The following is a 55,314-nucleotide window of genomic DNA, read 5'->3' as shown; positions in this document are numbered from 1 at the left end:
TGAGCGACTCGCACATCCGCAATACCCGGGCGACAATCATCGAATTTGCCCGGTCGGTGACTGGACCGTTGTGGACGGCGACGTGTCAGGATGCTGACCGGTTCCTTGCCGAGCAGAAGCGGCTGGGACGCAGTGTGAGCACCAGAGCCGGCAAGGCAGGGACGCTGGCGCTGTTTTACGAGTTCGTGATCAGCCGTTACCAGGGCCGGATACATCGGGCGACCGGGGTGCTGGTCGAACAGCCCATTGATGAGTTCAACCGCCCGTCCGGGGCATCCCTTGGCAAAGTCCGGGTGCCACCGTCGGATGCCGAGATCGAAACGTTCTTTACTTCCTGGCGGCACTCGATCCCGCAGGCCCGCAAGTATCTGCCTGCCGCGCGGGATTACTTCGCTGCCTCGCTGTGGCGTCGGCTGGGGCTGCGGATTAACGAAACGGTGATGCTCGATATCCGTGACTGGCGCCCGGACCTGGGCGGGTTCGGCAAGCTCCATGTCCGGTTCGGCAAAGGAGCTCACGGCCGTGGCCCGAAGCCGCGTCTTGTGCCCGCGATCAACGGCGCTGCAGAGCTGATCGACTGGTGGCTGGGCGATGTCCGACACCTGTACGGCGGGGACTGGGAGGATCCGGACGCACCTCTGCTGCCCTCGGAGCGCTTTGACCGTGAGCTGGGCCGATGCGGCCGGGTCGGTGACAACGCACTGCGGCGCAGCCTGGGGTTGCAGATCGATCAGTGGTTGCCGGCATGGTCGGGGCGGATGACTCCCCACGTCCTGCGGCATTACTGCGCCTCCTCGCTCTACGGGGCCGGGATGGACATCAAGGCCCTCCAGGAACTGCTGGGTCATCAGTGGCTTGCGACTACCTCGGGCTACATCCACGTGCGCAGCGAGTACGTCGAGCAAGCCTGGAAAAACGCCAATGAGCGGATCGAGTCCCGATTCGCGACAACACAAAAGGAAGGATGAGACCGTGCAGTGGAACCTGCGGATCCGCGCCGCTGAACGTGGGATCTGGAAGTCAGCGCAGATACGCCGGATGCTCGCCGATGCCGGCCTAGAGATCAGTGCCGGGAAGATGTCCTCGTGGTGGGCCGGAACGCCGGCCACGATGAGACTCGAAGAGCTTGACGTGCTCTGCTCGGTGTTGAAATGCACACCGGCAGACCTGATGACCCCCGAACCTGACAAGGTCGCCGCACGTCGCCCACGCGTCACCGAGACCATAAACGGCAACGACACCGGCGCCGGCACCGGCGATGGTAGGCCGTCTTCCGTTGTGTCTCCGAGTTTTGGCAAGGTATCACCGGTCGTAACGCCGAGATTCGGCAAGCCACGGTCCGAGCCTCCCCTGTAGGCAGGGCTGTTGTGAGTCCGGCTCCGGGCCCGATGGCGCCGCTTCGGCCGCCATCGATGTGCCCCCGCTGTCAGATCAACAGGGTCGCATGGGCCTATCCACGGGTGGACTATTGCTACGACTGCCTTCCCGGTGGCCCGTTCAGCCCACCTCCATGCTCCAAATGCGGCACCAGCAGGGACTACTTCAGCCAGGGCATGTGCGCCATCTGCCATCCCGGCAGTCCGCAACACCCAGGCTCGTGCAAGGAATGTTTTGCTTGGGGTGTCTACCGCCGCTACAACTGGACGTGCTGGCCTTGCCGGTGGTGGCGCTCCCACTACCCTGATGGAATCTGCGACTTTTGCGGACGCACCACCCGAGTCGGAGAGCGGCGGGCCTGCCGGCTCTGCCTGGAACAGGCACGAATGCTCCAAGAGCCTGGACGCGGTCTGGACCTGGCGGGCGCGACCAAGGCCGGCCACCAGCTCTTCTTCGCCAACATGAGCTTCCACCGTCATGGGGCGCCAAAGCTGAGCCCGGAACAACGCGCGCCATGGAAACTGCGAGACAAGAACAACCAGCGGGTCACCGCACCCGCCGCCGACATGGGCATGCAGACGACGCTGTTCGACATGCCGCCCGACCAAAAGGCTGTCGCGGCCCGTGCCCGACTCGAAGATAACGATCTGACCCGCTATTGCGCCGCCATCGTCCGTCAACATGCCCAGAGGGCCGGCTGGAGCAAACGGCAACGCAACGACGTGACCCGGTCCCTGAGGCTCCTTGAGGGCCTGCGGCCCAGCCCAACCGCTAAAGTCCGCGCCACCGACGTCCTTCAACTGCGGCAATACTCCGGCAATGTCCTCTCTACGATCGACGTACTGGCCGCGGCCGGCCTCCTCATCGAGGACCGGCCGACCCACATCGAACGCTACTTCGCTGCCAAGACCAGCACACTGCCACCGGCCATGAAGGACCAGCTCGAAATATGGCTGCAAGTCCTGATCAACGGCGCCCACCAGGCGCCCCGGCAGATCCCGCGGGACCCCAAGACCATCAAGGCGCACATCCTGGGCATCGAACCCATCATCCACGCCTGGGCCGAGGCGGGGCTCCAGTCGTTCGCCGAGGTCACCCGCGCCGACATCACAGCCGCCTTGGACGAAACCACGGCCCGGCGCCACATCGCCGGAAACGGACTCAAATCGCTCTTCACGACACTCAAAGGCCGCCGACTCATCTTCGCCAACCCGACCCGAGGGATGAAGGCGTCCCCGAAAGGCAGCACAATCCCCCTCGCCCTGGACGCCGCCGTGATCCGCGAGGAGCTGAACTCCCCGAACCAAGCCGTTGCCCTCGCGGTTTCCCTGGTAGCCTTCCACGCCCTGACCGCGCAACAGATCAGCGAGCTGAAACTCACCGACATCAGCGACGGACACCTGAAACTCGGCGACCGCGACATCCCACTGGCCGCCCCCGTACGCACACGCCTGACGGCCTGGCTCGACCACCGCAACCGAACCTGGCCAGGCACGGCCAACCCGCACCTGCTCATCAACCGGCGCACCGCGCCCAGGCTCCTGCCTGCCAGTCGACAGTTCCCCTGGGCCGGCCGGACGCTGCGGCCCCGAGTCCTGCGCGAAGACCGCATCTTGCATGAGATCCACGCGACAGGCGGGGACATCCGCCGAATCTGCGACCTGTTCGGACTCAGCGTCGAAGGCGCCACCCGTTACCTGAACACTCTCGAGCACCCCGACCTCACCCGTCAGGACACACAGGTTCCCTGAACCTAAGCACCCACACCCGCTGCAATCGCCGGGCGTACTCAAGTTCACGCCAAAAGCGTCAAAATTCACGCGAACTTCTCACTTTTGGCGTGCCACCTCGTTTGGGTGTCGTTCACGCCGTGGTCTCCGGTTTCGATCGACGTCAGCCCAACCTGCACCGGGATCCCCGGGCGGCCGCCGACCTTGATCAGGAACTTCCCGCGCCCGGGAGGTTCGACGTCGACGCCGCGCGAATCCCAGGCAGGCGGGTCCTGCCAGGAGATGAGTTTCTGCTGCTCCTGCCGGGACAACGGGATAGCGGAGGTCAGCAGCGGCATTTCAGAGGCCGGCAGACCGCCGCAGATCACCATGCCGGAACGCTCGACGAATCCGCGGGCTTTCATCCGGTCCTCTTCTGCCGGCAGTGCCAGCAGGTCGGACATGGTGTGGGAAATCATGATCTGCCCGACGCCGACGGAGCGGTTCAAACGGGTCAGGGCGTCCACCCGGTCCACCATGCCCTTACCGGAGCGCAGTGCCCGCCACAGTTCATCCAGGACGACGAAGTAGTTTCGGCGCGGTTCCAGGCCCGCGTCGGCAAGGGCGTTGGCGACGTTGACCGTGCCGAAACCGTAGGACCAGCACGCCAGGAGGACGGCGGCCTGCAGGTCCGTCTCCGTCTCATCGATGCTGGAGACATCGAAGACGACGGCGCGGTCCCGCTTCATGGGATTGGTGGTCTGCTGGGAGAAGATTTCCCCCAGCTTCCCTCCCCCGGTCAGGCCCAGCAGGGTTGCCTCCAGCGCCCGTGTCTCCTGCAGGTAGACGGCCATGTCGCCACGGTCCAGAGCGACCTGGCGAAGCTCGTCCGGTGCGGACACAATGACGTCCAGGAGGTCCTTCAGGACAGGAATACCGTCGAACCGGTCATCGAGGACCCGCAGCGCACGGTCCAGGATCGTCTGTTCCTGATCCGTGGGCGGGTTGTTCCGGCTGATCGTGATCAGCGAGACAACCATGTTCAGGCGGCGGCCGTGCGCGTCGGCCCGGACCCGGGTGGCGGCTTCGTGATGGTCGCTGGCCTCGAGGAGCTGGGCGACCTCGACGGCCTGGCCGGGATCAAGAATGTTCAGGTAGCCAACGCCACGGCCGAGCTTGATGACCTGGCCACCGAGTGCCTGGACCGCTTTGACGTGCTCGCCCTTCAAGTCCCCCAGAACGAGTGGGTGGACGCCCTGGGCGGAGAGCCCTAAGAACATGCGGCGCACCAGCGTGGACTTGCCCAGGCCGGGCTTGCCCAGGATAAAGGCGGAGGGGTTGGAAATGAGCCGTGCCCGCTGGAACCAGCTGATCGGGTCACAGCAGACCGTGGCCTGGGTTTCTTCGTGGCGTCCCAGCGGGACGCCGATCATGGGCGAGGACGCACCGGAGGAGAACGGCCACAGCCCGCAGACCTGGACCGTCGTTCCCCGGTACTCCGTCACGGACGGGACGAGGGCGGCCATGCCTCCGCCACGCCCGATCCAGCCCCGGGAGCCCGGCCCGGCCTCGCGCGGCTGGCGCTCAGCCTTCGCCGGCTCGGCTGGCTTCCTGGGGGAACGGGTGAACATCTTCATGAGGGCCATTACAGGGCATCCTTGATTTCGGAGGGCAGCAGGCTGTGCTTGGGAAGGACCAGCCCCAACGGCAGGGACGCCGCGAACGCTGTGTCCTGCGAACCGTAGGCACGGCGCAACAACACACGGGCAGTACCGGAGGTCTGTTCAATGGCCGCGACCGCATCAGCGAGCCGTTCCCTATCGGTCACGGTGGCCGTGACGACCATCCCGAAGTTCACCAGCCCGGCGCCCTGGGCTTCCTCCTGGGCGGTCTGAACAGCGGAGCGGGCATCGACCAGGGCACGTGCGGACGGCCGGTTCCCTGAGGTGATGCGGACGTTGGCGTTGTTCTGGTCCCGCTCGACCACGGCAGCTGCCCGGGCAGAATCCATCGGGCGGTACAGCAGCGAAATCCGCTTACGGTCAATGTCCCCGTGCGGGGCCAACAGCCGGGACAGGACCGAGGAGTTCACAGACCCGCGGGGTGCGCCGGTCATGGTCCACGAGGCCGAGAACGCGCTGTCGTGCCGGTAGTCATCCCAGCTTGCCTGCGTCGCGGTCGGGCCGACCTCGCCCCAGGTCAGGGAGACCGGGGAGCCGGCGGCGTGGGCTTCATCGATGATCAGCGCAGCGGGGGGATCGTAGGCGATCCGTACCACCTCGCAGAGTTCCTGGGCTGACATCGGCCGGGCAATACCAGCACCGGTGGACTGCAGCCGGGCCGACAGGCCCGGGATGCGGGAGGCGAGGTCCCGGGCCACATCTTCCGGTGTCCGCTTCTTCGATCCTGTCCGGAGGGAGGCGTTGAAGGTCAGGGACACCCAGGCGCGGACCGTGGCCGATCCCTCCGGGTAGGTGTCAACGACCTCGCGCAGAATGGCCTGGGCAAAGGCTGGCGCGTTCGGGTCGATGTTCATTTCCACTTCGTTCCGCAGCCGGTATCCGGAATCCGGTGCGGTCTCGACCGTCACGGCCGCGGCGTCCAGGCCGGCTTCGTCCGCAAGCCCGGCGAGCCAGCCGCCCCAGTTCGCCACCCACGCATCAACCTGCTCCGGGTCCACCAGTGAGGCTCCGTCAGGTTCGGTGGAGAAGATCACGGTGAAGTGGCTGGTGGTCGGCACATGCAGCAGGGCGAACGGGCGCTTGTAGGAGTCAGTGAACTCGTACAGGGTGGACTTCGCGGCCAGTCCCGGCAGCTGGTACATGCCCCACGGAGTCACGCCCAGGGGGCCGGAACGGTAGAGATTCGTTCCGGAGGACTTGGAGAGCCGGAAGCTCATCCGTGTGGCGAAGCGGTCAACAATGGACTGGCCGTGCTTGTCCTTGACGGTCAGCAGGAGGGCGCTAACCCCGGCCACGGCCAGGACAGCGAGGCCCGGGAACAGACCCCAGATAGCGAAGCTGATGATGCCCATCAACAGCCCGGCCATGACAATCCCGGTGCCGATAGCGCCGAGGTTTCCCAGGCCCGCTGAGCGCGGTACGCGCCAGTTGCCGTAGGACGGTTCTTTGTATTCGGTATTAATTGCTGCCACTGGGGCCCTCCCCGGTTGAATCCTGCGCGGTCTTTGCGATTGCCTGCGACGTCTTGGACGCCACTTGGGCGCCTGCAGCTACGGCCATGCCTGCCGGACCAGCTGCTGCTGCCCCGCTGGCTCCCGTTGCTGCCCCTGCTGTTGCTCCTGCTCTAGCAGTGCTGGCGGTCGCGGTGCTGGTAGCTCCACCCGGACCTCCAGGACCGGTTGACCCTGGCGTCGGCTGGCCGCCGCTTCCCCTGGGACCCGACGTGCCGTCACTGCCCTTCGGAGACGTGCCTGCCTGGCTGCTCTGCGTGCTCGCTGGCGTTGGTGCGGCATTGCCCTTACCGCTGCCACTGCGGCCCAAGGAGACAGCACCTGTCGCCATGGCGCCAACGACAGCCCCTGCTCCTGCTCCCCCGCCAGAGGCGACGGCGCCGACCATCGGCGTTACGAACCGCATCAGGGCTGGCAGGGCGAACAAGGCAACGACCATCAACGTGAAGCCCGTGATGGACCTAATCAGCGCGTTCTGGCCCCCGCCGGTGCCCATGAGCAGGAACGCGACCGAATAAACGATGGCAGCCGCTGGCTTGTAGAGGATGAAGGCAATAGTCCAGCCAACTGCCTTCTGGAACCACTGCCTGCCCATCTCTGTGTTCGTGAACGCGGCCGTGGTCGGCAGGATGCCCGCCAGGATCACCAACATGCCGCTGCGCACCACCATCAGCACGACCTGGACGAGAGAGGCAATCAGGCCAATCAACCCCAGGACGATCAGAATAAAAACCCCGACACCGGTCTGGTTGGTCATGACCAGGACGTTCATCGACTCTGCAAATCCCTTCCCGTCCGTGGAACGCTCGATGACGGCGACAGAAAAGGCGTCGGCCGCGACCACCAGAATCGAGATGACACCCAAGCCAAGGCCCGACACCAAAGTGAGCGTAAGCAGCGAGCGGAGCAGATCCTTAAGCGGTGCCCCACGCTGTTCCCAGATCATCCGGATGCCTCCGAGGATGACGGCGAGGACCGCCAGCGCCAGCGTCCAGGGCATCAGTTCGCTATTGACCGCAGAAACAACGGGACTTGGCGTGGTGCCGTCCTCGCTGGCCAGGTTCACCGTGGGCATGGTCACCCAGAAGGTAGACAGTGTTGTCACCATCTGGCTCATGCCCTCCATGATGGCTTTTGCAAGATTGTTGATTGCGTCGTCTGCGATCCCGGCCGCGACATTGCTGGCACCCTGCGTACTCCAGCAGTACGCGTCCCAGACCTCACATTCCTTTTCTGCCACGTCAGACGCCGGCCCAAGGGATAAATGAACTCAGGTCACTGATCTGGCGAACTGCGCCTCCGCCAGCGGGAGGGATATCCAATTTCCAATCACCGTCTTCCCACAGCAGTGACGTCGCGATAGCGCCGTATCCGCCATCGTTGCTCTTGATGGCCAGCTCGACGACGGCTGATTCGGGAGTGTACGAATGGATCATGAAACCAGCGATCTGAACCTTTGGTGAGGTCCCGCCGCCGACGTCCTTGCCTTCCTTTATGGCCTGTACAGCTTTGTCCCGCGAAGGGCTGTCAGCTGAAAGCTCCAGGTATAGCTGTTTTGCGTAGCCATTGAAGGACGATGCCCAGATGTTTGCCGTCGCATAGAGGGCTCCCGTCGGGGACTGGGCGAAGCACGACCTCAGACCGTCCTTGCCCACAGTGCCGGGGCCTGCTGTTGATGGATCTGTTGGAACGGCCATGGTTCCGAGCAAGTCCCACTTGGATTTGGGCGCGGTTCCCAGTGCAGTTTCCTTGCTCGCAGGGAGGCCGCAGACGCTCTTGCCAGCCCCAGCGGAGGCGCTGGGGCTGGCTGCGGCTGTGCTGCTGGTCTCTGTCGGGGCAGGGGCGGGCTGGGCGTTTCCCTGTCCGTTGGGGAGCAGGAAGATGACGACGGTTGCTGCGATCAGCGCGACCACCAGCGCGGCAGCGATGAGGAACCCGGGTTTGGTGAACGGATTGCTTTCGGTGGTGCTCTCTGTTGACTGGCTCATGGTGAACCTCCCGTTGTTGGTGCTGGCTTAGACGAAGGCGCGGACGATGCCGGAAGCGCCGCTGATGATGATGCAGCCCATGAGGACCCAGCCGAGCTTGGCGAGGGACTGGCCACCCTCGCCGCGTTGGAGCTGGATGACCATGCCGACGCCGACGATGATCACGCCCAGAACACCCAGGACGAGGCCAATACCGGAAGCCCAGTTCAGGACTGTGAGCAAGCCGCCGGCTTCGGCGGGAACGACCGGAGTGGGGTTGGGGATGACGCTTGCCGCAAGTGCGGAGAAGGAGTTCATGGTGAGACCTTTCAGTGGGTGGTGCTGGGTGTGATGTCGGTGGCCAGAGCGGCCAAGTCATTGATGAATCGTTCGTATTCGCGGCCCGTTGGCGGCGTTGTGGTGCCGCCGTGCCGCCAGGCTTCTACCCAGGGCAGGGTCCAGAGCCGGGGCGATCCCCCGCCGACGATTGCGGCGAAGTCACGGAGCGCTTTGGGAGTCTTCCCTGGTGCGTCCGCCAGGACGGCGAGGCCGAGCAGATCCAGCTTCGGTGCCGCACCTGATGCCCATTGGGTCAGTGCGCTCTGTGCCGTTGTCAGGCCGCGCATGTCTGCCCGGCAGACCAGCAGCACCCGGGGTGTGCTCCCGTCCTGCAGGACGGGCCAGCAGTGACCGGTGGGGCGGGCTCCGTCGAACAGGTCAGCGATGCGGCTCTCGCCGGCTCCCCCGTGGGCGCCGGTAATCCACAACGTTGGCGAGCCTGACATGGTGCGTCGGCCGAGGCGGTCTGCTGCGTCCGGTTCTACCATTCCCCTCAGCGGCGCACTGATCGCGGCCTCTGGTGGCACGTGCGTGTCCAGAGCGGCCTCCGCAGGGTCTCCGGCTGGGCGGGTGATCCAGGGGTTCAGGGACTGTTGCATGGTTCCTCCTTTCAGAATCCGTCGGTGGGTTGTTCTAGAAGCCGGCGGCGACGGCGGCCGCTGCGGCCAACCATGCCCGCTGCGTGGCGGGCTGGAGGGCTTCGTAACGGATGGGGCCGTTGACCATGGCCGGATCGTAAGGAATCCGGACGACGGCCCGCACGAACGGTTCGAAGCCGTCAGCGATCCGCCGGGCCTCGTCCCTGGCCCGCTTCAAAGCGTCCCCGCTCATGCTGCGCTTGGCGTCAGTGGATTCGGAGACGATCACAACGGCGTTGCGTGCCAGCTCCGCGTCGTGGCCACCGCGGGATTCGAGGGTCTGCAGCGTCAGCCGGGCGGCTTCGGCGCGGTCCTCGATGGCTGTCACAGGTACGACGAGCTGGTTGGTGTGGTCAATCATCCGACGCCAGTTCGCTGCCCGGGCGGTATTGCCCGAGTCCATGATCACAAGCCGGTAATAGCGGGTGAGCACCTGGTGGGCGATGTCGACTTCCTCAGCGGTGACTTCGTGGTCGCCTTCTTCGTTTTCATCCGAGCGCAGAACGTCGAATTTGTCACCGGTCTGGTGATGAACGAACTTGGCGATTTCTGCCGCGTTCGTTGAAGGTGACAGCAGCTCGGTGGAAGCATCGATGAGGTCCAGGACGCTCCGGTCGTGGGAGCCTTTTTCCGTCCGCCACCCGAGGGTGCCTTGGGACTCGTTGTTGTCCCAGGCCACTGTGGCGGCACCGCTGTAGCGGGCGAGGATGGCCGAGAGCATGACGACCGTGGGGGTCTTGTTCGCCCCGCCCTTGCGGTTCACCACCGCGATGGTGCGCGGGCCGGGCCAGTGCTGGCTGACCGTGCGAATGTCCTCACGTTCGGAGAGTTCTTCGGCTGAGGGGTCCATCCGGTATCCGAGTCGCGTGAGCGTTCCGCGCCAGCCCTGTGTTGCCGGTTCCAAAACCGGAGCGCTGACCAGGAACGAGGTTTCCTTCAGGCTGCGCCGGGTCAGCGGTGCTTCCGGGGCGGTTGCGGTGGTCTGCGGTTCTGCGGCGGCCGGCTGGGCAGGCTCAGGAGTCTCGGTTGATGGCTCGTTCTCTACGGGGTTGGGCGGCCATGGCTGGCGGTCCAGCGTTGCCGCAGCGGTGGGCTGTGCGGGGACGGCTGCTGGTTCAGGAGCAGTAACAGGGACCGTGTCGATGACGGTTGGAGCGACGGGCTCGGGGGTGGTTTCCGGGGCCTCTGCCCGGCGGCGTGCCGGGCGCGGTTCGTAGGAGACGGATTCGATCTTGTTGTCGGGGTGCACGATCAGTTCACCGTGTCCTTCGGGATCTTCGATCTGGACCCGGACGGGGCGCTGCAGTGTTTGCGCTTCGCCCACGACCAGGGCCAGGGCGTTGTTGCGGAGATCCTGTACGGAGTCCCCGGCAGGCACGATGCGGGAGTTACCCGCGACGACGACCTCAGCGGTCCCGTTGTCGCGGACGATGGCCCTGATGTTTGGAAAGGCCAGGACTTCGGTTGGTGTAGTACCCATGAACTTCTTCCTTACGTGTGTGAGATGGAGAGGTGCGGCGCTTAGGACGTGGGTGGTGTGAGCCGGTTGACCTTCCACGGGGCTTCCGTGCCCGTGCGGAGCAGCTGCAGCGTGTAGGTCCCGGCATTGGTGGGGACAGCTGCCGTGACGCCGTAGCCGTTGGCTTCGTCGACGGTCAGCGTGGCCGGGCCGGTGACGAGGTTGGCCGGAATGTTGGCCGGGTCCACTGCCGAGTAGTCGGCGGTGGCCTGTGGTGTCAGCCAGCGGGCAAGATCGTTGGCCCATTGCTTTTCCTCCACGTTGGGGCGCGCGAAGTCGTCCATTGCCTTCTCAGCGATTTCCGCGGCTTTGTCTTTGCTGGCCTGATCCCAGGTGATGCCGGTGGAGGCTGGGACTGTTCCTCCGGGGGCCTGTGGTCCGCTGTTGGCGCTCAGTGAGACGGGGGCGGACGCTGTGGGCGTGGTGCTGGCTGGTTCTGCCGGTGTCGTGTTCGCTGCCGGTGCGCATGAAACGCAGAGCAGGGCCACGGTGAGCAGGGCCAAGGGCTTTTTCACTTTTTCTCCTCTTGAGTGGGCAGGTACAGGAAGGCTGAAGGGACGTTGCTGCTGACTGTCCGGGTGTAGTAGCTGTGGTCATCCGGGGCCGGGTTGCCGTTGTAGCCCTCTTCGACGTAGGTCCCGTCGTCACTGACTTCCTTGACCACCGCAACGTGGCCGAAGGTCGGGTCCGCTCCCCCGGTTCCGGGTGCGTACCAAACGACCGCGCCGGCCCGTGGGGTGCTGCCGGTGGGCCAGCCCTTGGCGTCCCAGCCGCTCTTCCACGTCAGAGCCGAGCCGAGGCCCTGCCCATCCGGGCGGAACGTGCCGTTGAGAAATTTGAAGGGTGCGCTGGCGGAACCCATCTGCTGGTTCACGCGCCACAGCGCGAAGTCAACGCACTCTCGGTTGTACATACCCAGCGGCGAGGTGCTGGCAGCGTTCGCTCCGACCTGCAACCAGGTGGGAGCGTCTTTCCACGGGTAGTCATCCCCGGCACCGGACTTTCCCGGGATGGCGCAGTCGCTGCCTTCCACGTCGAACTTTCCGTCCGAGAGTGCCTGGACGAGTTTGAGGGCCTCAGGCCAGTACTTCTGGTAGTGGTAAGGGTCGGCGTTGCGCTGAACTTTGTTACCGGCGAGGGTCGGCTCCAACAGCTCCCAACCCGGAACGGCCTTCAAAGCCTTGATGAAGTTCGTGGCGCTGGTGGTGGGGTCCATACGGTCTGCATAGGAGCCCCAAGCGCCGTTGTCGCGCTGCTGGAACAACCCACGGGAATCCGGGCCGGGTCCATCGCCATGGTCCAGGACACGCAACCCCGACTCCCCCAGGGAGACCATGACGCTGATCATCTGACCCTTCACGGACAGGTCCTGTGCCTGGCCGGCACCCATGATCGACGCGGCGTTCTTCAACTGTTCCTCGGTGTAGCCCTCGACCTTGGTGTTGCCATCGATGACAACAGAGATGGCCGGACCGCAGTGAGCCACAGCAGGTTTCGCGGGGGCCAACAGCAACAGCATGGAGAAGATCAGACCAAGGAACAGCCCGGGGATGGCAATGAGTGCCACCAGGCCAAGCGACTTACGCTGCATCAGGAAAGCCCTCGCCCCGGTTACGGAACCAGGAATCCTTGAGCCACAGAGGACCGGCGGCTTCGACGGTCAGGACGACGCCCGGGCGTCGAATCCGCAGCACCACGCCCGGGCGTCCATCCTTGAAGACTTCGGCCGCCCGGTGGGAGGTCAGTATGCCCGCGTCCTTCAGGTCTTTGAGGACACCTTCCAGGGAGTCCCCCAGCCCTGTACGGCGGGCAAGCTCGGCCTCGTAGGTCACGCAGGCAGCGCGCCCCTCAACGAACTCGCGCTCATCCATCAATTCCAGAAGTTCACTCAGTACCCGCACCTGCCCGGCGGGGACGTCCAGTTCAGCCACCCAGGACCGGAAGATCTCACGTTCCCGGATCGCCCGTTCACGCAGAGCGCCGTCCATCTGCCACGGCGTGCCAAACGGCAATAAACTCTTCAAAATCCGTCCCTCCCCCTTGGACATCGTTTCCACAGCCACCAGCTGCCACTGACATATTCCATTTGGTGGACCAACAGGCCATTGTCCACACGTTGAGCCGGAATCGCTTGTCACACAGCCTCTCTGTGTCAGTGGTCACGGCTATCTGCGTTCTTGTCTGTGCGACAGTTAAGACATTACCCTAAAACGACATTAAATGTAGTCTTATGGGAACCGCGGCAGAGTAAAACACAGGAAGTGACAAAATGATTGGATGCCCCGATATATTCGCCCCCCGAGCTCCCTGCCTAGGGACGTAGAAATGGCCATCGAGTCATTCGGGACGATGTTCTCCCGCGCGATACTGCGCCATCTCTCAATCCACGGCCCAACTGGGGCAGCAGACCTGGCTCGCGAACTCGGAACCGATCCAAACACGGCACGACGGACACTCCAGGGACTCGAAGACGCAGGCCTGGTGGAAGCCGATGTCCCCGCAGGTCAACGCCGAGGGCGGACCGTGACATTCACAGTCCTGCCTGAGCGCCTGGAGCAATTACTTGACGGCCTCAAGGATTACTTACGAGGGCGTTAAATGTTCTTCTTAGGAAGACACGCGGGCCGAATCCCGCGTAATGCATATTCTTAAGGCTATTTTCGATCTATGGCTACGAGACGGCGCAGGCATCGCGGAACAGCAATGGACAACGTCCAGCTCAATACGCTGGTGCCGAAGGAGGACAAAAACTTCTTCTTCGCCGTGGCCGACAACATGGGTGTGTCGACCGGCGAAGCCATGGAGCAGCTGATCGCTCATCTTCGGGCGGAGTTGCAGCCCGATGGACTGCCCTCCTGGTTCGACCGATCCCAACTACCGGAGACATTGCCGATGTCTAAAGCCAGTTAAAAGCTGAAGGCCCGCACTCGGCGGGCCTTCATCTAAGTATGCGTTCAGATCTCAGTTCTTGGCGGGACGTGATCTGAACCATTTCACTGCAGCTTCCTCTTGCGAGGACGCTCCCTTTGCTTTGTCAAAAGAAAGGACTTGCTGCGTCTATGGTACCGGACCTTATCCCGGCGTCAACGCATTCCGACGCGTATGTTGGCTCTCACGTCACCGACGCCGAACGTCGCCCGCGCCCCCAGCAACACTGCTCCACAACATCGTCTATGGAGGCCATCGCTGTACAGGGTTTACCCGGTCTGTGGAAACGCCGGGACCCCGCACACGTGGGAGATCACTCCAAGCGCACTGATGCACCGCGGCGCATCAACCGACTCATGGAACGGGACGAAGAAAACGTCCTCCGTGCCGTTCCGGAGGGCAGCTGCCCCCTCACCACCGGTTTTGACTGGCTAGACGCTATCCGGCAGCACCCCAAACTCGTCTGGCACAGGGCCGACTTCCGGCGGAACCTGCTGGCCGTGGCCGCACAGCTTCTCGTGGCCTACGACTACAACAGCCACACCGTGACCCCCGGGAATGATTACCTCATGGCCACCGCCGGTATCGGCGCCGGCACCCTGGGCCGCATCAAGCGCTGGCTGCGGCGTCACGGTTTCCTCGGCGTAGTAGCCGGCGGCCGCTCAGCCATCTACACACCCAAGACCGCGGACGGGAACTCCAACCTCTTCAAAGAGGGAGCAAGGCCGGACCGGATGGCCGACCGTGCCGTCTATGTGCTCTGCCGCCTCGCAACCGAGCAGGAGCTCGCGGAGTTTGGCGAGCAGGAAGTCCAGCGCATGGATTTCAAGTGCAGACTCGATCCACTCCTGCAGAAATTCCGGCAGCTTGTGGACATAAATGGCAACCCTAACCTGCCAAAAGGAAACTCAGCCCCCAAGGGGAAGTAAGGAGTGGGCTTCGCCCACACTGAAAGCCCATTTTGAGGCGGCAGCACGTGAGACAGCCAAGATCGAGGCCGCTCGTACAGACCTTCAATGGCCAATTACCGGAACGACAAGCGCCCCGGACGAGGCAACCCGATCCTTCAACGAGTTACAAGCCGCCCGAACCGTCCAATGGCACTCACCTCCACTACGGAAACTCCGGTCCAGGCACCTTGTACGGATACTGGCACCCTACTTCCGGGAGGACTACTCCCCCAGAGATGTCCTCCATGCCCTGGATTTCAAACCTGACGGATCGGCCCACCCACATGACGGTTTCGACGGTGCCCTGGACATCGCCCGCCTGCTCCAAAGCCGGCTCAACCACTGGCGCCTCAACGGACACCCCATCTACCCGCCCAGCAAACAAGCAGCCCGCCGCTCCCAGGAAGCAACGGCTCGGGCCATCGCCGCAGCGAAGGAAGAGAAGAAACGCCGCGAGCCAGATACAGAGGCGGTCAGCGCCTTCAAACGCGGCATTGCCCTGGTCAGAAGCGTCTTCTAAGCAGGTTGTCAGTGAGTGTGTTCAGGCTATCGAGGTCTCAGCTATCGCTTGGGACGACGGACCTGCACTGGCACAGTTTTGTAACCGATCTGCATGGCAGGCGCTCCGATCTGCACAATCTCCCAGCCTCGCTCGGAGAGCTTGGTGAGTTCCTTCGACTGTTGCTTGGACCGGTGGTCCACTTTGACGGCCTTGTACTCGTATTTAGTGGCCTCTGCGCTGCTCACGGAAATCCTTCGCTACGACTTCCCCGATAGGAAGGAACCAAGCTGTTTGGCGTGCTCGCGGCTGATCCAGAACGTGTGTGGCTTCTCGTTTCCGTCCGTAGCAAGACTCAAGGTCACGCCCGGTCCAACACCTTCGTCGAGGCTGAAATTTACAATCACAGGCGGCATGTCAGAGTCCATCAGTAACTCGTGGCTCGTGCTCTGGTACTTCCAAGGTTCCCCGGACTTGAGCTTCTGGAGGTGATCGCCGCACACGGCCGTCTCCATGAACACCTTCTCGTTGGTTGTAAACCTTCCGGCGGTCTCTTGCTCGCATCGAAGAACTGAACAAACAGCCAAGGTGTGTCTCCTAGTTGGTGGAGGTCTGATGGTGATCGCCTAATGCTAGTCGCTTACCCTGCCCCCAGTGTGGACCGCTTTGAGATTCATCCTCCGGTCTCCACCGGCCCACAACGGGGACAACGCAACGGCTCTGGTCTAAGGGTTGGTGAGGGGACTTAAGGGCCTCAGGCTTCGGGATAGCGGGCGAGGTGTGCCTCGGTCCGCCTGCGCTCGGCAGCTGTCCCGAAATACACGAACACAGACCAGAGCAGCGTAGAAATGCCAACACAGGCAGCGAGGATCCAGACCGGCCACCTGTATTCCTCAAAGAAGACCCCAGCAAGCATCAAGCTGACAATCAGCACAACCCTGTACAGCGACGCATTTAGAGCTTCCACGGTTGCCTCTCCCCCATTGTTGAATGGCCTTCACGGTAGCAGCCAGGCCACAACAAGGACCCTGAATTTGGTCAACGTCCCGTGGGCCCAGGCGCCCAAGGGGCAGCGGCGGGGGCGCCGAGTACTTGGTATCACGGTGATACCTCTATGATATTAGTATCAAATCAGTTTCAGCCTTATACTGTTTAGATATCGCCCCGCTACTATAGTTTCAAGCTGATATCGCCGCAGTATCATTGCTGCAGATGAGAGGACGACCATGCCAGTACTCCTTATAGCCAGTCAGAAGGGCGGGACAGGCAAAACCACGACGACCATCAACGTCGCGGCCGAGCTTGCCCGTAGAGGACGTGACGTCCTGATCGTTGACTGCGACAAGAGCGTTCAGTCCGCGTCCACGTGGGCTGCTGACCGCGCCCAGGACGACTCACTCCCCCGCGTCCATGCCATCCAGAAAACCGGCAACGTCCGGGAAGCTCTCAAAGACCTAGGCGCCCGGTACGACTATGTGATCGTGGACGCCCCTGGGCACGACAGCCAGGAAATGCGGACAGCGATGACCGTCGCGGACCTGATGCTCATCCCGGTGAGGCCCTCACAGTTCGACCTCGACACCATTCCCGGCATGGTCGAACTCATCGAGACCGCCAAAGACATGAACCCGAAGCTCAAAGTCGCCGCGCTGCTCACCCAGGTGCCCACCTATTCCTCTGCAACCGAGGAGGACGAGGCCAAGGACTTCCTGCGGGACTACCCGCAGATCCCGCGTATCGACGCGGCTCTGAAGATCAGGAAGGCCTATCGGGACAGCATCCCGGCTGGCAAGGGCGTCATCGAGATTTCGAACGGATCGGCCAAGGCCGAAGTGCAGGTACTAGTGAAGGAGATTGAGGAATGGCTATAAAGAAACGCGAAGCCCCCGCAGTGGCATCCACGGCGGTAGCTGGGGACGAGGACGCCGTAGCCAGGAGGGCCGAAGAATTCGGCAAAGGCGGCTACGCCCCCCAGGTCGACGAGGCTCCCCTGGACCCCAACGCCCCTGTCGGCCCGCAGGGCATCCTCTTCCGGTTCAACGACTACCAGAAGCAGCTGCTCAAGGAATCGGCAGACGCTGACAGACGCAGCCAACAGAAGCTGCTCGAATCCATCATCTGGCCGGAACTGGAACGCCGCCGGGCTACCCGCAACCAGTAGCAAAGCAGTATCACAGCAGTATCTAAAAAGTATCAGCCCAGTATCTATGCGGTATCTCAATGGTTTCAGTGTGGACACCGGTCGAGATGACGGAAGCTGCCGACGCGGGGGAGTGGTCCCCCTGTGACAGGTGATATCAGTGAATCCCCGCTAGCGTGAACCCCCGGACCACACGAGGCACCAGGGGGAGATGTCCATGGCGGGGCGTAAGAAACAAATCGATGGCCAGTTGAGCTTTGAAGCTCTATGGGCGGCACCCGAGGAGGATCGCAATGAACAAGTACGGCAGGCAGGCTCAGGAAGCCTGGAAGACAGCCAGTCCCACACGCTACAGCCAGATCCAGGACCCGGAGGACTTCTTCACCAAGCTGGGGGAGGAAGCCCAAGAACAAGTGGACGGGCTGCTGATCAAGATCGCGGGACCGGACCCGAAGGGGGAGGGTTACCTGGAGAAGGTAGGCCGGCTGAACGCAGCGCGGAACCAGGCCGAGGAGATCGTCCGCTACGACCTGCTCTCGCCACCGGAGACGGAGGACGAGGAGGAAGAGTACGTGAACCCGAGTATCCAGGAGTACCTGGACTCGATGGCGGAAGCGGACAAGCTGCGCCAGCAGCTCTACTAGAAACCGGGACGGGCAGATACCGCCCGTCGTCCCAGGAAGAACTGGCCCCGTCCGGTGCCCGCGGCCGTATTCGGGCGAACCTTGAAGCCCTCGAGGTGCTGCAGACGCTGCAGAACGAGGACCGATCCGCCACGGAGACCGAAAGGGCGTCACTGGCGCGGTGGGGAAGTTGGGGAGCGCAGGGTGTCTTCCAGATATTCGATGAATCCCGGGAGGAATACACCGGGGACCGCGAGCATCTGCGCAGCCTCCTGACCGAGGCCGAGTACGACGCCGCGCGCCGGACCACGATCAACGCCCACTACACCGATGCCGCCTACGTCCAGGCCATGTGGTCCACCGTGCAGGAACTGGGCTTCACCGGGGGCACTGTTCTGGAACCGGGATCCGGGGTTGGAACGTTCATGGGCTTTGCCCCGGACACCGCCGAGATGACCGGTGTGGAGCTGGATCCGACCACGGCGGCCATCTCCCAGGCCATTTACCCGGAGGCCACCGTCCGGGCCGAGTCTTTTGCTGATACCAAGCTGCCGACCGGTCACTTCGACCTTGCCATCGGCAACGTGCCCTTCGCTAACGTCAAGCTTCACGATCCCCGCCACAACGCCGGCGGCCACTCGATCCACAACCATTTCATCCTCAAATCCCTGGAAATGACCCGCCCCGGCGGGCTGGTGGCCGTGCTGACGTCCAGCTTCACGCTGGACGGCACGAACCCGGCAGCCCGCAGGGAAATGAACCAGCTGGCCGACCTCGTGGGCGCCGTGAGGTTGCCCACCGGTTCCCACCGGAAGGCAGCCGGCACGGACGCCATGACGGACCTGTTGATCTTCCGCCGCAGGGAACCTGGCCAGGAACCGGCCTCCACTCTTTGGGAGACCGTCACCGCCCGCCGGATCGACGGGACTATTACCCGCCTGAACTCCTACTTTGACGAGTACCCCAACCGCCTGTTGGGCGAGCTTCACGTCAGCCATGGCATGTACGGGGCCGAGACCCTGCAGCTGACCACCGATGACCTCTCAGCCGTCCCGGCCCGCCTGAACGGTGCCCTGGCTGATGTCGTTAACGAAGCTCGGTCCGCAGGACTGGTCATGACAGAGCGGACCGTCGAGCAGGAACGCCAGCGCGCCGCCTACGTCCCGGCCGCCACCCACGAATGGGACGGCCACATCAGCGCCAAGGACGACGGTTTCACCGTTGTCCAGAACGGCTCCCACTCCGACCTCGCAGTACCCAAAACCCAGGCCGTTGAACTCCGCGCCCTGCTGGGGCTGCGCGACGCCGGACGGACGCTGCTCACCGCAGAAGCCGAAAGCCGCGACGAAACCGCCGAGATTGATTCCCTGCGCGATCAACTCAAGACTGCCTACAGTCAGTACGCGGACACCTACGGGCCGATCAACCGCTTCACGCTCCGGGACACCGGCCGCGTGGATGAAGAGACGCAGGCGCCCGTCCAGGCCCGCATCACACCACGGGCAGTTTCCATCGTCTCCCGTGACCCGTTCGGGCCTCTGGTCATGGCCTTGGAAAACTTCGATGAAGCCACACTGACAGCCTCCCCGGCTGCCCTGCTCTCCACCCGTCAGGTCCAGCCCCGCCGCCCGGTCCTTGGTGTGGACACCGCCGAAGAAGCCCTCACCGTCACCCTCGATACCGTGGGAGAGGTTGACCTGGACTACGCCGCATCCCTACTGGGCATCAGCCGGGACGAAACACGGGCCGCCATGAGGGAGAGCATCTACGAGGTCCCCGGCACCGAGGAGACTTACCAGACCCGGGCCGAGTATCTGTCCGGAAACGTGCGGGAAAAGCTGGAAGTCGCCCAAGCGTCCGCGCTCTCGGACGACAGGTACTCCGCCAACGTCCAGGCCCTCACCGAAGCCATACCGGAACCGCTGCGCATGGACGAAGTGGAAGCCCGTCTCGGCGCGGTCTGGATCGACGCCGGCACCCACCAGGAGTTCGTCCGGGAAATCCTGAACGACCCCTACGCCACCGTCTCCAACGCAGCCGGGTCCATGTGGGACGTCAAAGCCAACCGCCATACCCTTGCGGCCACCAGCAACTGGGGCACCCAGCGGATGCCCGCGTCTGACGTCCTCAAGCAGGTCCTGGAACAGCGGCCCGTCCGCGTCACTGATGAAGGCGAGGACAAGCGCCGCATCCTGAATCCCACCGAAACCGCAGCAGCCCAGGAGAAAGCCCAGCTGCTGCAGGAGCGTTTCAGCGAGTGGGTCTGGGAAGAACCGGAACGGGCCACCCGGCTCATCGACGAATACAACCGCCGCTTCAACTCCATCGTGCTGCGCGACTACAGCACCGAGGGGGAGCGGCTGACCCTCCCCGGCATGGCCAAGGACTTCTCACCACGCCCGCACCAGCGCGCGGCCGTGGCCCGGATGCTCTCCGAGCCTGCCGTGGGCCTGTTCCACCAGGTCGGTGCAGGCAAGACCGCCGAGATGGTCATGGGCGTCATGGAGCTGCGGCGCCTGGGCATGGTCAACAAGCCAGCCGTCGTGATCCCGAACCACATGCTGGAACAGTTCGCCCGCGAATGGCTCCAGATTTACCCCCAGGCCCGCATTCTTGCCGCATCATCGGGCGACCTCGCCGGGGACAACCGCCGCCAGTTCGTCGCCCGCGCGGCCGCCAACGAGTGGGACGCCGTGGTCATGACCCGCACCGCTTTCCAGCGCGTCAGCCTCAGCCCCGAAGCCGAAGCTGCCTACGTCAATGCTGAAGTCATCCAGATGCGGGCCGAGCTGGAAGCCGCGAAAGAGAACGGCCAGGACAATGGCCGCGCCAACGCCAGTATCGTCAAACGCCTGGAAAAGGCCGTCCTGTCCCAGGAAGAAACCCTCAAAGCCAAACTCGACACCCCCGCAGACCCCGGGATCAGCTTTGAAGAGACCGGCATTGACTACCTCGTCGTGGACGAGCTGCACGACTACAAGAACCTCCGGACCCCGAGCAACATCCCCGGCGCCGGAATCCAAGGCTCCAACCGTGCATCCGACCTCCACATGAAGACAGAGTTCCTGCGCCAACGCGAAGGACGCCGCGTGATCACCGGAGCCACGGCAACACCCATCGCCAACTCGGTCACAGAAATGTACGTCATGCAGCGCTACCTGCGCCCGGACCTGCTCCGGGCCACCGGGATCCAGGACTTCAACACCTGGGCCGCCACGTTTGGCCAAGTGGTCGAAGAAATGGAACTCTCCGTAGCCGGCGGTGACCGGTTCAAGCTCAAGAGCCGGTTCGCTAAATTCCAGAACGTCCCCGAGCTGCTGAAAATGTTCCACACTTTTGCGGACGTCAAAACCGCCGAAGACCTGAAACTGCCTGTCCCGGCCCTTGCCCCGCGCGCCGGCGACGGGTTGCGCCAGCCGAACATGCTGGCCGTGGAGCCCAGCCCCGAGCTGCGCGAATACATCCAGGACATCGGGAACCGCGTGGACCGTATCCAGCAACGGCTGGTGGACTCCGAGGAAGACAACATGCTCAAAGTCTCCTCAGACGGCCGCAAGGCCGCCCTGGACATGAGACTCGTTGACCCCACGCTCTCCCAGCAGGGTCCCACGAAGATCAGTGCGACCGCTGACCTGCTGGCCAGCGTGTACGAAGAACACAAGGACCGCATCTACACCGACCCGAAAACCGGCGAGCCGGACCCGGTTCCCGGTGCCCTGCAGCTGGTCTTCTGTGACTTCGGCACACCATCTGAGCGGTGGAACGTGTACGGCGAACTCAAAGACCAGCTCCGCCGCCGAGGCGTACCTGAACACATGGTCCGGTTCATCCACGAAGCCAAGAACGACACCGAGAAGGGACGGCTCTTTGCCGCCGCCCGTTCCGGCCAGATCGCCGTGCTGGTGGGATCGACCTCGAAAATGGGTGTTGGGACGAACATTCAAAAACGTGCCGTGCACCTGGTGGACATGGACGCCCCGTGGCGGCCCTCCGACGTCGAGCAACGCCACGGCCGCATCATGCGCCAGGGAAATCTGAACCCCGAGGTCCGCATCTCCCAAGTGGTGACGAAGGAATCCTTCGACTCCTTCATGTGGCAGGGACTTGAACGCAAGTCCCGGTTTATCAACCAGATCATGCGCGGCCGCCTGGACGTCCGGGAAATCGAGGACATCGGGGACAACACCCTGAACTTCGCCCAGGCAAAAGCCATCACCAGCGGTAACCCGCTGGTGCTGGAAAAAGCCGTCGCAGACCAGGAACTTGCCCGGCTGAGCCGTCTGGACCGGGCCTACAACCGCAACATGGTTGCCGTTGCCCACACCAAGCGCGGTGAGCAGTCTGCGGCCGAGGCAGCATCCCATGACTTGCCACTGATCCAGGCGGCCGCCGGCCGGACGGTAGACACCACTGCGGATGCCTTCAACGTCCGCATCGACGGCAAAACCCTAGACAACCGCGGTGACGCCGCAGAAGTGCTCCGCGCATGGGCCGGACGGCACGGCCACCGGCTCATGAATCTCTACGGCTACGACGAGCTCGGAACCATCGCAAACCTTGGTGGCCACGAACTCCGCGCCAAACTCGTGCCAGCACGCGACCTTGACCACGCCACGGTCGAAGTGCGCATCGAAGGAGTGCCCAGGGCAACCACCCAGATCGCCCGCAGGAGCCTGCTGTCAGCCGATATCGGCACCATCAGACAGCTTGAGAACAGGGTTTCCTCCCTGCCCCGACTGATAGCCGACGTCGACGGACGCCGACAGGAAGCTCTCTCCCGGGTCGAACAGGCAGAAAAGGCACTGGCGGAACCCTTCAAGTACGTCGACGCACTCAAAGCCGCCCGGGGGGAGTCCGCACGCATCGACCAGCTCATGGCCGACGCGGCAAAGCCAGAAGAACCGGAAAAGCCCGAACTCCCAGCCGAAATAGACCCCCGAATGGAAAAGATGCAACGGCTAATGAATGCATCCTTCCCGCAACGACCAGGCACGTCCCCCTCTGCCACTACGACGGCCCAGCAGCGGCCGCCAGAGCAGCGGCAGCAGCGGCACACCGAATACGGGCGCTAGCCCGATCCCGGCAACACGGAAGCTCTGTACAGCAACGAGCTGTGCAGGGCTTCCTTATGTGTCTCTAGCGAGGAAACCAACATGATCCACCATCCTGATGGTGCTAGATCGAGCCTTCCCACCCACGTGCTGAGATATCGACGCATGTCTATTGGTATGGACCTAAATGAACAGAACCAGCGTCAGCCTGAGAACCGCAGCGCCAACTGGATGGAGGTGCTTCTGTTTGGCGGGGCAATCCACCTGATTGAAATTGGTATGGATCGACTCGGAGTATTGGCCGGCCTCATGCCCCCGGGCTAAGAGTCACTGCGTACGGATAACGATGAGCCGGTGTTCATCAGGAATTAGCTGCAAGAGCGCCGCGTGCGCTGCGGGGTAGTCCTCACCAATTGCCGATATGCGCTCTCGGCTGCCGTCGGGGGCCTCAATAGTGCCTGTTAGTTCCACTGATCCAGCCTAGCGGCGGTAGGCCCCTACAGGGCCGCCAGGCGGGCCTACGTTGGCGGCGGGCGATACCCGGCAAAATATTTCAAGTCGCATGGGTGATCTTCCCCCACGGCGGGAGTTGGCGGCTTAAGCGACGACTGGCCTTTTGGCATTGTTAACAGGTGTTTGCATCGGTAATCCTATTTGGAATTTGTTAACGGTCGTTATATAGCACCCGCCAAGACCGCATCTCACCCATAGAAGCGCAACCGTTCGCCGCGACTTCTAGTGCTTAGATCAAGGAATGACAAAGCAACCCAGACAGCTTCAAGACAAGGCAACGCGAACCCTATTGCAGGACAAATCGATACAAACCCTGCTGGACGACTCCAAACGGAAGAAGAACGTTCCAATCCGGACCGACTTCGTTCAACTCCTGGAAGGGAAAACACCAGGTGCGCTCGGAGCCCTCATCAACTCAAGTAACGGTCGTTCATTGGACTTGTATCTGCTCCACCGGCTAGCCGCATCAGCCACCCCGTGGGACACCAAACGTGATGCCGCTGTTTGGTCACGTGCCATGGGGCTCGGGGACGGCCCCTACGGGAAGGACGCTGTGTCCCGGTGCTGGGCCAAACTAGCCGAACGGAAGCTCATTCTCCGCGAACGAGAGTCCAAACAAGCCAAAATCACGACCCTCCATGAGAACGGTAAGGAAGAACCCTACACGGCGCCGGCGGGAAAATATTTCACACTGCCCTTGGAGTACTGGACGGATAACTGGTACCGAGAACTTACCGTGCCGGGCAAAGCCGTCCTTCTCGTGGCGCGGTCCTTACGTCCTGGCTTCTATTTGCCCGGTCGTCTCGTCAAGAAGTGGTACGGATTTTCTCCAGATGTCCTTACCGACGGCATCAAAGACCTGCAGAACCACGAACTGATCACGTTCGAAAACAGGACCAGGGAAGACTACGGAACAGAGCAGATCACGTTCACAGAGCGTCACTACAGCCTAAAAGGGCCGTTCGATAAGCCCTCGAAGGGACAGATTGACCTGAACGAGTTGTTCTCTGGCATTTTCACGAGAGAGAGGGGGTGATATTAGTGAGTGAAGTTCAGTCCGAAACCTGGAAAGCCGAGACCGTCCACCTGTGGGTAAACACAGCAAGCGTGGTGGTCTCGGCCCTGATCCCGGTTATCTGGGACCTCGTCCGCGGTATCGCAAACTAATCACCTAATCAGGACGTGGGGGATCGTTTCAGTTGACGCTAAGCGCGCCCTCACGTCCGCAATATCGATTCTACGCAGTCATGCCCGCGCTTGTTCAGAAATCCGGCGCCACAACACCAAGGCCACCAGACTATTCAGGAAAGCGATGAAGATATCGCCGGCAGCCGGTCGGCCGATGACGAGATCGAGGGCAACCAGCACCAGAGATCCCGTTGTCGCAACGGTGAACACAACGGCAAGGATCCATAGGGCTCGCCATGACAGCCGCCCACTACCGTGCCGCACTCGGTCATGGCGGCCAGGAAGCGGGGCCGGATCATTCATGCCCCCAACCCTACTCAGGAGAAAGTGCCGGGCCCGGAACGGGTTGGCATGAATGATCCCCGAAACCTCCGCTAGTTTTCCGTGATGGATTCCAACAGCCACTGCTCCGCCAACGGGTCCCGCCGCAGCTCGAAGGTCCGCAGCGCCTCTGACGACGTGCCTAGGCGGACCTGTACCCGCCAATGCTCAATGTCCACGACGTTCCCGACGCCTACCGGGACAGTCCGCTGGGTCAGCCACCAGGAATCCCTCGTAAACCAGTGCAGCGGCTCTGCCGCCACAGCCCATACCCGCCCGTCGTAACGGACCGCCAGGGGAATGCCTGCCGCCGTAAACCGGACGTCCACGGGAGCGTCGAGGATCGTTTCACTTACTGCTGCTGTCACGGTTGGTCCGCTCTCCCAAATTCCTGTTCATCAACTCTTCCCGGCGGGTGACCGCCGAACTCCACACCCACGTCCGGTACGTCACCGGGCCGTCCTTCCAGGTCACTTCGGCGGCCTTGGCTGTCCAGGCGAACACTTCTCCGTCCACCAACTCCGCGCAGTTCGGAAATCTGATCCACGCCTTCACTGGTATTCCCGGATACCCGTTCTTGGACGGGAAATGCTCGAAATCAAGCTCCTCCACCGTCAGCCCAATCGGGCCGGCACGGCGAGCGTACTGCGCCTGCAGCTGGGTCGCTTGCTCCCGGTTCACTAACACACCTTATCGAATATGTGTTCGAATGACACACCGAAAAAATAGGCCGGACGGCCTCCTTTTAGTGTGCAGTGGGGGTCTGACAATCTTCCAGGATCGGCAGAGTTCCCCATGGTCCAAGCCTGTCGCCGCCGACGCACCACCGGGTGGGGTCAGGTTCTTTTCAGCAGGGACGACGCAATGGTCGGGCGGGGAGCAGCGGCCCGCACGCATCGGAACCTTGGGGCGCGGTGGAGATATGAGGGAGGGCGAAGAATCCGCGTAATTACGGGGATTTACCTTGAGTGCGTACTATCAAAACGATATCATTATAGTATCAACAAGATATAAAGCGGGTGGGTCCTGCGGACACAGAACCCACCCTCGCCAAGCGACTCTCATCCCTACGCAATAAGGAGATTGGACCATGACAGCAACAGATGTGCTGACCGGCCAGCTTGACCTTCTCACCCTACTTGAACTGCAAACCCTGCCCACGGCCCCGCTGCACTTCACCGTTGGCCACTACCACCCGGACGAGCTGGACGCCGCCTATGAGTACCGGGCCAAAAGCGAGGGGCGGATGGGGGTATCCAACTGGAGCCGCCAGTGGAATGAAAACCAGACGGGCAGGAACGTCACTGCCGGATCCGCCCACCGCACCTTCACCTACGGAGCGGACCTGCGCTGCAACGAGCACTGGCGCAACCCGGACTGCCAGTGCATGGGAGACCTCCTGTACCGCGTCCACTGCCACGACTGCGACTGGTGGGGAGGAATCCACGAGAACGAGAACCAAGCCGTGGAGGACATGCTCAACCACTGCTGGCCAGGATGGCAGTACCTGCCACTGGTCACGTCAGCCATGAAGCCCAACGGGGGATACAAATTCAACGTTCCTGAGGACTACCCCAAGGAATGGCAGTATCCCGGAGCGCCGGTCAGGACGGCACGGACGGCTATGAGTGGCCGCTACGTCCCCGGACGCAGCCCATGGGGCGGGTACGACGTAGGAGTCATGGAAGCCGGCGAATAGCCAAAGGAAGGGCGGGACCGGAATCCCGCCCTTCCTAGTATTCACGGGAAAAACAGCCGCTGCCACTATTCATAGTGATATCAAAGTGATATCATAATAGTATCAAGAAGGCAGACGAGCGAAACCAGAACCGACGAAAAGATGGAGCTGATCCCTATGACGGTCACCGTGTACACCAAGCCAGGATGCGTGCAGTGCGACGCAACCGAGCGGGGCACTGGGAAAGAAAGCCATTGCCCACCAGACGGTAGATATCTCGACCGACGCCGAAGCGCTGGACCGCATCAAGACACTGGGCTACCTGCAAGCTCCCGTGGTCGTCACCGACCAAGACCACTGGTCCGGATTCCGACCAGACAAGATCGAGGAACTGGCTCAGCTGACCGCTTAGCCGCTCCCCACCAACGTGCAGACGCTGCGGACACAGCACCTGCCGGACCCCCCTTCCTACGCAAGGAGAACACCATGAAGAAGCACACCCTGACAGCCGGCCCCCGCGTCGAAACCAACTCCGCAGACATGCTGCACGTGACCATCACCGTCCGGGAATCCTCCGAACGACGCGCCAACGTCACCATCAGTCGCGAAGGCTTGGAATCCTGGGTACGGGCACACCACGAAACCCCCGTCATCACCACAGCCCGGCTCCACCAGTACATCGACGTGATGCACGGTTCGGGGATGCTCCCCACAATCACCGCCAAGACATCCGGGCGAGAACACGAAGTGACCGATATTGAACCGCTGGTATTTGATCGGCGCGCCATCGACTCAGGAATCTACGGGGACCAGCACGCCGAAACGCTGCTGAAAGCCAATCCTTTCCTTGTCTGCTCGGACCAGCTGCCCGAAGTGCACGACATTGACGGCCATCATGTCGCAGCCCTCTACCGATCCCCGGAGAACGACGAGCCGGCAACCAGGTTGATCCTCGACGACAAGGGCTCCATGAGCAGACTGGAAATCTGGGAACACCGGGGGAGCGCCCCGGACGTCCGCGCCGGTTCGGACTGGACCGACATCGAAGGTTCCGCCCTTTGGGAAGACCTTCTCGCCGCTGGAATCCCCACCACCGACTAAAGACCACCCGGCACCCGGAGGAACACGCCCCGGGTGCCGGGCCACCAAGCTTTGGAGGACACCATGACCATCTGGTTCGCCATCTACGACTCACACCAGGGCAAGACAAAGATCAAGGCAACCACCACGGAAGACGAGCTTCACCGCTGGCTGGAACAGAACACCCACTCATTCCGCGAAGTCCGCCAAATCGCCACGGCAGAGGTATAGGCCATGGCACGAAACAGCAGCTTTCCAAGCAAGATCACCGGCTACCTCGAACCACCACAGGGACGGCGGGACCCCACCGAACCACATCGAAGCAACTTCTCCGGCTGGTCCGCACACGGACGCGGTACCGTCGCAGAGATCATCGACTTCTATTCCCAGCCCGAATACGCCGAAGAGGGCAAACCGATCAGCGGCGACCTCACCCAGCGGTTCCTGGCGTGCGAGAAAGGCACTGGCTGGCCAAAGTATGGCGACATCCCCGATATCAAACCACTGAACGCACTGTTCTAAACCGAGAGAAAAGGGCAACACCAATGTCAGGCGAAACCACTATTACCGTGATTGGCAACCTCACTTCCGACCCAGAGCTGCGCTTCACCCCCTCGGGATCCGCGGTGGCAAACTTCACCATCGCCTCCACGCCCCGGACCTTTGACCGGCAAAGCAACGAATGGAAAGACAGCGAGACCCTGTTTCTCCGGGCGTCCGTCTGGCGCGAAGCGGCAGAGAACGTGGCCGAGTCCCTGACTAAGGGCATGCGGGTCATCGTCTCCGGACGATTGAAGTCCCGCTCCTACGAGACCAAGGAAGGCGAAAAGCGCACCGTGATCGAACTGGAAGTGGACGAAATCGGCCCTTCCCTCCGGTATGCAAATGCGAAAATCAACCGCACCCAGCGCAGCACCGCCCAGGGGGGACAAGGAGCTGGTGGGTTCGGCAACCAGGGCAACACTGGGCCGACAGGCCAAGCGGCGCCGCAGGAAGACCCCTGGGCCACACCACAGACCAGCGGCGCCGGCGGCCCGGACTCCGAGCCGCCATTCTAAAGCATTGAAAAGTAGTAGTAGGAGTAGTATCGTTACTACTCCTACTACTTTTTTGGGAGAAACCGCCATGACGACGAGTGTGAAAGACCGCGTCTTTGCCGCCGCCGAGCAGATCAGCGCTGAGCGCCGCCCGACCGTCTCCACGGTCCGGGCTACCGCCGGCGTCAGCAACGCGGACGCTACCCGCTACCTGAAGGAATGGTCAGAGGAGAAGCTCGCCGCCGGGGGACAGGTGGCAGCGACGCCGCCGGCCCTGCTCGAACAGGCCACGCGGCTCGCCGCGGCCTGCTGGGCTGACGCCTCTACGCTGGCTTCCGAGCGGCACGCCGCCGTCGAGACGGCCTGGGCGCAGGAACGCAAGGACAAAGACCTGGAAATCGCCGAGCTGGTGGCGGACCTGGACAAGGCAGCCGCGGAGAAGGAATCCGCGGCCGCCGAACATCAGGCCCGCATCACCGCTCTGCAGTCCACGGCGGAGGCTTTGGAGCAACGGCTGGCCGCCCTGGGCACTGAGCTGGAAGACACCCGTGCAGCAGAACGCGCTGCTGCCGGCGCGGCAGCGGAGGCGGAGAAGAAGCTCGCCAGTGCCGAGGCACGTAGCAGCACACTGGAGAAGGTGCACAACGCCTTGTTGCAACGGGTCGCCCCGGAGGCGAAGCCCTCTGATGTCTAAGAAGAACAAATGCTACATCCAAGCCAAGGGCCCGACTTAGTTTCAGGGATGGCTCGATCCGGCAGCCTTTGCACGGAATCGGTCGTTTGCGTGCACGGGTCAAGCCGGACGACGCAAGCTTCCCGACTCCGCGCTAATTCGCGGAACCCGGACAGCGCCCTTTGCACGCAACCGTGCACGAAACCGGAAAATGAACAACGCGGCCCTGTATTGAGTTTCGTGCACGCTTGCTAACCTGAGCCCAGCGGCAACAATGTCATTTTCAGAAGACAACTGCACGAAATGTCAGAAGTCGACTGCACTGGCTACGACGGACGTCCACAGGTCCAACTCGGTGGACGCCGTTCCAGGTCCATTGAAGTGGGATGCAAGTACGCCCACTTGCAGTTCACGATGCTTCGTGCGCATGGCGGTCGGTGATTGTTAGCGCAGGAAGCCGCGGCGGATGGCTTGCGCGACGGCGGAGGCACGGTCGGAGACATCGAGTTTGTCGTAGATGTGCTGGAGGTGGGTCTTGACGGTCGCCAGGGAGATGTGGAGTTCGCTGGCGATTTTTTGGCCCGAGTGCCCGTCAGCTGCGAGTCGGAGAATCTCGACTTCCCGGGAGGAAAGAACCGGCTTCTCCGGGGTGTCCTTGCGGGTGCGGAGTTCCCGGGCGAGAAGGTCCTGGGCGAAGGCGGCGATGACGGTTCCGCCCGCGCCGACCTGAAGGACGGCGTCGGTGATCTCGTCAAAGGATGCGGCTTTCTCGAGGAATCCTCGTGCGCCGTGGGCGAAGGCCCGGTAGACGGTCGTGCTGTCCATGTAGGCGGTCAGCACGAGTATGTGGGTCGGCGAGCCTTCGGCGAACAGCAGTTCCAGGACCTGCATGCCGTCGAGTTCGGGCAGTTTCAGGTCCATGACTGCCACGTCGGGATTCAACTTCCGGATGGCCGCCAGTGCGCTTCTGCCGTCTCCTGCGGATCCCACGACATTGATCTGCGGTACTGCCTCCCAGTTTCGGGCCAGCCCTTCCCGGTACACGGGGTGGTCGTCGGCGATGAAGACGGTGAGGATCTTCATGGCAGCGCCAAAGCGCTGCGGATGGTTCGTGCGAAGTGGTGGATTTCAAAGGGCTTGGTGAGGTAGTCCAGGATTCCGATGCCGCGCAGCTCTGCGATGCGGGCAGGCGTTGCATCGGCCGAGAGGACAATGACGGGGATTCGTCGTGTGCGTTCGTCCTGCTGCAGCTGCTTCACGACCTCAATGCCTGACATGTCAGCCAGGTTCACATCCAACAGGATGAGCTGGGGGGAAATCTCGCGGGCGAGGGCGATTCCGGATCTGCCGCTGGTCGCGGAGACGAGGTTGAGGTCGCCCATCCCGGCAATGATGTTCTCGACCAAGCGGATATTGGCGTAGGTGTCCTCGATATGCAGGATGGTCGCCTCTGCCCCGCCGGGGATGACGACCGTTCCGATCCCGGATTCCGGTACTGGGACTTCTTCCTCCGGTTCGGGCCCGAGCGGCATCTCAACGAAGAAGGTCGATCCTTCTCCCGGGGCCGTGTGTTCGATGCCCAGGACACCGCCCATTTCCTCGACCAGCTTCCTGGAAAGCGCCAGCCCCAGACCCGACCCTTCGACCTCAGCGGCCTGGGCCAGCCGGACGAAGGGCGTGAACAGCCGTTGAACGTCGTCTTCGGACATGCCGGGGCCTGTGTCCGTGATGAGGAAGCGAAGGGATCCCTCTGCGAGTTCGCACCAGACGCGGACCGCACCCTGCGCCCTGTTGAACTTAACGGCGTTTCCGAGCAGGTTCAGGAAAACCTGCCGGAGCCGTTGGGTGTCGGCCAGAATGTAGCGGTGCAGGGCACCGTGCAGGTCGCTCGCGATTTCAATATCCTGGGCCGCCGCGAGCGGGCGCATGAGCTCGAGGGCCTGGTGGATGGATTCGATGGCTCGCACGGGGGTCGTGGCAATGCCGGGGGCTCCTGCTTCAATCCAGGTGATGTCAAGCACGTCGTTGACGAGGGAGAGCAGATGGTTGCCGGCATCAAGGATGTGGCCGGCGCTTTCGGCTGCCCTGGGGCTGAGCGGGAGGTCCTGAAGCAGCTGGGCGAAGCCGAGGATGGCATTCAGCGGTGTGCGCAATTCGTGGCTCATCCTGGACAGGAACTCACTCTTCGATCGGTTGGCGCGTTCTGCCTCGTGCATGGCGTCGCGGGCCGCTCTCTCGGCGCGTTTGCGGTCGGTGATGTCGGTGGAGATCGCACCGAGCGCGTAGGGGCGGCCCGCATCGTCGATTAGGGGGAACTTGATGGAGAGCCAGCGGCTGTCCTCGTCAGGGTCGGTCCGGTCGCCTATTATCGCGAGCGGTTCTTCGACTTCAATGGAATCGCAGGTTCTGATCACCATGTTGTCGTTATCGCGGTAGACATCGGCGATCGGTCCGGCGAAGAGATCGTGATCGGTGAGGCCGATGATTGATTCCGCGCTCGTGCCAAAGCGCCTGGCGAAATAGTCGTTGACGATGACGTACCGCCCGCTGAGGTCCTTGGTGTACATCAGGGCCGTCGAGTTGTCCAGAAGGTCCTTGAGCTGCCGGATCGTCGAATGCAGATCATGCTCTGTGGACTCCTGCTCTGTGAGCGCCCTGAGCTGGACAACCACGTATTCAGCCGGGTCATCTGGCACGCTGAAGGGCCTGCCCCTCAACCGGAAGGCTCCCTGATGTTCACCTAGCTGGACGGAAACGGTGTGAGGCTCGGACGTCGTGGAGAGAGAGGCGGCCACCAGTTTGCTAAGGGCTGCCCCTGGCCTGATCGCGGCGCCTTGGTCCGTTTTAGAACTTTCCTGGAGCAGTACATCAAACTCGCTGTTCCCGTCGAGAAACACCAGCCTGTCGGCGCGCTCCTTGCGGAAGATGGCAGTTGCGAGCGGCACCGCATCGAAGGCGGCCCTTTTCAGCCGATCAGAGGCTTCTTTTGAGCTCACGGCCACATTCTTTCACAGCTAACGGGCATGCCACGGGTGCCTGACCCTGTGGTGTTCAGTTCAGACACCCGTGACACCTATGCTTCCTGGTTAGGCCGACGCGTGGCGTGCGCGCAGGCGGGACGTTTCAGCGGCATCGATCTGCAGTTCAGCTGTCGCCTGCTCATTGGTGAAGGCCACGCCGTACACTTCCCGGGCCCGCTCGAAGGAGACGAATCCGGACAAAACGTCCTGCCTGACGCGTTCAGTTTCGCGCTCGAAAGCCGGACCGTAGCCGCCACCGCCGGTGGAGTGCTGTCCGATTTCCTCGCCGGGCTGGAGTGTAATGGTACCCAGAGGCCGGATCTCGGTTTCCTTGCCATCGCGGTCCAGTTTGAACGGGATGTTCCGAGCAGCTGGGAGGCCACCTTGTGTACCGCGCGGAGGGAACGAGACACAGTCAGTTACGTAGGCGACCTCCATGGGGTCCCATTTCGGGCCGAAATGCACCGTGGCACCGGGGGCCCCGCGCCTGCGCCCGGCGCCTTCGGAGTCTTGGCGGATACGCAGTTCACCCACACGGAAGGGATACTTCAGTTCCGACAGCTCCACGCTGTCGCGGAACATGAGTCCGGCAGCGACTGCGAGGCCATAGGTGACCCAACCATCAAAGTCGGGGTTTGCCGGTCCGCCCTGGGATCCCAGAAAGACCTGGTTGACGAAAGCCGCGTCGTTCTGTCGACGGTCGGTGCCGGAGACCACGGAGAAACCCGGGCCAAGGCCGGTTGCTCCCTCTGCTGCCCCAAATCCGTCCCACGCGTCGGCGATTGCTTTCTGCGTGGTGACGGTAAGGCGGTCACCGATGTTGGTGGTCGCCACCGACGTCGAGTGCGGGAACTGGGGGCGACCGACGATGCAGTTGTCGCGCAGCAGCAGCTCAATGCGGCGGAAGGACCCGGAGTTGGCAGGAATCCCGGATTCCAGCGAGTTGAACACGCCTGTCATCACGTTGCTTACGGTGCAGGCCTCAGACTCGTTGATGCCTGCCGGGACACAGTCGATATTGTCCGTCAGGTCCAGCTTGACGCGCCCTCCGGCAGGGTCGACCGTGATCTTTACACGGATCTCGACGCCGTCCGGAAGAATGCCTTCGATCGGATCGTGCTTCCCTATGCCAAGGGTCGTCCCTGCGGGCAGCTTGGCAATGGCCTGCGCCATCTTCTCTTCCGAGTAGTCCATCCAGTCTTTGATGAACTGCTTGACGATGTCCTTCCCGTAACGTTCGCACAGTTCCTTGAGCCTGGCTTCGGCGACTCTCGCCGCCCCGACCATGGCGAGGTAGTCGCCGTACCACTGGTCGGGGATACGGATGCGCGAACGGCACATCCGGATAATGTCGGCAACATCCTGGCGGTCCTTCTGGACCCTGACACACGGGAAGACGATCGCCCCTTCCTGGTAGACGTCCTTGGCGAACGGCATGTAGGTTGAAGGCTCCGAGTTGCCGGCGTCGGCCTGATGGGCCTTGGCGAGGGTCGTGAACATGTGCTCGCCCTCGAAGAACACGGGCACAAGGATCGTGTGGTCGGCCGCGTGAGAGTTTCCGCGATACGGGTCGTTGTGCAGGAACGCGTCACCGTCCGCCAGATCAGCGTGCAGCTCGGTCATGGCGCCCGTCATCAGGTGCGCACCGAAGATGTGGCACGGGAGGCCTTCTGCGGATGAGAGCAGTTCGTTCTCGCCGGTTGTGATGGCGCAAGAGAAGTCCCGCGCCATGTTCAGCACCCCGCTGCGGCCTGTGCGAAGCAGAGTGTTCTCCATTTCCCGCACGATGCTGTCGAACCGGTTGGAGATGACGGCCATCAGAATGGGGTCGGTTTTCATGCGTGTGCCTCCTCGGCGGCGACAAGCTCTGCGGCCTGGTCGTTGGTTCCTGCATCGATGATGAAATCGCCGCTCGTCGCGACGAATACGGTGGCACCCGGGTCTACGACGAGCGTCGTGGTGGCCAGGAAGATGATGGCGGGACCGAACACCGTTGTGCCCGCTTCAAGTGATTCGCCTTGGTACACGGGCGTCTCCGGCACATCGGCGGCGGCGAAAAGCACGGTTCGGTGCCGAACCGGTTCGGCAGGGCGGCCGTCGCCCTTCTTGACCGGTACGGATGGTTTGTCCAGCACTGCGGTGACCCGCATCTTCCAGACAAGGCATTCGATCTGCTCGGCGGGGTCGTTTACGGCGAAGACGCGCAGGTGCTGCCGGTGGAACTCCTGATTCAAAGCCTGGACGTCGTTATGGCTCTCGATCCGGAGTCCGGGAAGGGGTGTTTCAAGTTCCCACACCTGGCCCGGGTAACGGGCATCGACGCTAAGCGATTTACGCACTGTAACCGGTTCGAGGGAAGCGATGTCTTCGATGAATGCATCGGCCTGCGCTTCAACGGCCGCGAGTGCACGGTTCACGGATTCGATGTCAAAGTCCCGCGACGAAGCGAAGGAACTCACGGTGAAGTCCGAGATGATGTCCGCGTTCAGCGCACCTGCTGCCGAGAGCGCGCCGGCGGTCATGGGCAGGACGACCTGCTGGACGCCGAGTTCGCGGGCGATCTGGATGATGTTGACTCCGCTCGCGCCGCCGCCTGCGACGATGGACAGTTCCCGGGGGTCGATGCCCTGCGAGACCGTCATTTCCCGGACCGCGGAGACGATGTTCTGGCTTGCGAGGATCAGCGCGCCCCGTGCAGCCTGCTCGATGGAGACGCCGAGCCGCTCGGCCACGGGTCGCAGTGCCTCGCGGGCCGCCGGAACGTCAAGCCGCAGCTTGCCTCCAATGAAACCGTGCGGGTCAAAGTACCCCAGCACCAAAGCTGCGTCCGTGATGGTCGGGAGCGTACCTCCGCGGCCGTAGCACGCCGGCCCTGGGTCAGCGCCGGCGCTCTCGGGACCGACGCGGACGAGTCCGCCGCCGTCGACGCTGATGATCGAACCGCCGCCGGCGCCGATGGAGCGGACGTCGACGGACTTCGTTCCAGTGATGTGACCGGTCCATTTCTGGCCTAGCCAGGTGTCCGCGCTGTAGTGGATGTTGCCGTTGCTGATCAGACCGGCGTCGAAGGTGGTTCCGCCGGTGTCGCAGACCAACAGGTTCGGTTCCGCGTCCTTGAGCGTATTGATGCCGGCCTGAAGGGCGGTAAGCGGAGCCATCGAGGGTCCGGAACCGACGCTGTAGATCGGCCGCTCGATCATCTTGTCGACAGGCCACGAACCGCCAAAGCTTGTGGATATCAGGAGTTTCCCGGCAAAGCCGTGGGCACGGAGGTCATCGGAGAGTTCCCCGAGGAAGCTCTGCATCAGGGGCTTCAACGAGGCGTCGATCACAGTGGAAGACGAGCGACGGTACTCGCGCAGTACCGGGTTCAGCTGGTGGCTCAGGGTGTAGGGGATACCCGGCAGGTGTTCGTCCAGAAGTTCCCCGACACGCAGCTCGTTCTCACCGTTGACGGTGGACCACAGCAGGCTCACCCCGACCGCGTCGACACTGTGGATCCGACACTGGTCGATGGCACGCAAAACGCTTGCCTCGTCCAGGGGGCTGAACACTTCGCCGCTGCTGTCGATACGCTCATCGATCTCGAAAGTCAGATAGCGGGGAACGTAGGGGGCGCTGAATTCGCGCTGGGAGAACGCTCCACCGAGCTTCCCGCCCTCGCGCAACAACAGGGTGTCCGGGAATCCTGCCGTTGTCAGAAAAGCAGTACGCGCAGTCTTGTGTTCGACGATGGCATTCGTGGACCGGGTCGTCCCATAGGCAAAGTGCGACGCGTCCGCGAGAAGGGCTGAGGTGCTGACACCAAGCTCGGTCGCCACCTGCTCGATGGCCTGGGCAATTCCATCGAAGGCACGCAGGTACGTCGTCAGCGCCTTTCCGATGTGGATGGTTCCGTCATGGTCGGTGATAACAACGTCCGTGAACGTACCACCGGTGTCAACTGAAATTCTGTAGGCCACAATGTCCTCTGTTCTTTGTTCTTGCGGCTCCCGCTCCCGCGGTCGCTTCGTTGATCCCTGGGGAATGTGTAGACGACGCCTGGCGTGGAAGGGCCAGACCGGCTGTTCCCGGCGAACGTCGTCCAAACGGGTGCATGTTCAATTGTTTCCCCGCGTGAGGAGGGACACATCAGCCGTTCGGAAACCCAAAAGAATGATCTCTTCGTGGCCGAAAGGATGATCTTTTCGGCCGACTCCGCTCAATGCGACCGGACCGTGTTTCACTGATTCCGAGGGACGGTCCTCCATCAGCGGCGGGCCAGGTTAGCCCAAACATGGCGCGATCAAATCCCTCGAAACCCCAGGAGTTCCGTCCCTGTTCGTGATCTCCAGTGGTACCTACTCGGCCAATCCAGACTCCCGGCGGCCAAAATCCGCTGCCGTCGCGCTGGAGGCAACAACCGGTGGCGGTATGCCTTGGCGGAACGCCCATTAGCGCAGACATGGATCTGTCGGCGCGAAATGCTCCCGGACAAATGACCCCGTTGCTGCGGTAACCCTGAGCGAAACGCCCAGGGCACGGGCCGAACCCTCGGCCGTCTGCAGCTGGCCTAGGGGTCAACAAGGCAAAAAACCGGCGGTCTCCGCCGCCGGTTCCGTCAGTTTGATCACACCTAAGAGGTGAAACTTTGTCGTACTCAAATTACGTCTTGCCCGCTTCGAAGCGCGTCGGCAAGTGGTCCGTCACAATGGCGTGGTGGGCACTGTTCTCCGCAATGTTCTGGCTCTACATCGCAGTCGCTTCAGCAGGAGCAGTCGGTGTCCTCAACACGGTGATCGGCATGGTGCTGAGCATCGCAACCTACGGCGCCATCAATCTCGTCCTATCCCGCTACGCGGCACGGACCGGACTGACCGTGAGCCTGTTCTCCCGGACCCTTTTTGGTCTGGTCGGCTCCGCCCTCGCCTCCCTCATTCTCGCGGCCACGGCCATCTACTACGCAGTATTCGAAGGATCGATCATCGCCGTCGCGTTCCACGAATTCTTCGGCGGCAGCATGGTCCTCTGGTATGGCATTGTTGTCATCTATGCGATCCCCCTGGCCGTGGGCAGCGTGCAGAACTGGCTCGACCGCCTCAACGGCTTTCTGCTGCCGTTCTATGTCGCCGGCCTCATCGCTGTCGTCGTAGCCGCAACGCTCCTCAAAGGCGTACCGAGCGATTGGATCGGGCACGCTGCTGCCGCGTCCACGCTGCCAGGCTGGCTGACCTCCTACCTGATCTACATGGGTGTCTACGTCCTCATGATGTACACCTTTGACTACGCACGCCTCGGCCGGGAAAAAGACGAAAAGTTCCTCGGAACCGTCGCCTTTGGCTGGGTCTTCTACGCCTTCGCGTTCGCCCTGAACGGACTCATCGGCATCTACATCATGAGCGCATGGGGGCTTGAAGCATCCGAAACCGGAGTCGTCCAGGCATTCATTTCCTCCCTGGGATTTGCCGGGTTGCTGGTCATCCTCGTATCCCAGACGCGCATCAACACTGCCAACTACTTCGTGGCATCGGAGAATCTCTCCGCTTTCGCCAGCCGGGCCTTCCGCCTGAATCTGCCCCGCTACGTGTGGGTGATTGTCACCGGAGCCCTGACCTTCCTGCTCATGCTCACCGACGTCCTGAGCTACCTGCTGAAAGCGCTGGCCTGGCAGGGAGTCTTCGTCACGGCATGGGTTGCCATCGCACTGGTCTACATCGGCCTGAACTGGAAGAAGACGGACCGTGTCCCGGACATCCGCCCGGCCAGTCTGAAACCCGTAAGCCTTGGCGCCCTCGCCTGGCTGCTGGCGTCAACCGTTGGAATCATCCTTACGGAGCAGACGGCTTTTCCTGTTGTCTCGCAACTTACGCCCTTCATCACCATGGTCCTGGCCGGCGCCCTCTACTACGGTGCCCACAAGCTCTCCCCCCCGCCATCGATCGATTCTTCCGAGTCCCTTGACACAGCCGAAGAAGAATTGGACCCGGCCATCGTCGGTTAGCCCCAGAGCACAACAAGCCGCCGGTGTGCCGGGTTCCAATAGACCCGGTTCACCGGCCGAATCATCCTCTCCGTCCGCGCACCGAACGCAGTTAGACCAACAATCCGGTGGAACTGCCCCCTTGCGCCATTCATATCGGCGGACCAGAGGCCGCGGCGCGAGGCTCTCTGCCCTGCCCCGCCGGACCCCAGCGGACATATTGCCAGGCATCTACAACGGAGTCATTCCGCACAGCGCTGGACCTACAGATTTGAGGTATCACATGGAACACATTGAAAAGGACGTCGTCATTATCGGGGCGGGAGCTGCCGGCCTGACCGCCGCTCACGAATTGAGGAACGCGGGACTGAGTGTCGCCGTTCTCGAAGCCCGAGACCGTGTGGGCGGCAGGATCTGGACCGGTGTCATCGACGGGGCGGTGCTGGAAATAGGCGGGCAATGGGTTTCCCCCGACCAGGACGCCCTGATGGAGACAATCGCCGAACTCGGTCTGGAGACATTTTCACGGTACCAGGCCGGCGAAAGCATCTACCGGAGCGAACAAGGAGATCTCACGCGGTTTGCAGGACCGATGTTTCCCGTGGATCCGGACACGGCTTCGGTCATGGAAGTGCTCATCGAGCGGCTCGACGCCCTCACGGCCGAGATCGACGCAGATGAGCCATGGAACCACCTCCGGGCGCGGGAACTCGACCGGATTTCCTTTGACGGATGGCTGCGCAGCCAAACAGACAACAAAGAAGCGCGGGACAACATTGGTATGTTCATCGCGGGCGCCATGCTGACCAAGCCAGCCCACGCCTTCTCTGCCCTTCAGGCGCTTCTGATGGCAGCCAGCGCTGGGAGCTTCAGCCACCTGGTTGACGCGGATTTTATTCTGGACAAGCGCGTCATCGGCGGATTGCAGCAGGTTCCCCTCCTGCTCGCTGAGCGGCTGGGCTCCGACATCCATCTCGGAAAGCCGGTCCACACGCTGAAATGGAACGACAACGGCGTCACGGCCGTCGCCGAAGGCCTCACCGTTCAAGCCAAACACGCCATCATGGCCGTCCCGCCAAACCTCATAAGCCGGGTGTCGTTCGAACCGCCGCTGCCCCGTCGCCAGCACCAGCTCCACCAGCACCTCTCCCTGGGCCTGGTCATCAAGGTCCACGCCGTGTACGACCGCCCGTTCTGGCGGGAGAACGGACTATCCGGTACCGCCTTCAGCCCCTACCAGCTGGTACACGAGGCATACGACAACACCAACTACGAAGACAGCCGCGGCACCCTCGTGGGGTTCGTCTCCGACGAAAACGCCGACGGCGTCCTCATGCTCTCGGCCGACGAGCGCAAACAGCGCATCCTCGAGTCGCTTGCAGGCTACTACGGCCCGGAGGCCCTGGCCCCAGAGGTCTACTACGAGAGCGACTGGGCAAGCGAAGAATGGACCAGAGGCGCCTACGCGGCAAGCTTCGACCTCGGGGGACTGACCCGTTTCGGTCCCGACCAACGCCAACCAGTTGGTCCCATCCAGTTCGCATCCAGCGATCTCGCAGGACTTGGCTACCAGCACGTCGACGGGGCCATCCGGATGGGACGGCGCGCGGCAACGGCCATCACGCATTCCCGTTTGGAAGAGTCCGTCCCGCAATGATGGAGGGCACCCAAAAATGTCCGTAGTTGCCACGGCAGCCGAGTCAGGCGGCCGAGAGGACCATCAACCAATGTTATCGGCATAGCCGTGGGCCACCACGGCAGTCCGCTTCCGGGCCAGGCTTGCGGCAGATCCACCACCCGCAAACCGGCTCGGGAGCGGCCGTCCCCTAGACATGGTTGGCGCCGCCCCGAAACGGCGTCGGCAGTCGTGTCAAGTCTGCTTGCAGACACGAGAAACGCATCTGTAGAAGGAGGGCACCCAGTGGGACGCCCAGTCACGCCGCTGCTTTCCGTCGAAGGCATCATTGATGCTGCCTCAGAAATCATGGCCCTGCAGGGAGACTTCACCATGCAAAAGGTGGCCCACAATCTACAGGTCCGGCAATCTGCGCTCTACAACCATGTGACTGGACGACGCCACATCATCGAGCTGATGAGAGAACGGATCTTCAAAGACTTTCTTCTGCCTGCACCACTTCCGGCTTGGCGTGCGATTGAACACGGGGCCCGGCAGTACCACGGGGCCTGCGCACGTCATTCAAGGCTCGTGGCTGTGTTGGCGGCGTCTCCGCTCGTTGACCCAGCAGCTGGCCGGATCCGCCAATATTGGGCTGAAAACCTCGCCGCGGCAGGTTTTGATGGGACAAAGATCCAACTCATCATCACTACCTTGGACAGGTTTATCCTCGGATCGGTACTGGCTGAGGAAGGGGCACGACGCATGGACAGGTCGGGCACAGAAAATCTCACCCCCACAATGGCAACAGGACTAACTCAAAATCAGGAGCCGGATTCCTTCGACTTCGGAATTTCGGTGCTCCTCAGCGGCCTGGAACCGGTTCGAAACCATACGTGAGGGTCGTGACGTCCGTGCCCTATGTGGCACCTAAAGCGCTCCGTCCTGGATTCCCACCGGCCGTGATGCAAACCCGGCCACAAGCTGCCATTCAAGACTAGGAAGCCAGATGATCACCCAGCACCCCGGTCCGATTCTGGAAGTCACCGTAGACGACCCGGATAGCTTGCAGAGCGAGCTAACCTCCGCAGTGGACACCGTCCGCGCGTACGCAATCCGCGAGGGCCGCCACGGCATCATGATGACACAACACGGGTATGCGTCCTACAAAGTTTTTGTCAGCCCGGAGGTCCCTTACGGGCTGACAAAGGAGCAACCTCTCTGGCGGTAGCGTGCCATCGCACCACCCGTATACACAGGGAGCTCCGCAGCAGGAGACGCCCGCACGCTGCAGCCGTAGCCAACATCTCTGCCTGGCAGTCACACCGGAGAGCTGCAGCTCCGACCAGGATATTCAAGTTCCTTGGTTTGTGGGACGCCCATCCTTCAAGGGACGATCCGTGGTCCCTGATGACGGGTGCAATATCCCAACGTTGCACAACTATCTCAAACGGCAGCGGCTGTGATCAGGTTGCTTCCGCCGTCAACGACGCTGCACGATGACCCCATGTAAGGGCTCGCGGTTACGCTGCCCTCAACGGATACTCAGGCTCCGGGGAGCGCAGGGGCCGGCAATGTTCTGGCTCGGATCCCCAGCAGAAGGGGCAGTCCAGGATGTCGAGGGAGGAGCCGCAGGATCGACAGACCTCTTCTTTCAATTCCGAGTCTGGTAGTGCAGGCAGCGGACGCTCTGTGGACGGACCATGCCATCTGCTGTTAACTAACGCTATCCGCTTCATCGCAAGCTTCCCGGTGTTTCAGAAGTGTTGAGAGGTTGGCCCGCACCTCCGAGCCTTCCCTTGACATACCTAATTCTTTCCCCAACCCAGGAGGGGCACATCGGCCGTTTGGGACTCCAAAGGAATGGTCTTTTCCTGGCCGAAAGGATGATGCTCCCTCCACTTAATGCATCAGAATCGTGGCATATCGGGGGAACCTTCGATGGCGATAAGTGGCGTTAAGGCGCCAGCTGCGGCCTGTGGACGACTGCGGAACGGGGTGAATCCGAGCTCGCCACCTGCCCCACTACGCCTTGGCGCGGCGCATGCTGAGTACCAACAGCTCGATATGGTGCAGCTGCCCAATGACCGCGGCCGGCCGGGATTGGGAAGTCATGGATTCTTGCCTTTCGTGAGCAGCTTCAACCCATCGGGCCGTAATTCTCCGGATGGTGAGACGTGCCGGTACAGGGTCTGGCGGGTGACGCCGAGTTCGGTGCAGAGGTCGCTGACTTTAGTTCCGGGCTGCCCCATGGATGCCATGGCGAGCCGGAGTTTCGCGGGGGACATTTTGTAGGGACGTCCGCCATTGCGGCCACGTGCCCGTGCCGAGGCTAGTCCGGCGAGAGTGCGTTCGGAGATGAGTTCGCGTTCGAATTCGGCCAGTGCGGCGAAGATCCCGAAGACGAGCTTTCCGGAGGCGGTGGTGGTGTCGATGGCTGCGCCTTGGCCTGTGAGGACTTTGAGCCCGATGCCGCGCTCGGTCAGGTCGTGGACGATGTTGACCAGGTGGCGGAGGTCCCGGCCCAGCCGGTCGAGCTTCCATACGACCAGAGTGTCGCCGTCGCGCAGTGCCTTGAGACACGCTGCCAACTCGGGTCTATCATCCTTCTTTCCTGAGGCCCTGTCTTCGTAGAGGGAATCCGCGTCGATGCCGACGGCCAGGAGTGCATCCCGCTGCAGGTCCGTGGTCTGTGAGCCATCGGCTTTTGAGACCCGCATGTATCCAACCAGCACGGGACTGCTCCTCTGTTATTTATACGTTCGTTTAAGTGACACCCAGATCCGAAATCTGGACGATCCTGAAAACTGTCACTTAACCCGTTACTTATACTAAGTCATGCAAAGGGTTCGCCATTATCTTTATGTGAAAGAAAATCGAGGGGGATCTTGAGCTCGGTGAATGCTTCGCGGATTCCGTTGCCCGACCCTCGATTGCCGAGTCCATATAGCGCGAAGTCGTAGAGTTTTTTGGCGGTCTCCTGGTCTTCTCTTGCAGCTTCTACGGCGGCGTCAAATGCTGCGACTACCCGGTCCCACAGCTCATCCAGAGTCGGTTCCTTTTGATCACCGGCCGTTGCTGTCGGTGCGGCGGGCCGGGTTCCGTCGCCGACATTGGAGGCGGGTTCGGGCAGGAGTAGGTGGGCGGAGGTACCCAAAGCAGTCAGTGAGCCGGCTTCGATCAGTTCCATCGCGACTGCTGCTGCTTCGAGCAGCTGCTGCTGGGCGGTCCAATGGAGGGTTTCGAACGGTTGCCACGAATACAGCCCTGCCCGGAACGGGTGACCGCAGTGTTCCCAGACACGACGCATGTCGTCCAGTTGCCGGCCATATCGTCCCTGGGCTGTGGTGAGTTCGTCCAGGAGGGTACGCAGCAGCCGGAACCAGATGCCGGCAGTGCAGATGACTTCTGACAAACGGATGTCAACAGTCCTGTGCACCGAGGCCATACTTCCGCATGAAGTGGTGCAGGCGACTTCTGAAAACGACAACGCCCGTAACTTCAGATGCTTTGGCTGCTTCGGCAAGCTCGTCCCAAGCGTCCTGCAACTCTGCCATCTGCTGAGGCGTCAGCGGCTCCTGGGGCTCCGGCTCACCTGCTACAACGACAGTGGAGACAGCATCCCTGGCCGCCGGCTTACGTCTCCGGAAAAAGACTTGCAGACCCACAAACGTTCACCTCACAATAGTTGTCGTTTCTGGCGTGCCCTGCGCTTGGCGACGGTGGTAATAGCGGGCAGTACTTCGACGGTTGCCCCCATGAGTCTTCGAAGGTTTTCAGCGTCCCCGGTTCCGAGCCTGTGGGTCCCGCGCGCCGCTTGTCCGATGTGTGGTCCCTGCTGAAAAGAACCCGACCCCGTTCGGGTGCTGCGTCGGCGGCGACAGGCTTGGACCATGGGGAACCATCCCGTTCCCGACCCCGCACCGTACTGAGCCTGTGCCCAGCCACCGCCCACCCCGTGGCGACGTGGGCGCGTTGGTGACGTGGTGGTTGGGCGCAGGCGGTCAGGTGGGTCCAGTCGTCCACAGGTGCACGGGAAAAGCCCGAAGGAAGTAGCTTTTGCCGTGCACGTGTGGGCGAGGGGTTACTGCTCCGAACCGCCTGCCACCGGAACAGCTTCCTGGACGGCTTTCCGGCCGCGCGGCCGCCCGCCGGACTTCTTCGTAGGAGCGTCGAGGCCAAAGCCACGCAGGTCGGATTCGGTCCAGTCGGCGCGGAGGGCTGTCTGGTAGTCCTTGGCATATTTCTGTTCGGCGGCTGAAAGTAGCTGGGCTGCTTCTGCGAGTTCAACACTGCTGGCAGCGGCGGTCTTCACAGCGTTGACTTTGGTGTCCCGGGCGGCGTCAATTTTTGCGGCCGCCTTGGCGGCGATGTCGTTGATGTCCATGCCCCGACTCTACGGGTTTTCCACCGCGTTGACTTTTCGGGTTTTCAGGACTGTGCACAGCGGCTCCAAAAACCCGAAAAGTCAACCTTACGGAGCAAGCTATACACTTACACGGGTGTAAGTGGCTTGTCGCGCTCGACACTGGCGGTCGAGTGCGGCACACTGGTCAGTGTGGTCCCCGGTTCCGGGGTCGCTGCGCTGGGCCTTTCGAAGGATTGGGGGAACGAGTGACTGAAGAGAATGGCGTCCGTTCCCGACTCTCCCGGCGGCGCCGTGAGAACAAACCCGCAGGGACCAAGAAGCGCCGTGACGTGTGGGTCACCGTGGAGGAAGAAGCCGCACTCGTCGCCAGGGCTGAGCGCGAGAAGGTCACTGTTCCGAACCTGCTGATTTCGTCAGCTCTGTCGGAGCACTCCGATTCACCTACGGAACGCCGCGCCATTGCTGCGGAGCTGATGTCCCTGCACAACCTTCTGGCCCGTTCCTCGAACAACATCAACCAGCTCGCACGGCAGGCGAACGCCACGAGCGAGTTACCCGCTGAGGCGCGCGAAGCGTTGAAGCACATACGTTCCGTGGCCATGCGAATCGACGACGCCATTGACGGGCTGATGCAGGGATGATTCCGAACATCACTCGCGGTTCGCGTATGGGCGGGCTCATGGTTTACCTGGCATCGACCGATGCCAACAAGACGAAGAACGCCCACCAGGATCCTCACCTGGTAGCAGGGGATGCTGCAATCATGGCGTGGTACGACGACGGTGTTCTGGACCGGGACGATGCCCTGGCGATCGCCAAGCATTTGGACCGGCCGCGCAAGATGTTCGGTGTCTCGGTTCAGATCAAAGACATGCAGTGGGACGCGGCGAAGAAGGAGCGCGTGCACGTCGGGTACAAGGACGCCAGCGTGTGGCACTGCTCGCTGAGTCTGCGCGCCGAAGAGGGTGCACTGACGGATCAGCAGTGGGGCGATATCGCGAACGACTTCGTGGACTCCATGGGCTTCACCGAGGCCAGCGGCAAGGCCCGGTGCCGGTGGGCCGCGGTGAACCACGGCACGTCCGAGAACGGTAACCATCACATTCACCTGGCTGTCTCGCTGGTTCGCGAGGACGGCACCAAAGCATCGACCCATGGTGACTACAAGCGTGCACAGCAGACCTGCCGCGAGCTTGAGGTCAAGTACGGTCTGGAACAGCTCTCCACGGTGCACGCCACCCGCGGATACGACCGGGCCGAGAAGGCCACCGCCGTCAGGGACGACCGCGAAATGCACCGGTCATCACTGGCACGGAAAGTACGGGCCAGCGCCAGTGCCTCAGCGACCGAAGCTGAGTTCGTACGCCGGGCCCGCGACACCGGCCTGCTGGTTCGGCCGCGCTACGCCAAGAACACCACCGACGTCGTTGTTGGGTACTCCGTAGCTGAACGACCCCCCCAGGGTGAGCGGCCTATCTGGTTCGGCGGCGGGACCCTCGCCTCTGACCTGAAGCTCGGAGCCCTCCGGGAGGAATGGATCGACACCCCGCACCTCGCCACGGAAGCTGCAGCGGAGTGGAACGCAGCGGCACGCAACAAGCGCACGGTCTCAAAGACCGGACCGGAGAATGCAACGCCGCCGGCAGAGGCATGGGTGGAGTACACGCGCAACGCGACCGCCCTGGCGGACCAGTTGCGCACCGTTCCACGTGATGATCACGCAACCTGGGCGAAGGCCGCCCGGGAAGTATCAGGAGCGTTCGCGGCATGGTCGTACCGGCTCGAACCGACCCCCGGGCCGCTGGCGGCCACCGCTGCTGAACTGTCCCGCACCGCCCAGTTGCGCGCACCAAGGCAGCACAGCAAACCTGTCGCTCTCCCGTCGATTGCCGGTACTGCCATGTTGTTCATGGCCGCGTCGAGCAAGAACAAGACGGCCGCGCAGACGGCACTGATGGTGCAGCTGATCAACACGGCCTTTGCAGTTTATGAAATGCACGCCCAGTCCGGTCGGACCCGTGAGGCTCAGCGCATTCGTTCGGTGGTTGAGGAGCAGTTGGCCCCGTTCACCGAGACCATGCCCAAGACGGTTTTGGTGGGTGCCGAGCAGCAGCCGGCCCCCGACGCTGCAGCGCCGCAGAGGGCGATCGATATCGCCCGGCGCGGCATGGTGCCCATCCGTCCGGGATCAGCCGTGCCATCGACGCCGACACCGGCAAAGACCTCCCAGCCCAGCCGACGCGACTCCGGGTCGGGCCTCGACCGATAAAGTCCACCACCAAACTGCAAGGGGAACAGCATGAGTGAATCAGATGGAATGGATGACGTCCTGGACGGCGGTCTGCGGCAGTCGCTGATGATCGCCTCACGCATTGCCGAGACACTGGCACGCCGACGCCAGGAGAGCCAGCGGCAACAGGAACACCAGGACGCCCAGACAGCGCACCAAGCCCAGGCACGCCTCGCTGCTGAACGCAGTGCCGCGCACGCAGCGCTGACACCCGTGGGCAAGGACCAGTGGTGGGACAAGGCGCAGCCGAGCGACATCGCCACGGCACACGCCGTCGCCGAAGGCTGGAAGGACCAGGACCCGGCCGCGCTGGCAGCGTCGGAGAAGATCCGTCAGGAAGTTCTCACCCGCTACGGCATCGACACCCACGACGTCGGCCCGGACGCCGCCTACCTGGAATCAGGGATCCAGGCCATCACCACGGAAAAGGCCCGGCAGGATGAGCTGGCGCGCGGCCAAGAAGAGACACGCAGAGCCGCCGCGGAACACGAGAAAGCCATGCAGCTTCTCGCAGCAGCCCGCGCAGAAGAACTCCGCGCCCAGGCCGCGAAACTGGCCCCCGAGATGAAACGCCACGAGGTGCCCCTGGAGTACCTGGCCAACCCCGAGCTGGCCCAGGCACTGCAACGGGCTCACAACGCCAAGACCCCCAAAGCCGTTGCAGTCGCCGACGCCGACATCAAGGAACGCATGTTCCTCATCGGCAAAGACGGCATCCACGGACCCGACCTTGACCAGCTGCGGAAGGAAACCACCGCGAACATCAACGGGGCCGGCGCCTCGCACTTCGAGGATCCCGAATTTGTGAAAGCCGCCAAGGACATGCACGAAGCCAAACTCCTGGCAGAGGGCGGCTTCCAAGGCTCCGAACGGGCGTCAGTGGAACAGCGGTACGAACGCGCTGAGAAGGAACTCTTTGCCCGCATGGAAGGACTCGGCCGCGAGATCGAGAACCGCGTCACCGGCAACGACAGCAGCCGGCTCAAAGACCAGGGCCTCAAAACGGAGAGCACATCGGCGGCCGACTACGGCTCGGCCGAACACCACGAGAAATTCGCTGAGTCCCTGGCCAACACCGGCGCGAATGAGACCCAGATACGCGGACGCCTCGCAGCCGCACGCAGCGAGGGCACACACCCCAGCGCAGCGGTGACCATGGGAAAGGGAGCCGTCAAGGCCAGAAAATCGCGCACGGGGGCAGCAGTGGGCTCGGAGAGAGGCAAGAACGGCCTTACCCGCTAGTTCTGGCAGATGTTAGAGGAGGGGCTGCTGTCTGGCGGCCCCTCCTCTCTTGTGTCTACTTCGGTTGCCTTGGCTTCTTCGTGGGTTTCTTCGCGGAGGACTTCGCCCGCTTCGGAGTGGTAGACCGTTGAAAAAGACGACTTAGTCGTTCTCCCACTGCAGCCCGAGGAGGCGAAACGAGTTGCTGATTTCCGGCCTGTCGTGCTGCAGTGGTTCTTCGCCGACTACATTATGGATGTTCGGCGTGATCGGTGGATCACCGGGGCGCTCGAAGATGGCCCAGAGCTGGAGATCGTCACCGTGACGCGAGGTAAAAGTGACGCCGTCGAAGTCTGTCATCTCGTAGAGCCAGGCCGCGACGGCCTGGGTGAGGTGCCGGGGCCGGGCGTCCTTCAGGGCCGCGGCGTCAAAGTCAGCCAGACCCAGGCTCAGGGCCAGTCCGATGAAGTGCGGGTACAGGGCTGCGACGCTGCCCGAGGCGGTCACCGCACAGTACCGCCCGGACAGCTCTGCGGACGCGGCAGCGCGCACCTCAAGCCACTCCCTGGGGACCTGCCCCGGGGCGATGGTGGGGTGCAGGACCTTATCCTCGTCGTCCTCAACGATCTCGTCCAGCTCCATGCTCAGCCGCGCATCCTTGCGGAAATGCGCCAGAACCTCCAAAAGGCACGGCGGCTCCACATGTCCAAGGCAGGCCACAAGTACCTGGCCGCCCAGGTCCTGGACCACCTCAACGTGCCGCACAAGATCTCGCTCAAGGAGTGGGATCCACCTACCCGCTTGTCTGTGCGCGAGTGGGAACGCCGGCAGCGCCGTTGGGTCAATGACTGGGTGGTGCCTTTGTTCGGACGCAAACTGCGGGGCATCACGCTGGGGGATACCTTGAACCCGCGTTGGCCGCAGCCGGTCCAGGTTCCGCGCAAGGGCGGGCTGAAAAAGCTCATGCAGGACCGGGAGGCAAGGCAGTGAAGGAACAGACCAAGTTCGTGGCCCTCGGAGATTCCTTCACGGAGGGTGTTGGCGACATCGACCTGCGGCTGCCGAACAATTGCCGCGGCTGGGCCGACAGGGTGGCCGAGGAACTCGCCAGGGCCGATGACCGGACAAGATACGCCAACCTGGCCATCCGGGGGCGCCGCCTTCAGCGGATCATCGATGAACAGATCGAGCCCGCGTTGGCCATGCGTCCTACGTTGGTCAGCTTCTACGCGGGCGGGAACGATCTATTGATGGCAAGGCTGAACATGGCCCAGCTCATGCGGGACTATGAGCATGCAGTGCGCCGCCTGAAGGCCAGCGGAGCCACGTTGCTGTTGTTCACGGGCTACAACGTCCCTTTGTCCCCGTTGCTTGAACCCCTCAAGGTCCGCACGGCCATCTATAACCGCAACATTCGGCGGATTGCCGCGAAGTATCAGACGCTCCTGGTCGACTACTGGTGCTTCGAAAAGTTTCAGGACCCCCGCATGTGGGCCCCGGATCGCCTGCATATGGCTTCTCCCGGACACAGCTACATGGCCAAAAAGGTCCTGGAGGTCCTGGGGGCGCCGCACTCGCTCCAGTCACCGGCGCTCGCCGCTCCCCTTCAGCGGTCCCTGGCCAAGAACATCGTCGACGACGTCACCTGGCTGAAGCGCGATGTGGGACCGTGGTTTTCGCGCCGGCTCCGGGGCGTTTCAAGCGGGGACCACCTGGGTGCCCGTTGGCCGGAACCGATGCCCGTGGTGCTCCCCGAACGGCTTGGTACCGCCAGAGCGCGGGAGGATCAGTTGTCGAGCAGGTTTTCGTAACCCTCCGCGACGCTGGTTGCGGTGAATTCGATGATCTCGAAGTCAGCTACGCCATTGCTGTAGAAGGGGTCCTTGGCCAAGGATGCGTCCAGCGTGGCCCGGTCGACTTTGGACAGCAGCACGCCTCCCGTGGCTGGGACGCGACGGCCCGACGCGAGGAAGATCCCGCCGTCGAACGCGTCCTTAAGCCAGGCCATGTGGCCTGGGCGGTGAAAGTCGACAATTTCGTCGGGAACCTTGTAGGTCAATGAGACAACGAACATGCGCACAGCCTATCTGTTGGGCCGTCAGGAAGACCTAAGGAAGCTGCGGATTCTCATAAGATGGGTTCATGACTCAACCCCGCTGGCTCAACGCCGACGAACGCCGTGCCTGGCTGGCGCTGCTCAGCATCAACACCTTGCTCCCTTCGGCGTTGGACACCCAGCTGCAGTCGGCCGGCAAGCTCTCCCTTTTCGACTACAACGTGCTGGCCATGCTTTCCGAAACTGAAGGCCGTTACCTTCCCATGAGCGAGCTCGCTGCGCGGACAAGCGCCTCCTTGTCGCGGCTCTCGCATGTGGTCACCAAGTTGCAGAAGCGCGGCTGGGTTGAACGGCAGGCGCACCCGGGCGATGCCCGTGTCACCGTTGCGCACCTGACTGAGGCCGGCATGTCCACCATCGTGTCCCTTGCCCCGGGGCACGTGGAATCCGTGCGCACGCTGATGCTCGATTCGTTGAGCCCGGAGGATGTCGCGGACCTCGCACGCATCGGTGAGAAGATCGTGGCCCGCCTGGACAACAACCACTGGATCCTTCGGGACTCCTAGGCGGACGAATAGCCCTGGGCTTTGTGGCCGCAACAGGTGAAGTGGCAAACTGACGGCATGGATTTTTCTGCCCGATATGTTGCCCTGGGGGACTCGTTCACGGAGGGTGTTGGAGACGACGACCCCACCCGCCCCAACGGCGTTCGCGGCTGGGCCGATGTGGTGGCCCAGCAGCTCGCCCACAGCAACGAGGGCTTCGGCTACGCCAATCTCGCCATCCGCGGGCGGAAACTCCGCCAGATCATGGCAGAGCAAGTGGATGCCGCCGTCGCCATGAACCCAACCTTGGTGACGCTGTACGCGGGGGCGAACGACATCCTGCGGCCCAAGATCGATATTGATGCGCTCTTGGAGGAATACGACGCCGGGATCGCCAAGTTGAGCGCGACGGGCGCCACGGTGGTCCTCTTCACGGGCTTTGACGCGAAAGGCTCAAAAGTCTTCAGTGCCATGCGCGGGCGTACGGCCATTTACAACGAGCTGGTCCGTGAGATCGCGGAAAACCATGGTGCCCTGCTGGTGGACTACTGGCGATTCGACGAATACGACGATTGGCGCATGTGGGGCGAGGACCGGATGCACATGTCCACCGCAGGCCACGTCAATATGGCAAAGCGGGTGCTGGACGTCCTGGAGCATGAGCACGCGATCGAGGTGCCGGAGCTCGCACCGATGAAGCTGGCCAACAGGGTGGAATCCTTGAAGGCCAATGCCCGCTGGGTCAGGGAATCCGCGGCTCCCTGGGTATCGCGCCGCCTGCGGGGAGTCTCATCAGGGGACGGCTTGAGCCCGAAGTACGCCGAACTGGTCAGGCCGCTCTAAGCGGCTTCCCTGAAACCGGGCGTCGAAAGAAGCGTTCCATCCCGGCGGACCGCCAGCACTTCGACGCCCCACCCCTCCACGGCCCGGTCCAGTGCATTCGTACCACCGGCGACGATGGCCGTCGCAAGGACGTCGGCTGTCACGATGTCCGACGCGGCAACGGAGACTTGGGCGAATTCGGGCCTGCTCGAACCAACTGCCCATATATGTTCCCCGCGTTCTGCCGATCCGGACGTAGCCAAGGCGCTCAGGGGACCCAAGGGAAAAGCCCCCAGCAACGCCTGCCGATTCAACGGATCCACGATGCCCGCAAGCCACGGTTCACGGGTGTCCGGAGCTGTGTGGACGGGATCGGGCGACCCACTCACCAGCACGTCACCGCCGGCGTTGACGCACCAGTCTTGCAACCCAATCGCCCTCAACGACAATGCCGCTTCCCGCATGGCATGTGCTTTCACGATCCCTGACAGGTCCAAACCGCCATCCGGCCGCTCTGCCGTGAAGGCTCCTTCCGTGGCGAGCCGCCACTCGGATGCCTCGGAGTAGAGCTCCTTCATTGTGTCCGAGGCGGAGGCCAGGGCCAGCTCGCCGCGGTTCAAGCGGCTCGCCTCCGAGCCTGCCCGGTAAAGGCTGAACGTCAGGTCCAGTTGCGTGAAAATGCCTTCAACCACCTCGACGGCGGATTCAACCTCATCGACGGCGGTGTCAGCAGGCGCTGTGCTTGCCACGGTCAGGCTCACCACGGTGCCCATGCTGGGGAACGTGCGGGCCCGGAGCCGTTGCGGCTTAGAAGTTCGCTGCATCGAGGGCCGCCTGGAGGGAAGTGAGGTAAGCATCGCTGGTAACAGTCGCGCCTCCGATGGTTTGGACGTTGGCGGACTGGGCCTGCAGGACTTCGGACCTCAGGATGGGAGCTGCCCGGCTGCTGATCTGCGCGGATCTCCGTTCCGCGTCCGTGAGCTGGAGGGGCGTGACCTCGGTGATCTTGCCGTCCTTGATGGTGACCCGGACCTGGACTGTACCGAAGCGGGTCTGAACCTGAGTGCCGTCGTAAGTGGCCGCCGTCGTACTTTCTGTACTACCGCTGCCGCTGCTGGTTCCGGACTTGCCGGTTGTCCCACTGGTTCCGGTACTTCCGGTTTTTCCGCTGTTGGCGGTGCTGCTCAGGCTGGTTGTGGTTGCCGTGCCTGTCTCGGCGATATGGGCCCCTGACTGCCAGCCGGCCAGGAGGACGCCCGCCGATGCCACTGCGGTGGCGAGGGCTGCTCGAATTCTCACCAGTCGAACCTTTCGTAGTGGAGTTGTTCGGTGGGGACGCCCGCGGACTGGACGTCCCGGACAACCGATGCTGCCCAAGGCACAGGCCCGCAAACATAGACGTCGGCATCAGTGATGTTCTGAACGTAGGAGTGGAGTCCAAAGCCGGCCCGATCCGCGTTCTGCGGTAGCCACGGGTGATCGCCCTGGGACCGCGGCCCCGTCAGGTGGAAGAGGGTGGCGCCCCGGGTTTGGCACAGGGCCATGATTTCCCGGTCGAGGAAGAGTTCGGTTTCGTCGTGGCCGCGGAGCAGCACAGTTGCGTCGCCGGGCTGGAACGGAGTTGATTCAAGCAACGAGCGCAACGGAGTAATGCCAATTCCGGCGCCGATCATCACCACCTTGTTGCGGGTCCTGGCGGCCGTGCTGAACATGCCGTAGGGTCCCTCGATGGCCACCCTGGTTCCCGGTTTGATGTGCTCCAGGTCGGCTGTGCCTTTGCCAAGTGCGCGGACAGTGATGCGGATTTTCCCGGGCTGGTTGCCCTGTCCGGTAAAGGGCTCGGCGGACAGGCTGAACGGATGCGGTTGCCACCATTGGCCCGGCGCCAGGAAGCGCCAAAAGAAGAACCGGCCGCCGGAACCTGCCAGCCGCGCAAGGTTGCGGCCCGTCATTTCGATACTGAAGACACCCGGGGAAACCCGGACCACCCTGCTCACGGTGATTTGATGCCTGAACGTAGCCGCGATGGGCTGCCAGATCCGGAACCAGAGCAGGGCCGCGCCGGTACCCACGCAAAGCACCAGCCAGTACCAGCGCTGCCAGGTGCCCTCCGCAAACAGCCCGCCCACGCTGAACTGGTGCGGGATGGCAGTCCCCACCGCCGCGTAGGTGAGCAGGTGTATTGCGTACCAAAATTCGTAGGGGAACTTGCGGCGGACAGCCACCAAGGACGTCACCACCACGGCAATGAACAGCGCCGTTGAGACGAAAGCAAGCCACATGTCCGGAACATTCACCCACAGCGAGACCGACTCACTGACAGGATCCAGTCCCTCCGCAGCGCCGTACCCGACAGCCAGCAGCACACCGTGGGCAAGCAGGAGATAAAGCGCCGGCTTGCCCAAGGTCTTGTGGACCTCCACGGCACGGTCGTGTCCGATGGTGTTGTCAATGAACGGAATCCTGGCGGCCAACAGCAACATCAGCAGGACGATATCCATGCCAATCAAGCCGGCAACGATCCCGAGCGCCGTCATCGTTCCCGCGAAGCCTGAGAAACCGTTCGCCCCGCCGTCGGCCAGCCACAGGGCCACCGACGCTGCACCCGACAACCACGCGAGGCCTCCCAGAAGGTCGGTCCGGGCCAGCCGCCGTCGTGCCTGCGAATGGAAACGTTCGACGGCGGTGGGCCGCTTCCCTTTGGCCCCTTCCGGAGCGCTTTTCACCGGTGAGCCGGAGGTAAGTAGCGAGGTCATGAATCAAGACTCGCCATGATTCCTTTCATTCTGCTGTGAAAGGGCTGGCGAGGGCTTATGATTCCTGATTGGTCTTAATTTGGCGTGACCCGTAGAATAGTTAGGCGCTAGGTAGTGCGGATCGTGTGCAATTGCTCCGGTTGGTGGTGAGTGTCAGTCTGACTGACCTCCCGGTGGCCGGTAGTTAGGGGCTCAAGTTGCGTGCATTCCTGTATTCGCCCGGTATCCCAGGTTCCGATTCAGTGGTTTCCACTGCTCTGTCCTGAGGCCAACCTTCTTCGCCGCAGTTGCTGCGGAAACTACCGAAATGGTTTGGACCGGATGCGGACACTGCCTGTCGCACGGTAACGCAGGAACATCTGCACGCCGTTACATTCAATCTTTGGAGGAGAGTCATGGCAGCACACTGCCAAGTGACCGGAGCCGAGCCGGGCTTTGGACACAGCATTTCGCACTCGCACCGTCGCAACAAGCGTCGGTTCGACCCGAACATTCAGAAGAAGCGCTACTGGGTTCCGTCCCTGCGCCGTAATGTCACGCTGACCCTGTCAGCCCGTGGCATCAAGACCATCGACGTACGCGGCATCGACTCAGTCGTTGCTGACATCCTGGCACGAGGAGTAAAGCTCTAATGGCAAAGGACAAGGACGTACGCCCGATCATCAAGCTGAAGTCCACTGCGGGCACCGGTTACACCTACGTAACCCGCAAGAACCGTCGTAACGACCCTGACCGCCTGGTCTTGAAGAAGTACGACCCCAAGATCCGCCAGCACGTCGAATTCCGAGAGGAGCGCTAAACACATGGCAAAGAAGTCCAAGATTGCTCGCAACGAGCAGCGCAAGGTCATTGTTGAGCGTTACGCTGCCAAGCGTCTCGAACTGAAGAAGACCCTGGTTGACCCCAACGCGACTGACGAAGCACGCGAAGCTGCACGCCTCGGCCTGCAGAAGCTGCCCCGCAACGCCTCCCCGATCCGTCTGCGTAACCGCGACCAGATCGACGGCCGTCCCCGCGGTACGCTCCAGAAGTTCGGTATCTCCCGTGTTCGCTTCCGCGACATGGCTCACCGTGGTGAGCTCCCGGGCATCACCAAGTCTTCCTGGTAATCACGAAGTCCTGAAAAGGGCCGGCAACCGTTATGGTTGCCGGCCTTTTTTGTGTTTAAGCCCCGTGGCTTTCTGACGCTCTCTCACGTTCCGCCTGTTTCAGACCGACGCTCTCTCACGTTCCGCCGG

At 62.5% G+C, this 55,314-nt stretch carries 61 protein-coding genes and 2 pseudogenes (1 of these 63 only partly in view); 35 read left to right on the top strand and 28 right to left on the bottom strand.

Annotated elements, in window-relative coordinates; translation table 11 throughout:
• From ABHM97_RS00315 to ABHM97_RS00305, 3 genes are all read left to right on the top strand, one after another.
• A protein-coding gene (locus ABHM97_RS00315) for a tyrosine-type recombinase/integrase (RefSeq protein WP_307311629.1) crosses the window boundary here: on the top strand, positions 1-968 show its 3' portion. 124 nt of this gene lie to the left of the window's left edge; the window shows 968 of its 1,092 coding nt (coding positions 125-1,092); the start codon falls outside the window, past its left edge; it ends in the stop codon at positions 966-968.
• Positions 969-972: 4 nt separating this feature from the next.
• Complete coding sequence (locus ABHM97_RS00310; protein WP_253030982.1) at positions 973-1,356, top strand: helix-turn-helix domain-containing protein; 384 nt, start codon at positions 973-975, stop codon at positions 1,354-1,356.
• A 407-nt stretch (positions 1,357-1,763) separates the two neighbouring features.
• On the top strand, positions 1,764-3,128 hold the full coding sequence (locus tag ABHM97_RS00305; RefSeq protein ID WP_253030981.1) for a site-specific integrase: 1,365 nt from the start codon (positions 1,764-1,766) through the stop codon (positions 3,126-3,128).
• A gap of 65 nt (positions 3,129-3,193) precedes the next feature.
• Here the strand turns inward: ABHM97_RS00305 and ABHM97_RS00300 are convergent, their stop codons facing one another.
• The 10 genes from ABHM97_RS00300 to ABHM97_RS00255 are packed head-to-tail and all read right to left on the bottom strand — an operon-like array spanning position 3,194 to position 12,766.
• The gene (locus ABHM97_RS00300) at positions 3,194-4,732 is read right to left on the bottom strand and encodes a helicase HerA domain-containing protein (RefSeq protein WP_253030980.1); all 1,539 of its coding nucleotides are present in this window, start codon (positions 4,730-4,732) and stop codon (positions 3,194-3,196) included.
• Positions 4,732-6,240, bottom strand: a complete 1,509-nt coding sequence (locus ABHM97_RS00295; RefSeq protein ID WP_349469159.1) for an SCO6880 family protein — start codon at positions 6,238-6,240, stop codon at positions 4,732-4,734. The genes ABHM97_RS00300 and ABHM97_RS00295 overlap by 1 nt, the downstream gene beginning before the upstream one ends.
• On the bottom strand, positions 6,227-7,519 hold the full coding sequence (locus ABHM97_RS00290; protein ID WP_253030979.1) for a TrbL/VirB6 family protein: 1,293 nt from the start codon (positions 7,517-7,519) through the stop codon (positions 6,227-6,229). The genes ABHM97_RS00295 and ABHM97_RS00290 overlap by 14 nt, the downstream gene beginning before the upstream one ends.
• 1 nt (position 7,520) lies before the next feature.
• The gene (locus ABHM97_RS00285) at positions 7,521-8,267 is read right to left on the bottom strand and encodes a DUF8175 domain-containg protein (protein ID WP_253030978.1); all 747 of its coding nucleotides are present in this window, start codon (positions 8,265-8,267) and stop codon (positions 7,521-7,523) included.
• Positions 8,268-8,294: 27 nt separating this feature from the next.
• Positions 8,295-8,564, bottom strand: coding sequence for a hypothetical protein (locus ABHM97_RS00280; protein WP_253030977.1), 270 nt, complete (start codon positions 8,562-8,564; stop codon positions 8,295-8,297).
• Between the two features lie 11 nt (positions 8,565-8,575).
• Positions 8,576-9,184 (bottom strand): DUF6668 family protein, encoded by a 609-nt coding sequence (locus ABHM97_RS00275; protein ID WP_253030976.1) that lies wholly within the window; start codon positions 9,182-9,184, stop codon positions 8,576-8,578.
• 34 nt (positions 9,185-9,218) lie between these two features.
• On the bottom strand, positions 9,219-10,703 hold the full coding sequence (locus tag ABHM97_RS00270; protein ID WP_253030975.1) for a chromosome partitioning protein ParA: 1,485 nt from the start codon (positions 10,701-10,703) through the stop codon (positions 9,219-9,221).
• Between the two features lie 41 nt (positions 10,704-10,744).
• A complete protein-coding gene (locus ABHM97_RS00265) occupies positions 10,745-11,257 on the bottom strand; it encodes a hypothetical protein (protein WP_253030974.1) in 513 nt (170 codons plus the stop codon).
• A complete protein-coding gene (locus tag ABHM97_RS00260) occupies positions 11,254-12,333 on the bottom strand; it encodes a CHAP domain-containing protein (protein ID WP_253030973.1) in 1,080 nt (359 codons plus the stop codon). The genes ABHM97_RS00265 and ABHM97_RS00260 overlap by 4 nt, the downstream gene beginning before the upstream one ends.
• Positions 12,323-12,766, bottom strand: a complete 444-nt coding sequence (locus ABHM97_RS00255) for a hypothetical protein (RefSeq protein WP_253030972.1) — start codon at positions 12,764-12,766, stop codon at positions 12,323-12,325. Before ABHM97_RS00255 ends, ABHM97_RS00260 begins: the two co-directional genes overlap by 11 nt.
• A gap of 301 nt (positions 12,767-13,067) precedes the next feature.
• On the opposite strand from ABHM97_RS00255, the gene ABHM97_RS00250 reads away from it, so the two are divergent.
• The 4 genes from ABHM97_RS00250 to ABHM97_RS00235 all read left to right on the top strand — a co-directional run bounded on the left by ABHM97_RS00250 (position 13,068) and on the right by ABHM97_RS00235 (position 15,140).
• On the top strand, positions 13,068-13,340 hold the full coding sequence (locus ABHM97_RS00250) for a helix-turn-helix domain-containing protein (protein ID WP_349469158.1): 273 nt from the start codon (positions 13,068-13,070) through the stop codon (positions 13,338-13,340).
• 105 nt (positions 13,341-13,445) lie between these two features.
• Positions 13,446-13,652: a hypothetical protein gene (locus ABHM97_RS00245; protein WP_253030971.1), complete on the top strand. Its 207-nt coding sequence runs from the start codon at positions 13,446-13,448 to the stop codon at positions 13,650-13,652.
• Positions 13,653-14,026: 374 nt separating this feature from the next.
• Positions 14,027-14,599 (top strand): hypothetical protein, encoded by a 573-nt coding sequence (locus ABHM97_RS00240; RefSeq protein WP_349469157.1) that lies wholly within the window; start codon positions 14,027-14,029, stop codon positions 14,597-14,599.
• Positions 14,550-15,140: a hypothetical protein gene (locus ABHM97_RS00235; RefSeq protein ID WP_349469156.1), complete on the top strand. Its 591-nt coding sequence runs from the start codon at positions 14,550-14,552 to the stop codon at positions 15,138-15,140. The genes ABHM97_RS00240 and ABHM97_RS00235 overlap by 50 nt, the downstream gene beginning before the upstream one ends.
• A 41-nt stretch (positions 15,141-15,181) precedes the next feature.
• Here the strand turns inward: ABHM97_RS00235 and ABHM97_RS00230 are convergent, their stop codons facing one another.
• Both ABHM97_RS00230 and ABHM97_RS00225 read right to left on the bottom strand, forming a co-directional pair.
• Positions 15,182-15,367 carry a DUF4177 domain-containing protein gene (locus ABHM97_RS00230; protein ID WP_253030969.1) on the bottom strand — a complete coding sequence of 62 codons (186 nt, stop codon included), beginning with the start codon at positions 15,365-15,367 and terminating at the stop codon, positions 15,182-15,184.
• 506 nt (positions 15,368-15,873) lie between these two features.
• A complete protein-coding gene (locus ABHM97_RS00225) occupies positions 15,874-16,086 on the bottom strand; it encodes a hypothetical protein (protein WP_253030968.1) in 213 nt (70 codons plus the stop codon).
• Positions 16,087-16,345: 259 nt separating this feature from the next.
• Here ABHM97_RS00225 and ABHM97_RS00220 point away from each other — a divergent pair, with 259 nt between their 5' ends.
• From ABHM97_RS00220 to ABHM97_RS00190, 7 genes are all read left to right on the top strand, one after another.
• Complete coding sequence (locus ABHM97_RS00220; RefSeq protein WP_253030967.1) at positions 16,346-16,990, top strand: AAA family ATPase; 645 nt, start codon at positions 16,346-16,348, stop codon at positions 16,988-16,990.
• Complete coding sequence (locus ABHM97_RS00215) at positions 16,981-17,280, top strand: hypothetical protein (protein WP_253030966.1); 300 nt, start codon at positions 16,981-16,983, stop codon at positions 17,278-17,280. Before ABHM97_RS00220 ends, ABHM97_RS00215 begins: the two co-directional genes overlap by 10 nt.
• Positions 17,281-17,552: 272 nt before the next feature.
• Positions 17,553-17,903, top strand: a complete 351-nt coding sequence (locus ABHM97_RS00210; protein ID WP_349469154.1) for a TnpV protein — start codon at positions 17,553-17,555, stop codon at positions 17,901-17,903.
• 95 nt (positions 17,904-17,998) lie between these two features.
• The gene (locus ABHM97_RS00205; RefSeq protein ID WP_349469153.1) at positions 17,999-22,954 is read left to right on the top strand and encodes a helicase-like domain-containing protein; all 4,956 of its coding nucleotides are present in this window, start codon (positions 17,999-18,001) and stop codon (positions 22,952-22,954) included.
• 81 nt (positions 22,955-23,035) lie between these two features.
• Positions 23,036-23,257 (top strand): hypothetical protein, encoded by a 222-nt coding sequence (locus tag ABHM97_RS00200; protein WP_253030964.1) that lies wholly within the window; start codon positions 23,036-23,038, stop codon positions 23,255-23,257.
• Between the two features lie 430 nt (positions 23,258-23,687).
• The gene (locus ABHM97_RS00195; protein WP_253031024.1) at positions 23,688-24,482 is read left to right on the top strand and encodes a hypothetical protein; all 795 of its coding nucleotides are present in this window, start codon (positions 23,688-23,690) and stop codon (positions 24,480-24,482) included.
• Positions 24,483-24,487: 5 nt separating this feature from the next.
• Complete coding sequence (locus tag ABHM97_RS00190) at positions 24,488-24,613, top strand: hypothetical protein (protein ID WP_263659114.1); 126 nt, start codon at positions 24,488-24,490, stop codon at positions 24,611-24,613.
• 78 nt (positions 24,614-24,691) lie between these two features.
• On the opposite strand, the gene ABHM97_RS00185 is transcribed toward ABHM97_RS00190, so the two are convergent.
• The 3 genes from ABHM97_RS00185 to ABHM97_RS00175 form a co-directional block, all read right to left on the bottom strand.
• Entirely contained in the window at positions 24,692-24,844 is a 153-nt protein-coding gene (locus tag ABHM97_RS00185) for a hypothetical protein (RefSeq protein ID WP_253031023.1), read from the bottom strand.
• Between the two features lie 164 nt (positions 24,845-25,008).
• Positions 25,009-25,323, bottom strand: coding sequence for a hypothetical protein (locus tag ABHM97_RS00180; protein WP_253031022.1), 315 nt, complete (start codon positions 25,321-25,323; stop codon positions 25,009-25,011).
• Positions 25,304-25,636, bottom strand: a complete 333-nt coding sequence (locus ABHM97_RS00175; protein WP_253031021.1) for a hypothetical protein — start codon at positions 25,634-25,636, stop codon at positions 25,304-25,306. Before ABHM97_RS00175 ends, ABHM97_RS00180 begins: the two co-directional genes overlap by 20 nt.
• A gap of 409 nt (positions 25,637-26,045) precedes the next feature.
• On the opposite strand from ABHM97_RS00175, the gene ABHM97_RS00170 reads away from it, so the two are divergent.
• From ABHM97_RS00170 to ABHM97_RS00140, 7 genes and pseudogenes are all read left to right on the top strand, one after another.
• On the top strand, positions 26,046-26,654 hold the full coding sequence (locus tag ABHM97_RS00170) for a DUF6349 family protein (protein WP_253031020.1): 609 nt from the start codon (positions 26,046-26,048) through the stop codon (positions 26,652-26,654).
• Positions 26,655-26,810: 156 nt separating this feature from the next.
• Positions 26,811-27,045 (top strand): annotated as a pseudogene (gene nrdH / locus ABHM97_RS00165) (glutaredoxin-like protein NrdH).
• A 74-nt stretch (positions 27,046-27,119) separates the two neighbouring features.
• Positions 27,120-27,734 carry a hypothetical protein gene (locus tag ABHM97_RS00160; protein WP_253031019.1) on the top strand — a complete coding sequence of 205 codons (615 nt, stop codon included), beginning with the start codon at positions 27,120-27,122 and terminating at the stop codon, positions 27,732-27,734.
• A gap of 63 nt (positions 27,735-27,797) precedes the next feature.
• A complete protein-coding gene (locus ABHM97_RS00155; protein ID WP_161958259.1) occupies positions 27,798-27,944 on the top strand; it encodes a hypothetical protein in 147 nt (48 codons plus the stop codon).
• Positions 27,945-27,947: 3 nt separating this feature from the next.
• Positions 27,948-28,235 carry a hypothetical protein gene (locus ABHM97_RS00150; RefSeq protein ID WP_253031018.1) on the top strand — a complete coding sequence of 96 codons (288 nt, stop codon included), beginning with the start codon at positions 27,948-27,950 and terminating at the stop codon, positions 28,233-28,235.
• Positions 28,236-28,258: 23 nt separating this feature from the next.
• The gene (locus tag ABHM97_RS00145; protein ID WP_349469152.1) at positions 28,259-28,771 is read left to right on the top strand and encodes a single-stranded DNA-binding protein; all 513 of its coding nucleotides are present in this window, start codon (positions 28,259-28,261) and stop codon (positions 28,769-28,771) included.
• A gap of 67 nt (positions 28,772-28,838) precedes the next feature.
• Positions 28,839-29,444 carry a DNA-binding protein gene (locus tag ABHM97_RS00140; protein WP_253031016.1) on the top strand — a complete coding sequence of 202 codons (606 nt, stop codon included), beginning with the start codon at positions 28,839-28,841 and terminating at the stop codon, positions 29,442-29,444.
• Between the two features lie 285 nt (positions 29,445-29,729).
• Here ABHM97_RS00140 and ABHM97_RS00135 read toward each other — a convergent pair whose 3' ends face one another.
• The 5 genes from ABHM97_RS00135 to ABHM97_RS00115 form a co-directional block, all read right to left on the bottom strand.
• Positions 29,730-29,852 (bottom strand): hypothetical protein, encoded by a 123-nt coding sequence (locus tag ABHM97_RS00135; protein WP_349469151.1) that lies wholly within the window; start codon positions 29,850-29,852, stop codon positions 29,730-29,732.
• A gap of 15 nt (positions 29,853-29,867) precedes the next feature.
• Positions 29,868-30,506 carry a response regulator gene (locus tag ABHM97_RS00130; protein WP_253031015.1) on the bottom strand — a complete coding sequence of 213 codons (639 nt, stop codon included), beginning with the start codon at positions 30,504-30,506 and terminating at the stop codon, positions 29,868-29,870.
• Positions 30,503-32,419 (bottom strand): hybrid sensor histidine kinase/response regulator, encoded by a 1,917-nt coding sequence (locus ABHM97_RS00125; RefSeq protein ID WP_349469149.1) that lies wholly within the window; start codon positions 32,417-32,419, stop codon positions 30,503-30,505. Before ABHM97_RS00125 ends, ABHM97_RS00130 begins: the two co-directional genes overlap by 4 nt.
• A gap of 90 nt (positions 32,420-32,509) precedes the next feature.
• Entirely contained in the window at positions 32,510-34,282 is a 1,773-nt protein-coding gene (locus ABHM97_RS00120) for a hydantoinase B/oxoprolinase family protein (protein WP_253031012.1), read from the bottom strand.
• A complete protein-coding gene (locus ABHM97_RS00115) occupies positions 34,279-36,405 on the bottom strand; it encodes a hydantoinase/oxoprolinase family protein (RefSeq protein WP_253031011.1) in 2,127 nt (708 codons plus the stop codon). Before ABHM97_RS00115 ends, ABHM97_RS00120 begins: the two co-directional genes overlap by 4 nt.
• A 689-nt stretch (positions 36,406-37,094) precedes the next feature.
• Here ABHM97_RS00115 and ABHM97_RS00110 point away from each other — a divergent pair.
• The 4 genes from ABHM97_RS00110 (at position 37,095) to ABHM97_RS00095 (ending at position 41,248) form a co-directional block, all read left to right on the top strand.
• Complete coding sequence (locus ABHM97_RS00110; protein ID WP_349469148.1) at positions 37,095-38,423, top strand: purine-cytosine permease family protein; 1,329 nt, start codon at positions 37,095-37,097, stop codon at positions 38,421-38,423.
• A gap of 262 nt (positions 38,424-38,685) precedes the next feature.
• A complete protein-coding gene (locus ABHM97_RS00105) occupies positions 38,686-40,059 on the top strand; it encodes a flavin monoamine oxidase family protein (protein WP_253031028.1) in 1,374 nt (457 codons plus the stop codon).
• A gap of 264 nt (positions 40,060-40,323) precedes the next feature.
• Complete coding sequence (locus ABHM97_RS00100; protein WP_253031010.1) at positions 40,324-40,917, top strand: TetR/AcrR family transcriptional regulator C-terminal domain-containing protein; 594 nt, start codon at positions 40,324-40,326, stop codon at positions 40,915-40,917.
• A gap of 109 nt (positions 40,918-41,026) precedes the next feature.
• Complete coding sequence (locus ABHM97_RS00095; protein WP_253031009.1) at positions 41,027-41,248, top strand: hypothetical protein; 222 nt, start codon at positions 41,027-41,029, stop codon at positions 41,246-41,248.
• Positions 41,249-42,128: 880 nt separating this feature from the next.
• Here the strand turns inward: ABHM97_RS00095 and ABHM97_RS00090 are convergent.
• From ABHM97_RS00090 to ABHM97_RS00080, 3 genes are all read right to left on the bottom strand, one after another.
• Complete coding sequence (locus tag ABHM97_RS00090) at positions 42,129-42,752, bottom strand: recombinase family protein (RefSeq protein ID WP_253031008.1); 624 nt, start codon at positions 42,750-42,752, stop codon at positions 42,129-42,131.
• A 101-nt stretch (positions 42,753-42,853) separates the two neighbouring features.
• Positions 42,854-43,456, bottom strand: coding sequence for a hypothetical protein (locus ABHM97_RS00085; protein ID WP_349469147.1), 603 nt, complete (start codon positions 43,454-43,456; stop codon positions 42,854-42,856).
• Positions 43,457-44,101: 645 nt separating this feature from the next.
• Positions 44,102-44,404 (bottom strand): hypothetical protein, encoded by a 303-nt coding sequence (locus ABHM97_RS00080; protein WP_253031006.1) that lies wholly within the window; start codon positions 44,402-44,404, stop codon positions 44,102-44,104.
• Between the two features lie 227 nt (positions 44,405-44,631).
• On the opposite strand from ABHM97_RS00080, the gene mobC reads away from it, so the two are divergent.
• Genes mobC through ABHM97_RS00065 form a run of 3 tightly spaced genes read left to right on the top strand, consistent with a single transcriptional unit; the run spans position 44,632 to position 47,918 of the window.
• On the top strand, positions 44,632-45,027 hold the full coding sequence (gene mobC / locus ABHM97_RS00075) for a plasmid mobilization relaxosome protein MobC (protein WP_253031005.1): 396 nt from the start codon (positions 44,632-44,634) through the stop codon (positions 45,025-45,027).
• A complete protein-coding gene (locus ABHM97_RS00070; protein WP_349469146.1) occupies positions 45,024-46,655 on the top strand; it encodes a relaxase/mobilization nuclease domain-containing protein in 1,632 nt (543 codons plus the stop codon). The genes mobC and ABHM97_RS00070 overlap by 4 nt, the downstream gene beginning before the upstream one ends.
• Positions 46,656-46,685: 30 nt before the next feature.
• On the top strand, positions 46,686-47,918 hold the full coding sequence (locus ABHM97_RS00065) for a hypothetical protein (protein WP_253031004.1): 1,233 nt from the start codon (positions 46,686-46,688) through the stop codon (positions 47,916-47,918).
• 141 nt (positions 47,919-48,059) lie between these two features.
• On the opposite strand, the gene ABHM97_RS00060 is transcribed toward ABHM97_RS00065, so the two are convergent.
• Positions 48,060-48,539, bottom strand: coding sequence for a hypothetical protein (locus ABHM97_RS00060; protein ID WP_349469144.1), 480 nt, complete (start codon positions 48,537-48,539; stop codon positions 48,060-48,062).
• A gap of 51 nt (positions 48,540-48,590) precedes the next feature.
• Between ABHM97_RS00060 and ABHM97_RS00055 the strand changes: the two are divergent.
• Both ABHM97_RS00055 and ABHM97_RS00050 read left to right on the top strand, forming a co-directional pair.
• Positions 48,591-48,887: pseudogene (locus tag ABHM97_RS00055) on the top strand (SGNH/GDSL hydrolase family protein); the annotation flags it as partial.
• Positions 48,884-49,708 carry an SGNH/GDSL hydrolase family protein gene (locus ABHM97_RS00050; protein WP_349469143.1) on the top strand — a complete coding sequence of 275 codons (825 nt, stop codon included), beginning with the start codon at positions 48,884-48,886 and terminating at the stop codon, positions 49,706-49,708. The pseudogene ABHM97_RS00055 and the gene ABHM97_RS00050, both read left to right, overlap by 4 nt.
• Here ABHM97_RS00050 and ABHM97_RS00045 read toward each other — a convergent pair.
• Positions 49,684-49,971, bottom strand: a complete 288-nt coding sequence (locus tag ABHM97_RS00045) for a YciI family protein (protein ID WP_235520931.1) — start codon at positions 49,969-49,971, stop codon at positions 49,684-49,686. The two genes, ABHM97_RS00050 and ABHM97_RS00045, sit on opposite strands and share 25 nt — an antisense overlap.
• Positions 49,972-50,039: 68 nt before the next feature.
• On the opposite strand from ABHM97_RS00045, the gene ABHM97_RS00040 reads away from it, so the two are divergent.
• Together ABHM97_RS00040 and ABHM97_RS00035 are read left to right on the top strand one after the other, a co-directional pair.
• On the top strand, positions 50,040-50,519 hold the full coding sequence (locus tag ABHM97_RS00040) for a MarR family winged helix-turn-helix transcriptional regulator (RefSeq protein ID WP_235520929.1): 480 nt from the start codon (positions 50,040-50,042) through the stop codon (positions 50,517-50,519).
• Positions 50,520-50,576: 57 nt separating this feature from the next.
• Complete coding sequence (locus ABHM97_RS00035) at positions 50,577-51,341, top strand: SGNH/GDSL hydrolase family protein (protein ID WP_235520927.1); 765 nt, start codon at positions 50,577-50,579, stop codon at positions 51,339-51,341.
• Here ABHM97_RS00035 and ABHM97_RS00030 read toward each other — a convergent pair.
• The 3 genes from ABHM97_RS00030 to ABHM97_RS00020 are packed head-to-tail and all read right to left on the bottom strand — an operon-like array spanning position 51,338 to position 54,076.
• Complete coding sequence (locus ABHM97_RS00030) at positions 51,338-52,144, bottom strand: FAD:protein FMN transferase (protein ID WP_349469141.1); 807 nt, start codon at positions 52,142-52,144, stop codon at positions 51,338-51,340. The genes ABHM97_RS00035 and ABHM97_RS00030 overlap by 4 nt on opposite strands.
• A complete protein-coding gene (locus ABHM97_RS00025) occupies positions 52,128-52,619 on the bottom strand; it encodes an FMN-binding protein (protein ID WP_349469140.1) in 492 nt (163 codons plus the stop codon). Before ABHM97_RS00025 ends, ABHM97_RS00030 begins: the two co-directional genes overlap by 17 nt.
• Positions 52,616-54,076, bottom strand: a complete 1,461-nt coding sequence (locus tag ABHM97_RS00020; RefSeq protein ID WP_349469138.1) for a ferredoxin reductase family protein — start codon at positions 54,074-54,076, stop codon at positions 52,616-52,618. Before ABHM97_RS00020 ends, ABHM97_RS00025 begins: the two co-directional genes overlap by 4 nt.
• Before the next feature lie 395 nt (positions 54,077-54,471).
• On the opposite strand from ABHM97_RS00020, the gene rpmB reads away from it, so the two are divergent.
• Genes rpmB through rpsN form a run of 3 tightly spaced genes read left to right on the top strand, consistent with a single transcriptional unit; the run spans position 54,472 to position 55,185 of the window.
• Positions 54,472-54,708, top strand: coding sequence for a 50S ribosomal protein L28 (rpmB, locus tag ABHM97_RS00015; RefSeq protein ID WP_011776361.1), 237 nt, complete (start codon positions 54,472-54,474; stop codon positions 54,706-54,708).
• The gene (rpmG, locus tag ABHM97_RS00010) at positions 54,708-54,875 is read left to right on the top strand and encodes a 50S ribosomal protein L33 (RefSeq protein WP_003798558.1); all 168 of its coding nucleotides are present in this window, start codon (positions 54,708-54,710) and stop codon (positions 54,873-54,875) included. The genes rpmB and rpmG overlap by 1 nt, the downstream gene beginning before the upstream one ends.
• 4 nt (positions 54,876-54,879) lie before the next feature.
• Entirely contained in the window at positions 54,880-55,185 is a 306-nt protein-coding gene (gene rpsN / locus ABHM97_RS00005; protein ID WP_011776360.1) for a 30S ribosomal protein S14, read from the top strand.
• Positions 55,186-55,314 lie beyond the last annotated feature (129 nt).

It is taken from the genome of Paenarthrobacter sp. CAP02 (genome assembly GCF_040137855.1).
Lineage (GTDB): Bacteria > Actinomycetota > Actinomycetes > Actinomycetales > Micrococcaceae > Arthrobacter.
This window is presented reverse-complemented; position numbering and strand designations above follow the sequence as displayed.

What these genes read in the sequence shown, in the direction of transcription:
- ABHM97_RS00305 (WP_253030981.1), top strand. Translation starts at nt 1,764, where the DNA reads ATGCTCCAAGAGCCTGGACGCGGTCTGGACCTGGCGGGCGCGACCAAG.
- ABHM97_RS00300 (WP_253030980.1), bottom strand. Translation starts at nt 4,732, where the DNA reads ATGGCCCTCATGAAGATGTTCACCCGTTCCCCCAGGAAGCCAGCCGAG.
- ABHM97_RS00285 (WP_253030978.1), bottom strand. Translation starts at nt 8,267, where the DNA reads ATGAGCCAGTCAACAGAGAGCACCACCGAAAGCAATCCGTTCACCAAA.
- ABHM97_RS00280 (WP_253030977.1), bottom strand. Translation starts at nt 8,564, where the DNA reads ATGAACTCCTTCTCCGCACTTGCGGCAAGCGTCATCCCCAACCCCACT.
- ABHM97_RS00275 (WP_253030976.1), bottom strand. Translation starts at nt 9,184, where the DNA reads ATGCAACAGTCCCTGAACCCCTGGATCACCCGCCCAGCCGGAGACCCT.
- ABHM97_RS00270 (WP_253030975.1), bottom strand. Translation starts at nt 10,703, where the DNA reads ATGGGTACTACACCAACCGAAGTCCTGGCCTTTCCAAACATCAGGGCC.
- ABHM97_RS00260 (WP_253030973.1), bottom strand. Translation starts at nt 12,333, where the DNA reads ATGCAGCGTAAGTCGCTTGGCCTGGTGGCACTCATTGCCATCCCCGGG.
- ABHM97_RS00250 (WP_349469158.1), top strand. Translation starts at nt 13,068, where the DNA reads ATGGCCATCGAGTCATTCGGGACGATGTTCTCCCGCGCGATACTGCGC.
- ABHM97_RS00245 (WP_253030971.1), top strand. Translation starts at nt 13,446, where the DNA reads ATGGACAACGTCCAGCTCAATACGCTGGTGCCGAAGGAGGACAAAAAC.
- ABHM97_RS00240 (WP_349469157.1), top strand. Translation starts at nt 14,027, where the DNA reads ATGGAACGGGACGAAGAAAACGTCCTCCGTGCCGTTCCGGAGGGCAGC.
- ABHM97_RS00235 (WP_349469156.1), top strand. Translation starts at nt 14,550, where the DNA reads ATGGCAACCCTAACCTGCCAAAAGGAAACTCAGCCCCCAAGGGGAAGT.
- ABHM97_RS00220 (WP_253030967.1), top strand. Translation starts at nt 16,346, where the DNA reads ATGCCAGTACTCCTTATAGCCAGTCAGAAGGGCGGGACAGGCAAAACC.
- ABHM97_RS00215 (WP_253030966.1), top strand. Translation starts at nt 16,981, where the DNA reads ATGGCTATAAAGAAACGCGAAGCCCCCGCAGTGGCATCCACGGCGGTA.
- ABHM97_RS00210 (WP_349469154.1), top strand. Translation starts at nt 17,553, where the DNA reads ATGAACAAGTACGGCAGGCAGGCTCAGGAAGCCTGGAAGACAGCCAGT.
- ABHM97_RS00200 (WP_253030964.1), top strand. Translation starts at nt 23,036, where the DNA reads ATGATCCACCATCCTGATGGTGCTAGATCGAGCCTTCCCACCCACGTG.
- ABHM97_RS00195 (WP_253031024.1), top strand. Translation starts at nt 23,688, where the DNA reads ATGACAAAGCAACCCAGACAGCTTCAAGACAAGGCAACGCGAACCCTA.
- ABHM97_RS00170 (WP_253031020.1), top strand. Translation starts at nt 26,046, where the DNA reads ATGACAGCAACAGATGTGCTGACCGGCCAGCTTGACCTTCTCACCCTA.
- ABHM97_RS00160 (WP_253031019.1), top strand. Translation starts at nt 27,120, where the DNA reads ATGAAGAAGCACACCCTGACAGCCGGCCCCCGCGTCGAAACCAACTCC.
- ABHM97_RS00155 (WP_161958259.1), top strand. Translation starts at nt 27,798, where the DNA reads ATGACCATCTGGTTCGCCATCTACGACTCACACCAGGGCAAGACAAAG.
- ABHM97_RS00150 (WP_253031018.1), top strand. Translation starts at nt 27,948, where the DNA reads ATGGCACGAAACAGCAGCTTTCCAAGCAAGATCACCGGCTACCTCGAA.
- ABHM97_RS00145 (WP_349469152.1), top strand. Translation starts at nt 28,259, where the DNA reads ATGTCAGGCGAAACCACTATTACCGTGATTGGCAACCTCACTTCCGAC.
- ABHM97_RS00140 (WP_253031016.1), top strand. Translation starts at nt 28,839, where the DNA reads ATGACGACGAGTGTGAAAGACCGCGTCTTTGCCGCCGCCGAGCAGATC.
- ABHM97_RS00135 (WP_349469151.1), bottom strand. Translation starts at nt 29,852, where the DNA reads ATGCGCACGAAGCATCGTGAACTGCAAGTGGGCGTACTTGCATCCCAC.
- ABHM97_RS00130 (WP_253031015.1), bottom strand. Translation starts at nt 30,506, where the DNA reads ATGAAGATCCTCACCGTCTTCATCGCCGACGACCACCCCGTGTACCGG.
- ABHM97_RS00120 (WP_253031012.1), bottom strand. Translation starts at nt 34,282, where the DNA reads ATGAAAACCGACCCCATTCTGATGGCCGTCATCTCCAACCGGTTCGAC.
- ABHM97_RS00105 (WP_253031028.1), top strand. Translation starts at nt 38,686, where the DNA reads ATGGAACACATTGAAAAGGACGTCGTCATTATCGGGGCGGGAGCTGCC.
- ABHM97_RS00095 (WP_253031009.1), top strand. Translation starts at nt 41,027, where the DNA reads ATGATCACCCAGCACCCCGGTCCGATTCTGGAAGTCACCGTAGACGAC.
- ABHM97_RS00080 (WP_253031006.1), bottom strand. Translation starts at nt 44,404, where the DNA reads ATGGACATCAACGACATCGCCGCCAAGGCGGCCGCAAAAATTGACGCC.
- ABHM97_RS00070 (WP_349469146.1), top strand. Translation starts at nt 45,024, where the DNA reads ATGATTCCGAACATCACTCGCGGTTCGCGTATGGGCGGGCTCATGGTT.
- ABHM97_RS00065 (WP_253031004.1), top strand. Translation starts at nt 46,686, where the DNA reads ATGAGTGAATCAGATGGAATGGATGACGTCCTGGACGGCGGTCTGCGG.
- ABHM97_RS00060 (WP_349469144.1), bottom strand. Translation starts at nt 48,539, where the DNA reads ATGGAGCTGGACGAGATCGTTGAGGACGACGAGGATAAGGTCCTGCAC.
- ABHM97_RS00045 (WP_235520931.1), bottom strand. Translation starts at nt 49,971, where the DNA reads ATGTTCGTTGTCTCATTGACCTACAAGGTTCCCGACGAAATTGTCGAC.
- ABHM97_RS00040 (WP_235520929.1), top strand. Translation starts at nt 50,040, where the DNA reads ATGACTCAACCCCGCTGGCTCAACGCCGACGAACGCCGTGCCTGGCTG.
- ABHM97_RS00035 (WP_235520927.1), top strand. Translation starts at nt 50,577, where the DNA reads ATGGATTTTTCTGCCCGATATGTTGCCCTGGGGGACTCGTTCACGGAG.
- ABHM97_RS00030 (WP_349469141.1), bottom strand. Translation starts at nt 52,144, where the DNA reads ATGCAGCGAACTTCTAAGCCGCAACGGCTCCGGGCCCGCACGTTCCCC.
- ABHM97_RS00020 (WP_349469138.1), bottom strand. Translation starts at nt 54,076, where the DNA reads ATGACCTCGCTACTTACCTCCGGCTCACCGGTGAAAAGCGCTCCGGAA.
- rpmB (WP_011776361.1), top strand. Translation starts at nt 54,472, where the DNA reads ATGGCAGCACACTGCCAAGTGACCGGAGCCGAGCCGGGCTTTGGACAC.
- rpmG (WP_003798558.1), top strand. Translation starts at nt 54,708, where the DNA reads ATGGCAAAGGACAAGGACGTACGCCCGATCATCAAGCTGAAGTCCACT.
- rpsN (WP_011776360.1), top strand. Translation starts at nt 54,880, where the DNA reads ATGGCAAAGAAGTCCAAGATTGCTCGCAACGAGCAGCGCAAGGTCATT.